The 53872-nt window shown below is 69.6% G+C and carries 62 protein-coding genes (1 of these 62 cut by a window edge); 43 read left to right on the top strand and 19 right to left on the bottom strand.

Going from position 1 to position 53872, the window contains the following annotated elements:
* Together murA and EIZ45_RS30840 are read left to right on the top strand one after the other, a co-directional pair.
* Positions 1-943, top strand: the 3' portion of a protein-coding gene (gene murA, locus EIZ45_RS30845; protein ID WP_043832113.1) for a UDP-N-acetylglucosamine 1-carboxyvinyltransferase. It extends 332 nt beyond the left edge of the window; 943 of the gene's 1275 nt are visible here — the last part of the coding sequence; the start codon falls outside the window, past its left edge; the stop codon is at positions 941-943.
* The gene (locus EIZ45_RS30840) at positions 940-1485 is read left to right on the top strand and encodes a Uma2 family endonuclease (protein ID WP_134667328.1); all 546 of its coding nucleotides are present in this window, start codon (positions 940-942) and stop codon (positions 1483-1485) included. Before murA ends, EIZ45_RS30840 begins: the two co-directional genes overlap by 4 nt.
* A gap of 6 nt (positions 1486-1491) precedes the next feature.
* Here EIZ45_RS30840 and EIZ45_RS30835 read toward each other — a convergent pair whose 3' ends face one another.
* Positions 1492-2082: a TetR/AcrR family transcriptional regulator gene (locus tag EIZ45_RS30835; RefSeq protein ID WP_037815429.1), complete on the bottom strand. Its 591-nt coding sequence runs from the start codon at positions 2080-2082 to the stop codon at positions 1492-1494.
* 94 nt (positions 2083-2176) lie between these two features.
* Here EIZ45_RS30835 and EIZ45_RS30830 point away from each other — a divergent pair, with 94 nt between their 5' ends.
* Genes EIZ45_RS30830 through EIZ45_RS30820 form a run of 3 tightly spaced genes read left to right on the top strand, consistent with a single transcriptional unit; the run spans position 2177 to position 4558 of the window.
* Positions 2177-2572 carry a nuclear transport factor 2 family protein gene (locus EIZ45_RS30830; RefSeq protein ID WP_037815350.1) on the top strand — a complete coding sequence of 132 codons (396 nt, stop codon included), beginning with the start codon at positions 2177-2179 and terminating at the stop codon, positions 2570-2572.
* Positions 2565-3371 (top strand): NmrA family NAD(P)-binding protein, encoded by an 807-nt coding sequence (locus EIZ45_RS30825; protein ID WP_134667329.1) that lies wholly within the window; start codon positions 2565-2567, stop codon positions 3369-3371. The genes EIZ45_RS30830 and EIZ45_RS30825 overlap by 8 nt, the downstream gene beginning before the upstream one ends.
* Entirely contained in the window at positions 3368-4558 is a 1191-nt protein-coding gene (locus tag EIZ45_RS30820) for a S9 family peptidase (protein ID WP_134667330.1), read from the top strand. Before EIZ45_RS30825 ends, EIZ45_RS30820 begins: the two co-directional genes overlap by 4 nt.
* Positions 4559-4600: 42 nt before the next feature.
* On the opposite strand, the gene EIZ45_RS30815 is transcribed toward EIZ45_RS30820, so the two are convergent.
* Positions 4601-5230: a LysE family translocator gene (locus EIZ45_RS30815; RefSeq protein WP_134667331.1), complete on the bottom strand. Its 630-nt coding sequence runs from the start codon at positions 5228-5230 to the stop codon at positions 4601-4603.
* Between the two features lie 112 nt (positions 5231-5342).
* Between EIZ45_RS30815 and EIZ45_RS30810 the strand changes: the two genes are divergently transcribed.
* The 7 genes from EIZ45_RS30810 (at position 5343) to ehuA (ending at position 11696) form a co-directional block, all read left to right on the top strand.
* Positions 5343-5888, top strand: a complete 546-nt coding sequence (locus EIZ45_RS30810; protein ID WP_134667332.1) for a hypothetical protein — start codon at positions 5343-5345, stop codon at positions 5886-5888.
* Between the two features lie 3 nt (positions 5889-5891).
* Entirely contained in the window at positions 5892-6209 is a 318-nt protein-coding gene (locus EIZ45_RS30805; RefSeq protein WP_240690830.1) for a DUF6191 domain-containing protein, read from the top strand.
* A 50-nt stretch (positions 6210-6259) separates the two neighbouring features.
* Positions 6260-8284: a protein meaA gene (locus EIZ45_RS30800; RefSeq protein ID WP_134667333.1), complete on the top strand. Its 2025-nt coding sequence runs from the start codon at positions 6260-6262 to the stop codon at positions 8282-8284.
* A 363-nt stretch (positions 8285-8647) separates the two neighbouring features.
* Complete coding sequence (gene ehuB, locus EIZ45_RS30795) at positions 8648-9553, top strand: ectoine/hydroxyectoine ABC transporter substrate-binding protein EhuB (protein ID WP_134667334.1); 906 nt, start codon at positions 8648-8650, stop codon at positions 9551-9553.
* 16 nt (positions 9554-9569) lie between these two features.
* Complete coding sequence (gene ehuC / locus EIZ45_RS30790) at positions 9570-10274, top strand: ectoine/hydroxyectoine ABC transporter permease subunit EhuC (protein WP_037815339.1); 705 nt, start codon at positions 9570-9572, stop codon at positions 10272-10274.
* Positions 10271-10927: an ectoine/hydroxyectoine ABC transporter permease subunit EhuD gene (gene ehuD, locus EIZ45_RS30785; protein WP_037815337.1), complete on the top strand. Its 657-nt coding sequence runs from the start codon at positions 10271-10273 to the stop codon at positions 10925-10927. The genes ehuC and ehuD overlap by 4 nt, the downstream gene beginning before the upstream one ends.
* Positions 10928-10931: 4 nt before the next feature.
* Entirely contained in the window at positions 10932-11696 is a 765-nt protein-coding gene (ehuA, locus tag EIZ45_RS30780) for an ectoine/hydroxyectoine ABC transporter ATP-binding protein EhuA (RefSeq protein ID WP_134667335.1), read from the top strand.
* On the opposite strand, the gene EIZ45_RS30775 is transcribed toward ehuA, so the two are convergent.
* Positions 11680-12237 (bottom strand): cysteine hydrolase family protein, encoded by a 558-nt coding sequence (locus EIZ45_RS30775; protein ID WP_037815332.1) that lies wholly within the window; start codon positions 12235-12237, stop codon positions 11680-11682. The genes ehuA and EIZ45_RS30775 overlap by 17 nt on opposite strands.
* A 71-nt stretch (positions 12238-12308) precedes the next feature.
* Here EIZ45_RS30775 and EIZ45_RS30770 point away from each other — a divergent pair, with 71 nt between their 5' ends.
* Together EIZ45_RS30770 and EIZ45_RS30765 are read left to right on the top strand one after the other, a co-directional pair.
* Positions 12309-13307 carry a GlxA family transcriptional regulator gene (locus EIZ45_RS30770; RefSeq protein ID WP_134667336.1) on the top strand — a complete coding sequence of 333 codons (999 nt, stop codon included), beginning with the start codon at positions 12309-12311 and terminating at the stop codon, positions 13305-13307.
* Entirely contained in the window at positions 13280-14053 is a 774-nt protein-coding gene (locus tag EIZ45_RS30765; protein WP_134667337.1) for an enoyl-CoA hydratase-related protein, read from the top strand. Before EIZ45_RS30770 ends, EIZ45_RS30765 begins: the two co-directional genes overlap by 28 nt.
* Before the next feature lie 79 nt (positions 14054-14132).
* Here the strand turns inward: EIZ45_RS30765 and EIZ45_RS30760 are convergent, their stop codons facing one another.
* Positions 14133-14621 carry an NUDIX domain-containing protein gene (locus EIZ45_RS30760; protein ID WP_370318204.1) on the bottom strand — a complete coding sequence of 163 codons (489 nt, stop codon included), beginning with the start codon at positions 14619-14621 and terminating at the stop codon, positions 14133-14135.
* A gap of 144 nt (positions 14622-14765) precedes the next feature.
* On the opposite strand from EIZ45_RS30760, the gene nucS reads away from it, so the two are divergent.
* Positions 14766-15425, top strand: a complete 660-nt coding sequence (gene nucS, locus EIZ45_RS30755) for an endonuclease NucS (protein ID WP_037815327.1) — start codon at positions 14766-14768, stop codon at positions 15423-15425.
* A gap of 13 nt (positions 15426-15438) precedes the next feature.
* On the opposite strand, the gene EIZ45_RS30750 is transcribed toward nucS, so the two are convergent.
* Complete coding sequence (locus EIZ45_RS30750; protein ID WP_134667339.1) at positions 15439-16023, bottom strand: flavodoxin family protein; 585 nt, start codon at positions 16021-16023, stop codon at positions 15439-15441.
* A gap of 89 nt (positions 16024-16112) precedes the next feature.
* Here EIZ45_RS30750 and EIZ45_RS30745 point away from each other — a divergent pair, with 89 nt between their 5' ends.
* Positions 16113-16826 carry a TetR/AcrR family transcriptional regulator gene (locus tag EIZ45_RS30745; RefSeq protein ID WP_043832131.1) on the top strand — a complete coding sequence of 238 codons (714 nt, stop codon included), beginning with the start codon at positions 16113-16115 and terminating at the stop codon, positions 16824-16826.
* 16 nt (positions 16827-16842) lie between these two features.
* On the opposite strand, the gene EIZ45_RS30740 is transcribed toward EIZ45_RS30745, so the two are convergent.
* Positions 16843-17268: a hypothetical protein gene (locus tag EIZ45_RS30740; RefSeq protein ID WP_134667341.1), complete on the bottom strand. Its 426-nt coding sequence runs from the start codon at positions 17266-17268 to the stop codon at positions 16843-16845.
* 254 nt (positions 17269-17522) lie between these two features.
* On the opposite strand from EIZ45_RS30740, the gene EIZ45_RS30735 reads away from it, so the two are divergent.
* The 7 genes from EIZ45_RS30735 (at position 17523) to EIZ45_RS30705 (ending at position 24817) form a co-directional block, all read left to right on the top strand.
* Positions 17523-19220 carry a sodium:solute symporter family protein gene (locus EIZ45_RS30735; protein ID WP_043832136.1) on the top strand — a complete coding sequence of 566 codons (1698 nt, stop codon included), beginning with the start codon at positions 17523-17525 and terminating at the stop codon, positions 19218-19220.
* 10 nt (positions 19221-19230) lie between these two features.
* Positions 19231-19506 (top strand): hypothetical protein, encoded by a 276-nt coding sequence (locus tag EIZ45_RS30730; protein ID WP_037815322.1) that lies wholly within the window; start codon positions 19231-19233, stop codon positions 19504-19506.
* A 47-nt stretch (positions 19507-19553) separates the two neighbouring features.
* On the top strand, positions 19554-20549 hold the full coding sequence (locus EIZ45_RS30725; RefSeq protein ID WP_205670172.1) for a hypothetical protein: 996 nt from the start codon (positions 19554-19556) through the stop codon (positions 20547-20549).
* Between the two features lie 79 nt (positions 20550-20628).
* Positions 20629-21630 carry a dihydroxyacetone kinase subunit DhaK gene (gene dhaK, locus EIZ45_RS30720; RefSeq protein ID WP_043832143.1) on the top strand — a complete coding sequence of 334 codons (1002 nt, stop codon included), beginning with the start codon at positions 20629-20631 and terminating at the stop codon, positions 21628-21630.
* Positions 21630-22253: a dihydroxyacetone kinase subunit DhaL gene (dhaL, locus tag EIZ45_RS30715; RefSeq protein ID WP_037815424.1), complete on the top strand. Its 624-nt coding sequence runs from the start codon at positions 21630-21632 to the stop codon at positions 22251-22253. The genes dhaK and dhaL overlap by 1 nt, the downstream gene beginning before the upstream one ends.
* Complete coding sequence (dhaM, locus tag EIZ45_RS30710) at positions 22250-22936, top strand: dihydroxyacetone kinase phosphoryl donor subunit DhaM (RefSeq protein ID WP_043832144.1); 687 nt, start codon at positions 22250-22252, stop codon at positions 22934-22936. The genes dhaL and dhaM overlap by 4 nt, the downstream gene beginning before the upstream one ends.
* Positions 22937-23050: 114 nt before the next feature.
* Positions 23051-24817, top strand: coding sequence for a 3-hydroxyacyl-CoA dehydrogenase family protein (locus EIZ45_RS30705; RefSeq protein ID WP_043832146.1), 1767 nt, complete (start codon positions 23051-23053; stop codon positions 24815-24817).
* A gap of 27 nt (positions 24818-24844) precedes the next feature.
* Here EIZ45_RS30705 and EIZ45_RS30700 read toward each other — a convergent pair whose 3' ends face one another.
* Entirely contained in the window at positions 24845-25360 is a 516-nt protein-coding gene (locus EIZ45_RS30700) for an Lrp/AsnC family transcriptional regulator (protein WP_037815315.1), read from the bottom strand.
* 59 nt (positions 25361-25419) lie between these two features.
* Here EIZ45_RS30700 and EIZ45_RS30695 point away from each other — a divergent pair, with 59 nt between their 5' ends.
* Positions 25420-26532, top strand: a complete 1113-nt coding sequence (locus tag EIZ45_RS30695) for a PLP-dependent aspartate aminotransferase family protein (protein WP_134667343.1) — start codon at positions 25420-25422, stop codon at positions 26530-26532.
* Between the two features lie 248 nt (positions 26533-26780).
* On the opposite strand, the gene EIZ45_RS30690 is transcribed toward EIZ45_RS30695, so the two are convergent.
* The gene (locus tag EIZ45_RS30690; RefSeq protein WP_078870550.1) at positions 26781-26984 is read right to left on the bottom strand and encodes a zinc ribbon domain-containing protein; all 204 of its coding nucleotides are present in this window, start codon (positions 26982-26984) and stop codon (positions 26781-26783) included.
* A 45-nt stretch (positions 26985-27029) separates the two neighbouring features.
* Between EIZ45_RS30690 and EIZ45_RS30685 the strand changes: the two genes are divergently transcribed.
* The 5 genes from EIZ45_RS30685 to EIZ45_RS30665 all read left to right on the top strand — a co-directional run bounded on the left by EIZ45_RS30685 (position 27030) and on the right by EIZ45_RS30665 (position 32181).
* The gene (locus tag EIZ45_RS30685; RefSeq protein ID WP_134667344.1) at positions 27030-28154 is read left to right on the top strand and encodes an alkaline phosphatase family protein; all 1125 of its coding nucleotides are present in this window, start codon (positions 27030-27032) and stop codon (positions 28152-28154) included.
* A gap of 373 nt (positions 28155-28527) precedes the next feature.
* Complete coding sequence (locus EIZ45_RS30680) at positions 28528-28833, top strand: hypothetical protein (protein ID WP_101438092.1); 306 nt, start codon at positions 28528-28530, stop codon at positions 28831-28833.
* 46 nt (positions 28834-28879) lie between these two features.
* A complete protein-coding gene (locus EIZ45_RS30675) occupies positions 28880-29890 on the top strand; it encodes an AraC family transcriptional regulator (RefSeq protein WP_134667345.1) in 1011 nt (336 codons plus the stop codon).
* A gap of 121 nt (positions 29891-30011) precedes the next feature.
* The gene (locus EIZ45_RS30670) at positions 30012-31244 is read left to right on the top strand and encodes a multidrug effflux MFS transporter (RefSeq protein ID WP_134667346.1); all 1233 of its coding nucleotides are present in this window, start codon (positions 30012-30014) and stop codon (positions 31242-31244) included.
* 16 nt (positions 31245-31260) lie between these two features.
* Complete coding sequence (locus tag EIZ45_RS30665) at positions 31261-32181, top strand: cytochrome P450 (protein ID WP_134667347.1); 921 nt, start codon at positions 31261-31263, stop codon at positions 32179-32181.
* Here the strand turns inward: EIZ45_RS30665 and EIZ45_RS30660 are convergent.
* Complete coding sequence (locus tag EIZ45_RS30660; protein WP_167756598.1) at positions 32123-32656, bottom strand: CGNR zinc finger domain-containing protein; 534 nt, start codon at positions 32654-32656, stop codon at positions 32123-32125. The two genes, EIZ45_RS30665 and EIZ45_RS30660, sit on opposite strands and share 59 nt — an antisense overlap.
* A gap of 25 nt (positions 32657-32681) precedes the next feature.
* Between EIZ45_RS30660 and EIZ45_RS30655 the strand changes: the two genes are divergently transcribed.
* On the top strand, positions 32682-34151 hold the full coding sequence (locus tag EIZ45_RS30655; RefSeq protein WP_134667348.1) for an MFS transporter: 1470 nt from the start codon (positions 32682-32684) through the stop codon (positions 34149-34151).
* Positions 34152-34225: 74 nt separating this feature from the next.
* Here the strand turns inward: EIZ45_RS30655 and EIZ45_RS47525 are convergent, their stop codons facing one another.
* Complete coding sequence (locus tag EIZ45_RS47525; protein ID WP_134736091.1) at positions 34226-34426, bottom strand: hypothetical protein; 201 nt, start codon at positions 34424-34426, stop codon at positions 34226-34228.
* Between the two features lie 53 nt (positions 34427-34479).
* Entirely contained in the window at positions 34480-35004 is a 525-nt protein-coding gene (locus EIZ45_RS30645) for a GNAT family N-acetyltransferase (protein ID WP_037815293.1), read from the bottom strand.
* A gap of 51 nt (positions 35005-35055) precedes the next feature.
* Here EIZ45_RS30645 and EIZ45_RS30640 point away from each other — a divergent pair, with 51 nt between their 5' ends.
* Positions 35056-35793 carry an alpha/beta fold hydrolase gene (locus EIZ45_RS30640; protein WP_134667350.1) on the top strand — a complete coding sequence of 246 codons (738 nt, stop codon included), beginning with the start codon at positions 35056-35058 and terminating at the stop codon, positions 35791-35793.
* Here the strand turns inward: EIZ45_RS30640 and EIZ45_RS30635 are convergent.
* The gene (locus EIZ45_RS30635) at positions 35786-36616 is read right to left on the bottom strand and encodes an aminoglycoside phosphotransferase family protein (RefSeq protein ID WP_134667351.1); all 831 of its coding nucleotides are present in this window, start codon (positions 36614-36616) and stop codon (positions 35786-35788) included. The genes EIZ45_RS30640 and EIZ45_RS30635 overlap by 8 nt on opposite strands.
* A 135-nt stretch (positions 36617-36751) precedes the next feature.
* Here EIZ45_RS30635 and ctaD point away from each other — a divergent pair, with 135 nt between their 5' ends.
* From ctaD to EIZ45_RS30615, 4 genes are all read left to right on the top strand, one after another.
* On the top strand, positions 36752-38524 hold the full coding sequence (gene ctaD / locus EIZ45_RS30630; protein WP_037815289.1) for a cytochrome c oxidase subunit I: 1773 nt from the start codon (positions 36752-36754) through the stop codon (positions 38522-38524).
* 487 nt (positions 38525-39011) lie between these two features.
* The gene (gene serB / locus EIZ45_RS30625) at positions 39012-40241 is read left to right on the top strand and encodes a phosphoserine phosphatase SerB (protein ID WP_037815286.1); all 1230 of its coding nucleotides are present in this window, start codon (positions 39012-39014) and stop codon (positions 40239-40241) included.
* Positions 40238-41011 carry a peptidyl-tRNA hydrolase gene (locus tag EIZ45_RS30620; RefSeq protein ID WP_134667352.1) on the top strand — a complete coding sequence of 258 codons (774 nt, stop codon included), beginning with the start codon at positions 40238-40240 and terminating at the stop codon, positions 41009-41011. The genes serB and EIZ45_RS30620 overlap by 4 nt, the downstream gene beginning before the upstream one ends.
* 51 nt (positions 41012-41062) lie before the next feature.
* On the top strand, positions 41063-41467 hold the full coding sequence (locus EIZ45_RS30615) for an OsmC family protein (protein WP_134667353.1): 405 nt from the start codon (positions 41063-41065) through the stop codon (positions 41465-41467).
* A 385-nt stretch (positions 41468-41852) separates the two neighbouring features.
* Here EIZ45_RS30615 and EIZ45_RS30610 read toward each other — a convergent pair whose 3' ends face one another.
* The 3 genes from EIZ45_RS30610 to EIZ45_RS30600 form a co-directional block, all read right to left on the bottom strand.
* A complete protein-coding gene (locus tag EIZ45_RS30610) occupies positions 41853-42185 on the bottom strand; it encodes a hypothetical protein (RefSeq protein ID WP_037815281.1) in 333 nt (110 codons plus the stop codon).
* A 57-nt stretch (positions 42186-42242) separates the two neighbouring features.
* Positions 42243-44294 carry an ATP-dependent DNA helicase gene (locus EIZ45_RS30605; protein WP_037815279.1) on the bottom strand — a complete coding sequence of 684 codons (2052 nt, stop codon included), beginning with the start codon at positions 44292-44294 and terminating at the stop codon, positions 42243-42245.
* A 91-nt stretch (positions 44295-44385) separates the two neighbouring features.
* Positions 44386-44976, bottom strand: a complete 591-nt coding sequence (locus EIZ45_RS30600; protein ID WP_043827846.1) for a biotin transporter BioY — start codon at positions 44974-44976, stop codon at positions 44386-44388.
* A gap of 187 nt (positions 44977-45163) precedes the next feature.
* Here EIZ45_RS30600 and EIZ45_RS30595 point away from each other — a divergent pair, with 187 nt between their 5' ends.
* A complete protein-coding gene (locus EIZ45_RS30595; RefSeq protein ID WP_167754400.1) occupies positions 45164-45820 on the top strand; it encodes a choice-of-anchor P family protein in 657 nt (218 codons plus the stop codon).
* A 4-nt stretch (positions 45821-45824) separates the two neighbouring features.
* Here EIZ45_RS30595 and EIZ45_RS30590 read toward each other — a convergent pair whose 3' ends face one another.
* Together EIZ45_RS30590 and EIZ45_RS30585 are read right to left on the bottom strand one after the other, a co-directional pair.
* Positions 45825-46400: an isochorismatase family protein gene (locus EIZ45_RS30590; RefSeq protein WP_037815275.1), complete on the bottom strand. Its 576-nt coding sequence runs from the start codon at positions 46398-46400 to the stop codon at positions 45825-45827.
* 10 nt (positions 46401-46410) lie between these two features.
* Positions 46411-47715: a nicotinate phosphoribosyltransferase gene (locus EIZ45_RS30585; RefSeq protein WP_037815273.1), complete on the bottom strand. Its 1305-nt coding sequence runs from the start codon at positions 47713-47715 to the stop codon at positions 46411-46413.
* Between the two features lie 74 nt (positions 47716-47789).
* On the opposite strand from EIZ45_RS30585, the gene clpS reads away from it, so the two are divergent.
* Genes clpS through EIZ45_RS30570 form a run of 3 tightly spaced genes read left to right on the top strand, consistent with a single transcriptional unit; the run spans position 47790 to position 49656 of the window.
* On the top strand, positions 47790-48089 hold the full coding sequence (clpS, locus tag EIZ45_RS30580; protein WP_037718267.1) for an ATP-dependent Clp protease adapter ClpS: 300 nt from the start codon (positions 47790-47792) through the stop codon (positions 48087-48089).
* Positions 48086-48643, top strand: a complete 558-nt coding sequence (locus EIZ45_RS30575) for a DUF2017 domain-containing protein (protein WP_037815272.1) — start codon at positions 48086-48088, stop codon at positions 48641-48643. The genes clpS and EIZ45_RS30575 overlap by 4 nt, the downstream gene beginning before the upstream one ends.
* Complete coding sequence (locus EIZ45_RS30570) at positions 48604-49656, top strand: P1 family peptidase (RefSeq protein ID WP_134667355.1); 1053 nt, start codon at positions 48604-48606, stop codon at positions 49654-49656. The genes EIZ45_RS30575 and EIZ45_RS30570 overlap by 40 nt, the downstream gene beginning before the upstream one ends.
* Here the strand turns inward: EIZ45_RS30570 and EIZ45_RS30565 are convergent.
* Positions 49640-50011, bottom strand: coding sequence for a hypothetical protein (locus tag EIZ45_RS30565; RefSeq protein ID WP_134667356.1), 372 nt, complete (start codon positions 50009-50011; stop codon positions 49640-49642). The genes EIZ45_RS30570 and EIZ45_RS30565 overlap by 17 nt on opposite strands.
* 81 nt (positions 50012-50092) lie before the next feature.
* On the opposite strand from EIZ45_RS30565, the gene EIZ45_RS30560 reads away from it, so the two are divergent.
* From EIZ45_RS30560 to EIZ45_RS30550, 3 genes are all read left to right on the top strand, one after another.
* Positions 50093-50500: a Mov34/MPN/PAD-1 family protein gene (locus EIZ45_RS30560; protein WP_037815268.1), complete on the top strand. Its 408-nt coding sequence runs from the start codon at positions 50093-50095 to the stop codon at positions 50498-50500.
* A 68-nt stretch (positions 50501-50568) separates the two neighbouring features.
* Positions 50569-50847, top strand: coding sequence for a MoaD/ThiS family protein (locus tag EIZ45_RS30555; protein ID WP_009082495.1), 279 nt, complete (start codon positions 50569-50571; stop codon positions 50845-50847).
* A 4-nt stretch (positions 50848-50851) separates the two neighbouring features.
* Positions 50852-51802: a PLP-dependent cysteine synthase family protein gene (locus EIZ45_RS30550; RefSeq protein ID WP_037358507.1), complete on the top strand. Its 951-nt coding sequence runs from the start codon at positions 50852-50854 to the stop codon at positions 51800-51802.
* Positions 51803-51838: 36 nt separating this feature from the next.
* Here EIZ45_RS30550 and EIZ45_RS30545 read toward each other — a convergent pair whose 3' ends face one another.
* Positions 51839-52483: a TetR/AcrR family transcriptional regulator gene (locus EIZ45_RS30545; protein WP_134667357.1), complete on the bottom strand. Its 645-nt coding sequence runs from the start codon at positions 52481-52483 to the stop codon at positions 51839-51841.
* A 22-nt stretch (positions 52484-52505) separates the two neighbouring features.
* On the opposite strand from EIZ45_RS30545, the gene EIZ45_RS30540 reads away from it, so the two are divergent.
* A complete protein-coding gene (locus EIZ45_RS30540; protein ID WP_134667358.1) occupies positions 52506-53828 on the top strand; it encodes an MFS transporter in 1323 nt (440 codons plus the stop codon).
* Positions 53829-53872: the final 44 nt, after the last annotated feature.

Below are 53872 nucleotides of genomic sequence, written 5' to 3'. Positions count from 1 at the left end.
CGCGCTGCCCGGCGGCGACGCGATCGGCCAGCGTCCCCTCGACATGCACCAGAACGGGCTGCGCAAGCTCGGCGCGACGAGCACCATCGAGCACGGTTGCGTCGTCGCGAAGGCCGAGACGCTGGTGGGCACCCAGATCTGGCTGGACTTCCCGAGCGTCGGCGCGACCGAGAACATCCTGATGGCGGCCGTGCTGGCCGAGGGCACGACGGTGATCGACAACGCCGCCCGCGAGCCGGAAATCGCCGACATCTGCACGATGCTGACCGAGATGGGCGCGAAGATCGAGGGCGCGGGCACCTCGACGCTCACCGTCCACGGCGTCGAGGCGCTGCACCCGACCGAACACCGCGTGATCGGCGACCGCATCGTCGGCGCGACCTGGGCGTTCGCCGCCGCGATGACCCGCGGCGACCTGACCGTGCGCGGCGTGAACCCGCACCACCTCGACCTGGTCCTGGACAAACTGCGCCTGGCCGGCGCGGAGGTGACCACCTACGACGACAAGGGCTTCCGCGTCGTCCAGCCGGAACGCCCGAAGGCGGTCGACTGGGTGACGCTGCCGTACCCCGGTTTCGCCACCGACCTGCAGCCGTTCGCGGTCGCGCTGTCGGCGGTGTCCGAGGGCACGTCGATGATCACCGAGAACGTGTACGAGGCCCGGTTCCGGTTCATCGAAGAGATGATCCGGCTGTCCGGCGACGCCCGCACGGACGGCCACCACGCGGTGGTCCGGGGCGTGGAGAAGCTGTCGAGCGCGCCGGTGTGGGCGTCGGACATCCGCGCCGGGGCCGGTCTGGTGCTGGCCGGACTGTGCGCGGACGGCGTGACCGAGGTGTGGGACGTGTTCCACATCGACCGCGGGTACCCGCATTTCGTGGAGAACCTGAACCGGCTGGGCGCCCGGATCGAGCGGGTGACGGGGGAGCCGGAGCGGGCTTGAGCGACGGGTGCTCCGCAGGCGACTACGCGGAGCGGGACGAAGAAAGCTGCCGCGACGTCGAGGTCGTCGACGGGGTAATCCGTGCTCGGCCGATGCGGTCGCGAAGGCATCAGAGAATCATTCGGAGGCTGTCTTACGAACTCGAATCGGCCTGCGGCAGCGATCTCGCCGTCGAGTTCGACGTCGACCTCCGGCTGCGCGATGTCCCGTTGCTGAACCGGCGTCCGGACTTGGTCGTCTACGACGCAGATCTGCCCACCGACGCAGTGCTGCGCCCGGAGCACTGCCGCCTCGTTGTCGAGGTGATGTCGCCAGGATCGATCACTGTCGATCAGATCGACAAACCCGCTGAGTACGCGGCCGCCGGGATTCCGCAGTTCTGGCGGGTCGAGAACACCACCGACGAGGTCGGCGGGCTTACCGTCTTCTGCTACCGACTCGACGCGACCACCCGCTCGTACGTCCCGACCGGCGCGCACCAGGGCACTTTCCAGGTCGCCACTCCGGTCGAAGTGTCGCTGGAACTGAAAACCCTGCTGTAAAGCCGGTTACGCGCTCAACGCCCGCACCACCAAATCCGTCACCTGGTCCAAATACCCCTCCTCCGCCGGAACCCCGCGCACGATCAGCCGCCAGTAAACGATTCCGGCGCCCATATCCAGCGCCAGTTCGATATCCGTGTCCGCCGGGATCTCCCCGCGCTCGATCGCTCTCGTGAACACCGCCCGGTTGACCGCCCGCCGAGGGCCGCCGATCGTCAGGCGGGCGAATTCGGCCATGGCCGGGTTCCGGCGGGCTTCCGCGATCAGCCCGGGGAAGATCCGCGAAAACCGCGGATGCGTGATCCATTCGCAGAGCGCTTCCAGCGAGGCCCGGATATCGCCGCGCAGGCTGCCGGTGTCCGGGTCCACCGCGCGCGCCACGCTGAATTCCGCGATGACCGCGCCGATCATTTCGTCTTTCGACGGCCAGCGCCGGTACAGCGCGCTCTTCCCGACGCCCGCGCGTTTCGCGACCGCTTCCATCGACAGCCTGCCGAAACCGTGGTCGGCCAGTTCGTCGATCACGGCTTCGGTGATGGCGTAGGTGACGTCGGGCTGCAGCACGGCAGCTCCGGTCGGCGTCCGGCGGGTCGTCATGGCGATCAGCATAGCGTGTGGACGGGACGGTACCGTCCCGTGTACGTTGTGGATGAGACGGTACCGTCTCGTCCATTCCTGAGGAGGGGGTTCGATGCAGCTCATCGATCACGCGCTCGACCTGCTGGTCCAGCACGACATGGCCGGATTCGTGCAGTTGTTCGCCGAGGACGCAGTGCTCGAGTTCCCGTTCGCCGCGCCCGGTGAGCCCGGGCGGGTCGAAGGCCGCGCCGCACTGGCCGAGTACCTGCGCAACTACCCGAACCTGTTCGACATCCGCGAGGTCGCCGCCAAGACCGTGCACCAGACGACCGATCCGGAGGTCTCGATCGCGGAGTTCGAACTGGCCGGCATCGCGGTCGCCACGCAGAAGCCGTACCGCCTCGGCTACGTCGTGGTGCTGACCGTCCGGGACGGCCAGATCCACCGGTACCGCGACTACTTCAGCCCGCTCGCGGTGATCGACGTTCTCGGGGTGCCGGGTGTCTGACGTCCTCGTGCTCGGCGCCACCGGCACCACCGGAAGCCGCGTCGTGCGCGGGCTCGAAGCCGCCGGGGTGCGGCCGCGCGCGGCGACCCGGAATCCCGTCGAACCCGGCCAGATCCGGTTCGACTGGGACGAGCCCGCGACGTATGGCCCGGCGCTGGACGGGGTCTCGGCGGTCTACCTGATCGCCCCCGTCGGAGCCGATCCGCAGTCGCTCGTCGAAGAGTTCCTCAAGCACGCGCCGGACGCGCGGGTGGTGTTGCTCAGTTCGTCCGCGGTGGACGAGCACACCCCGGTAGTGGGCAGGCTGCCCGGCCTCGTTCGCCGTCAGCCGGGCTGGGCGGTGCTGCGGCCGTCGTGGTTCATGCAGAACTTCACCGCCGGGCACCTGGTCGGCGACAGCGCCCGCGCGGGCCGGATCGTGACAGCCACCGGTGACGCCCGGGTGGCGTTCGTCGACGCCGGCGACATCGCCGCGGTCGCCGTCCGCGCGCTGCTCGACCCGGAACCGCACAACACCGATCACCTCATCACCGGCCCGCGCGCGCTCAGCTACGCCGAGGCCGCCGAGATCGTCGGGAAACGGCTCGGCCATCCGGTCGTGCACGAGCCGGTTTCCACCTCGCAGTACCAGCAATTCCTGGTCCGCGACGGGCTCCCCGAGTCGTACGCCGAAATGCTCGCCTTGCTGGACGAGGCGATTCGCGGCGGCGCCGAGGACCGCGTCACCGACACCGTCGAGCGGGTCGTCGGACGACCCGCCCGTGATTTCCGCACTTTCGCGAAGGAAGAGATCCGATGAAGCCGCTGCTGTTCGAAGACGACCCGCAATTCTGGTTCGAGACCTTGCTCGCGTTCGGCGAGATCGCATACGGGGGCGCGGATTTCGGCGAGATCGTCGCGATCGCGTCGAACATCAAATCCGGTGACTACGACAGCTGGCACGACGCGTGGCTCGCCACCGCCGAGCGGCTTTACGCCGAGGCCGCGACCATGCACCCGGTCAGCGCACGCGACGCGTACCTGCGGGCCTCGACGTACTACCGCCGTGCCGAGTTTTTCTTGCACGGCAACCCGGAAGACCCACGGATCAACTACGCCTACGAGCGCAACGTCGAGTGCTTCCAGAACGCGATAGCGACGCTCGATCACGTCGAACGGATCGAAATCCCCTACGACGGTCACGTCTTGCGCGGCTACTTCTACCGCGCTCCCGGCGACGGCCCGAAGCCGCTTCTGGTGGCGCACAACGGTTTCGACGGCAGCGCCGAGGATCTGCACTTCATGGGCGCGACCGCGGGCCAGGAACGCGGCTACCACGTGCTGACCTTCGACGGTCCCGGCCAGCCGAGCGCCGTCCACCGCGACGGGATGTTGTTCCGCCCGGACTGGGAGCACGTCGTCGGCCAGGTGCTCGACTACGCCCTCGCGCTCCCCGGCGTGATCCCGGAGAAGGTCGCCCTGATCGGCTGGAGCCTCGGCGGGATGCTCGCGCCGCGCGCCGCCGCGTTCGAACCGCGGCTGTCGGCCGTCGTCGCCGTGGACGGGCTCTTCGACGCCGGTGCGGCTTTCGTGCAGCAACTCCCGTGGGACCGCGACGAGATCGTCCGGCGCGCGAACGCACCGGAGGACCCTGAACTGGACGCCTTTCTAGCCGGCGCGAAGGAGCAGAGCCCGACCGTTCGCTGGGCGCTGGGCCACGGCCGGTACGTGATGGGCGGCGCGACCGATCGCGAGTTCCTGGCGAAGTACCTCGAGTACAACCTCTACGACGGCGTTGCCGAGCGCATCACGTGCCCGGCGCTGATCTGCGACGCGTCGGAGGACCTGTTCTTCACCGGGCAGCCGCAGCAGCTGTACGACCGGATCAGCGGCCCGAAGAAGCTGCTGAACTTCACCGCGGAGGAGGGCGCGGACGCACACTGCCACGTCGGCGCGATGCGGCTCGCGAGCGGCCGGATCTACGACTGGCTGGACGACGTGCTGTGAGTTCTCGTGAGTGTTGATCCCGGTTCTAACCGTGATCGCCACTCACGAGGATTCGAGGGCCAGCGCCGCGCCGAACCCGACCAGCGCGGTGCCGGTCACCCCGTCCAGCGCGCGGCGGACCTTGCGGCGGCTGAGCCACGCGCGGACGCGGTGCACGAAGAACAGCAGCACCAGGAGCCAGATCGTGCCCAGCACGGCGACCGTGTACGCGAGCACCAGCGCGTCCCAGGTCGTCGTGCGCACCGGGTCGAGGAACTGCGGCAGCACCGACAGGTACAGCACCAGCACCTTGGGGTTCGTGATATTGGACAGGAACCCTTCGCGCCACCGCCTGAAGCCGCTGGTGCGCTTGCGCTGGGTTTCGGCGACCGCGTCGTAGTTGCCGCGCCAGGCACCGCGCAGCGCTTGGAAGCCGAGGTACAGGAGGTAGGCGGCACCGAGCCACTTGAGCGTGAGGAACACCGGCTGCGAACGGGCGATCACGACGCCGAGCCCGAGCGCCGCGGCCGTGCCCTGCGCCGCGTTGCCGGCGAAGATGCCCGCTGTGGCCAGCAAGCCGCCGCGCGCGCCGCCGGACAGGGCGTTCTTCAGCATCACCATCGTGTCCGGCCCCGGCGCGAGCACGATGAGAACCACGATCACCAGATAACTGCCGTACCCGCTCCACGTCACGTCTGACCACGGTAGATCCCGGACCGGCCGACGTCTCGCGGATTTCCGTCACACCGGTTCGGCAACCTGGGCGAACCGGACGGCGTGCTCTCTTCGGGGAAGAGGGGGCGACATGTTTCCACTGGCAGAAGGCGAGCACCTGCTCTGGTCCGGGCGGCCGCAGCGGTACCCGCGTCGGTACGCGGACTTTCACGGGTACGTCGCAGCGACGGTGGGCTTCGCCACGCTTGCCGCGCTAGGCGTTTTCGCCACCGTGAAGCTCGGCATGGAGCCCGCCGTCCTTGCGCTGTGGCCGGGCTTCTTCGGCGCGGCGCTCGCGCAGACCGCCGAACGGAACCGGCAGCGAAAGCTGCTGCTCGGGGCGCTGACATACCTGGTGACCGATCGCAGGCTCGTCTTCGTCGCCGACCGTCCGGGCGGCATCGAGTTCCGCTGGGTGTGGCTTCCCGACCTGGACGAGCCGCGGGTGCGCGACCACGGCGACGGGACCGGCACCGTCAGCTTCAAGGGGCCGTCGCGCGTCCGGTTGCGCGATCAGAAGTTCCAGGCGCAGTCGTCGCTCACGACCATGACGCCCGAACTGATCGCGATCGAGGAGCCGGAGCACGTCGCCGAACTGATCGCCCGGAACGCTCCGCGCGCCCCGGTCGTTGGGTGAAACATGCTGCTGACCTTGCTGGGTCTCTCGCTGCCGGTCGCCACCATCGTGCTGCTGATCGTCGGCGGATGGGAGCTGCGGCGGAAGAAGAAACCGTCCCGGCTCAAGGCGCGAATGTCCTCGACGTACCTCGACGAGGTCACCGCGTTCCTCTACGGCACCAAGCGCAATGAGCTCGAGCACCGGGATTCGGTGGAGATGACCCTTGAGGAGGACGCGCAGGGAGCGCCTCCGCTGGGTACCGTCGACCTCGACCGCGGGGTAGTGGTCGTCCGGCCCGGGGCTTCACCCGGGAGTGGCCGAATCCACTCCGCCGATTAAGTTACCGGCGGGTACACTCGGGCGGTCGTCTCGGCGAAGAGAGGTGCACCGTGCCGTACCCCACCGACCACGAGCGCGACCGGCCCTGGGTGATGCGCACCTACGCGGGTCATTCGTCCGCCGCCGCGTCCAACGAGCTGTACCGCCGGAACCTCGCCAAGGGGCAGACCGGGCTGTCGGTCGCCTTCGACCTGCCGACGCAGACCGGCTACGACCCGGACCACGTGCTCGCGCGCGGCGAGGTCGGCAAGGTCGGCGTGCCGGTTTCGCACATCGGCGACATGCGGCAGCTGTTCGACGGCATCCCGCTCGCCGAGGCGAACACCTCGATGACCATCAACGCGCCCGCGATGTGGCTGCTCGCGCTGTACGTCTCGGTGGCGCGCGAGCAGGCCGAAGCCGAGGGCCGCGACGTCGACGAGGTGCTGGCCAAGCTCACCGGCACCACGCAGAACGACATCATCAAGGAGTACCTCTCCCGCGGCACCTACATTTTCCCGCCTGGGCCGAGCCTCCGGCTGATCACCGACATGATCGCGTGGACCGTGCACCACGTGCCGAAGTGGAACCCGATCAACATCTGCAGCTACCACCTGCAGGAAGCGGGCGCGACGCCGACGCAGGAGGTCGCGTACGCGCTGTGCACCGCGATCGCCGTGCTCGACGCGGTGCGCGACTCCGGTCAGGTCGACCAGGCCGACATGGAGAAGGTCGTCGCGCGGATCTCGTTCTTCGTCAACGCGGGCGTCCGGTTCGTCGAAGAGATGTGCAAGATGCGCGCGTTCACGCAGCTGTGGGACGAGCTGACGCGCGAGCGCTACGGCGTCGAGAACCCGAAGGCGCGGCGGCTGCGGTACGGCGTGCAGGTGAACTCGCTCGGGCTCACCGAGGCGCAGCCGGAGAACAACGTCCAGCGGATCGTGCTGGAGATGCTCGCCGTGTCGCTGTCGCGGGGTTCGCGGGCGCGGGCGATTCAGCTGCCTGCGTGGAATGAGGCGCTGGGGCTGCCTCGGCCGTGGGATCAGCAATGGGCGCTGCGGATGCAGCAGGTGCTCGCGTTCGAGACGGATCTGCTGGAGTACGAGGACATTTTCGACGGTTCGCACGTGGTGCAGGCGAAGGTCGACGAGATCGTTTCCGGCGCGCGCGAGGAGATCGCGCGGGTGCAGGACCTTGGCGGGGCGGTGGCCGCCGTCGAGAGCGGTTACATGAAGTCGCAGCTGGTTTCGTCGCTCGCGGAGTACCGGCGGGGGATGGAAAACGGCGAGCGAATTCTGGTGGGGGTCAACAAGTTCGAGACCACTGAGCCGTCGCCGTTGCAGGCGGAGGGGGCCAAAGCGATCGAGACGATCGACCCGGCGGTGGAGAAGGCCGCGGTCGCCGCGGTGGAAAAGTGGCGCGAGGAACGGGACAACGCCGCGGTGGCGAACGCGCTCGCCGCGCTGAAGGCGAAAGCGTCCACTTCGGACAATCTGTTCGAGGCCACTGTGGACTGTGCGCGGGCGGGCGTGACGACCGGGGAATGGTCGGGCGCGCTGCGCGAGGTGTTCGGGGAATACCGGGCGCCGACGGGCGTTTCCGCGGCCTCGGCGGCCGGGCAGGGGAATCCGGAACTGGAGCGCGTCCGGGAACTGGTGCGTCGCACCGAAACCGAACTCGGCGAGCGGCTGCGGATTCTCGTCGGGAAACCCGGGCTGGACGGGCACTCCAACGGTGCCGAGCAGGTCGCGGTGCGGGCCCGCGACGTCGGGTTCGAGGTGATCTACCAGGGCATCCGGCTGACCCCGGACCAGATCGTCGCGGCCGCGGTGCAGGAGGGCGTGCACGTCGTCGGGCTGTCGGTGCTGTCCGGGTCGCATCTGGAGGTCGTGCCGCTGGTGGTCGACGGCCTGCGCGCGGCCGGGGCCGGGGACATCCCGGTGATCGTCGGGGGCATCATCCCGCCGGACGACGCCGCGCTGCTGACCGAACGCGGGATCGCGCGGGTGTTCACGCCCAAGGACTACGAATTGACCGACATCATGGCCGGTATCGTGGAATTGATTCGCGAACGGCACGGATTGAGCGGTGCGTAGCCGTTCGGTTCTCCAGCGTGAAACCCCGCGGTGATCGATTACCGTTACAGTGGCGCAATCTTGGCCTGCGGCCGATTTTTGTCCACTGTGGATGATCGAATTCTCGGGGAGCCGCTGCGTCCGGGCGGAATCCTCGATGATCAATTTCCGTCCGCGCGGAAAATGTGGCGGGAAGCGCGTTTCTAATCGGTAACAGAACCGACCGGGCGCAAAAGAATCTTTGACCGCGCCCCGGCGGGTGCCTACGTTCGATCCTTGTCGGCGTCACTGCCGCCAGCTTCGCGGGGTGGGGTCCCTGGCCGGCCGTGACCGGAAATCGCAGGTCACGGGTTCGTGACCCGATCAGGGCGAAGGGGCCGCGACATGGTTCACGACGAATGGAAGCGACGGGACTTCTTCCGGCTGGCGGCGTCCGGAGCGGTGGTGCTGGGCGGAACCGCGTTCGCCGCCGCGTGCACCCAAGCCCCGCAGGCGGGCGGGCAAGGCGGCGGAGCGCTCGACCGGGCGAAGAAGGCGGGCTCCATCAAGGTCGGCATCGCGGGCGAGATCCCCTACGGTTACACCGACGGCGGCAACGTGACCGGCGAATCGCCTGAGGTCGCCAAGGCGGCCTTCAAGAACATCGGCATCGCGAAGGTCGAAGCGACGCAGGTCGAATTCAAACAGCTCATCCCGGCGCTCGCGGCGGGCCAGTACGACATGGTCGCCGCGGGCATGGCGATCCTGCCGGACCGGTGCAAACAGGCGGCGTTCTCCGCGGTCGACTACGTGACCCCCACGGCTTTCCTGGTGCCGAAAGGGAATCCGAAGCAAGTCCTGAATTTCGAGGACGTCAAGGCGAAGGGCGTGAACCTCGCGGTGCTGTCCGGCACGGTCGAGCAGCAGGTGGCGAAGGCGACCGGGATCCCGGACAGCCAGCTGCAGACCTACGACGGCCAGCCGCAAATGCTGCAGGCATTGCAGGCGAATCGCGCGTACGCGGGCGCGCTCACCGACATCTCGCTGAAGGCGCTGCTCAAGCAGAATCCGGGTGCCGCGCTAGAGGTCACGAGCGGATTCGTGCCACAGGTGCAGGGCAAGAAACAGATCCAGGCAGGCGGTTTCGTGTTCCGCAAGACCGACAGCGATCTGGTGAACGCGTTCAACGCCGAACTGGCGAAGCTGCACCAGAACGGCCAATGGCTGGAAATCGTCAAGCCGTTCGGCTTCACCAAGGACAACCTGCCGCCCGCCGACGTCACGACCGAGCAGCTCTGCTCGGGTTCCTGACGGCGGTGGACGGCTGATGTTCGACCACTTCGGACTGTTCGTCTCCACCGTCGCGAACGGACTGTTGCTGACGGTCGAGGCGACGGTCGGCGGCATCCTGGTCGCCACCGTCCTGTCGTTCCTCGCCGGGCTGGCGATGCTGTCGCGGTTCGCCGTTTTGCGTGCGGTCACGCGGATCTACGTCGAGGTGTGGCGCGGGACCTCGGAGGTCGTCCAGCTGTTCTGGATCTACTTCGCGCTGCCCGTGCTCACCGGTTTCCAGATCCTGCCGTTGTGGTCTGGCATCGCGGTGCTCGGCTTGAACTTCGGTGCGTATGGCGCGGAGATCGTGCGCGGCGCGGTGCAAGCGGTGCCGCGTGAGCAGCGGGAAGGCTGCGTCGCGCTCAACTTCACGCCGGCGCAGCGGATGCGGCGGGTGATCCTGCCACAGGCGCTGGTCGACATGGTGCCGCCGTTCACGAACCTGTTCATTCAACTGCTCAAGGGCACCGCGCTGCTCACCTTCATCACCGTGCCCGAGATGACCTATCAGGCGAGCCAGGTCCTGGTGACGCGCTACACCGGGCAGGCCGCGTTGATCTGGACGATCGTGCTGGTGTTCTACCTGGTCCTGTCGATCCTGATCAGCAGCGGCATGAAACTGCTGGAACGGCGGACAGCGGCGCGGGTAGGCCGCGCACCCGCCCGGCGGCGGGCAGTGCTGAGCGGGGCGGGCACATGAGCTGGGACTGGGCTTATCTGTGGAAGGTGCTTCCTTCGGTGCTGGAGGGGCTCCTGGTGACGTTCGAGGCGACCGTTCTCGGCGCACTGCTCGCCTACGTGCTGGGTTTGGTTTTCGCGATTCTCCGGCGGTCGCGGATCCGCGCGGTCAGCTGGGCGACCTGGCTGGTGGTGGAGTTCGTGCGCAGCACTCCATTGCTGGTCCAGCTGTTCTTCCTGTTCTTCGTGCTGCCGCAGTTCGGGGTGACGCTCTCGCCGCTGACTGCGGGCGTGCTCGGACTCGGGCTGCATTACGCGACTTACACGTCCGAGGTGTACCGCGCCGGGATCGACGCTGTCCCGAAAGGACAGTGGGAGGCCGCGGTCGCGCTCAGCCTGCCGAAGGCGCGCACCTGGCTGCGGGTGATCCTGCCGCAGGCGATCCCTCGGGTGCTGCCCGCCCTCGGCAACTACACGATCTCGATGTTCAAGGAAACCCCGCTGCTGCTGGCGATCGGCGTGCTCGACCTCGCCGGCGCCGCGTTCGAGGTCGGCTCGCTGAATTTCCGCTACGTCGAACCTCTCACCTTGGCGGGCGTGCTCTTCCTCGTGCTGAGCTACCCGGCGTCCCTGCTCGTGCGATTCCTGGAGCGTCGTTTTGGACTCAGCAGATGAACCGATGATCCGCTTCGACCAGGTGGTGAAGAAGTTCGGCGGCACCACCGTGCTGCGCGACCTCGATTTCACCGTCGCGCCAGGGGAATTCGTCTCGCTGATCGGGCCGAGCGGTTCCGGCAAGACGACCATCCTGCGGTTGCTGATGACCCTGGAGAAGGTCGACGGCGGCCGGATCGAGGTCGGCGGCAAGCCGCTGAGCCACATGCCCCGGCGGGGAAAACTCGTTCCGGCGGACGAGAAATACCTGCGCGGGATGCGCCGGTCGATCGGGATGGTGTTCCAGCAGTTCAACCTCTTCCCGAACATGCGGGTGCTGCAGAACATCACCGAAGCCCCGATCCGGGCACTCGGCCTGTCCTCGCGGGACGCGACGGCGCGCGCGACCGAACTGCTCGAATTGGTCGGTCTCGCGGACAAAGCGGACGCGCATCCGACGCAGCTTTCCGGCGGCCAGCAGCAGCGCGTCGCGATCGCCCGCGCGTTGGCGATGCGGCCGGAAGTGCTGCTGCTGGACGAGGTCACGTCGGCATTGGACCCGGAACTGGTCGCGGAGGTGCTGCGAGTGCTCCGGGAGATCGCCTCGACCACGGACATCACGATCCTGTGCGTGACGCACGAGATGCAGTTCGCCCGGGACGTGTCGGATCGGGTGATGATGTTCGACCGCGGTCAGGTGTTGGAGGACGCGCCGCCGGATCGGTTGTTCACCGCGCCGGAACACGAACGCACGAAGGAATTCCTGCGCGCCGTCATCGATCGAGAGTGAGAATTTCCTTGGTGGACTTGACCGTCGCGAAACGGTCGCCGTGCAGGTTCGTCGCGGTCGCGCGGTACAGCTCGTCGGCGGTGAGGACGGTGCCGTCCGGGCCTTCCAAGTCGAAGGTGAAGGTCGCGTCGAGGGCGAAAGTGATGTCGTAGCCCAGGTTTCCGCCCATCCGCGCGGTGGTTTCGCAGCAGAAGTTGGTCTGGATCCCGGCCAGCACGAAGCTCGTGATGCCGCGGGTCTTGAACCAGGCGTCCAGGTCGACGTCGCCCAGGAACGCCGAGTTGACCTTCTTGCCGAAGAGCAGGTCCGGGCGGGCGCCGTCGAGTTCGGGTTTGAAATCGTTGCCGGGCTGGCCCGGGCGCAGCGGCGAACCGGGCGTGGTCGAGTCGTGGTGCACGAGCACGACCGGGTCGCGCCGGTCCTGCCAGGCTTGGAGCAGAGCCTTCATGTTCGCTTCCGCGCCGGGGTTGTTGCGCGGTCCCCAGAACTCGGCGTCGTCGAATCCTCGCTGGACGTCGATCAGCAGCAATGCGGTGGTCATGGCTTCGATTCTGTCCGGGGGAGCACGCGGCGGGGAGTGGCACAAGACGCGCGATGCGATACTTTTCTGCCATGCGCACGATCGGGGTGCTGCTCCTGCCGGGCAGCCGGATGTTCGACCTCGCGGTGATCGCGGAGGTGTGGGCGCAGGACCGCGCCGACAGCGGGATCGGCCCGTTCGCGGTGCGCGTCTGCGCGCCGGGGCGAGGAAGGACGCGGGTGTCGCCGTTCGGCGAAGTCGTCGCGACGCACGGGCTTTCCGGCTTGGCCGACTGCGATCTGGTGCTTGCCCCCGGACGGGACGATCCGCTGGCCGAAGTGCCCGCCGCCGCTCGCGCCGCGCTTCGCCGGGCCCATCGTGCCGGTTCGACGGTGGCTGGGCTTTGCTCCGGAGCTTTCACCCTCGCTGCTGCCGGATTGCTCGACGGCCGGCCCGCGACCACGCATTGGCGGGATCTGGACGCCCTCGCGACGGCCGCGCCGGCTGCCGAACTCTGCCGCGACGTGCTCTACACCGAACAGGACGGCGTGCTTACCTCGGCGGGCGTCGTCGGCGGTCTTGATCTTTGCCTGCATCTGGTTCGCCGTGATCATGGAGCCGAGGTCGCCGCGCGGCTTGCCCGGCGGCTGGTGATGCCGCCGGTGCGGGAAGGCGGCCAGCGCCAGTACGCGGAAGCTCCGTTGCCCGCCAACGCTTCCCGGCCGGGTATCGCGTCGACAATGGACTGGGCGCTGACCCGGCTCGCGGACGAGATCGGGGTGCCGGATCTGGTCGAGCACGCCGGGATGAGCCCGCGGACCTTCCATCGCGAGTTCGCTGCCGCGACGGGGAGCACGCCCGGCCGGTGGCTGCTCGTCCAGCGGGTGCAGCACGCGCAGCGGCTGCTGGAGACCACGGATCTGCCGGTCGCCCGGGTGGCCGAGCGGGCGGGGCTCGGCAGCGCCGCGAACCTGCGCCGACGGCTGCGGGCGGAGGTCGGGGTCGGGCCGGATTCGTATCGGCGCACTTTCCGCATCCCGCCGGTCGGGGTTACGGTCGGGGCATGGGCGAGTACGAGCACCTCCTCGTGAAGCGGGACGGGGACACGGTCACCATCACGATGAACCGCGCGGCACGGCGCAATTCGCTGTCCGCCGACCATCTCGGCGAATTGCTCGCCGCGTTCCGCGAGGCGGGCGAGTCCGACGCGACCGGCATCGTGCTGGCCGGCGCGGGGCCGGTGTTCTCCGCCGGGCACGACTTCGGCGACGTCGCCGCCCGCGACCTCATGGGGGTGCGCGAACTGCTCACCCTGTGCACGACGCTGATGCGGACGATGGAATCGGTCCCGCAGGTGGTGATCGCCCGGGTGCACGGCCTGGCGACGGCCGCCGGATGCCAGCTGGTGGCGTCGTGCGACCTGGCGGTCGCGGCGGAGTCCTCGGGATTCGCGCTGCCCGGCGGCAAGGGCGGCTGGTTCTGCCACACGCCCGCGGTGCCGGTGGCGCGCGCGATCGGCCGGAAACGCCTGATGGAACTGGCCTTGACCGGCGACGTGATCGACGCGGCGACCGCGCTGGACTGGGGCCTGGTCAACCGCGTGGTCCCGGACGATTCCCTCGACGAGGCGGTCGCCGACTTGCTCGGCCGCGCGACCCGCGGCAGCCGGGCGAGCAAGGCGATGGGGAAGCAGACCCTGTACGCGCAGCTGGACCGCCCGGAAGCGGACGCCTACGCGATCGCCGTCGAGGTGATGGCTTCGGCTTCGCAGCTGCCGGGGGCGCGGGAGGGAATGGCGGCGTTCCTGGAGAAGCGCAAACCTGACTGGACGGACTGATCCTGACGTACGTGAGGGCCACCCTGAGGGAATCTGATTCCCATAGGGTGGCCCTCACGGACTTCTGGCGAAAGCCCAGTCAGCGACGTTCGTGCAGCAGCAGCAACGTATAAGCCGCCACCGTCTGCGCGTCCGAGATCTCCCCGGTGGAGATCATCTTCTCGACCTCGGCCCGGCTGAACCACGCCGTCCGCATGTCCTGTTCTTCCAGTTCCCGCTCCGGCGCGCCCTCGGTGAGGCCGGTCGCGAGGTACACGTGCCCGCGCTGGCTGGTCAGCCCGGGCGCGACGTCCAGCATCCCCAGTTCGGTGAACGCCGACGCCCGCAATCCGGTCTCCTCCCGCAATTCCCGTTGCGCCAGTTCGGCGGGCGGGGTCTCGGCGAGGTCCGGCGCGGTGCCCTGCGGGAATTCCCAGCGCCGCATTCCGAGCGGGTACCGGAATTGCTCGACCAGGTGCAGCCGGTCGCCGTCGAGGGGGATGACCAGCGCGTAGGTCGGTTTGTCGACGACGCCGTAGATGCCGTCGCTGCCGTCGGCGCGGCGGATGACGTCCTCGCGCACCGTCATCCAGTTGTTCCGATACACCTCGCGGGTCGCGACACGCTGAATGGGGTCCACCTCGCCAGTATCGCCGAGCCTGTCCTACCCTCGGCGGGTGCGTCTCGTGCTCCCCTCTCAGCAAGCCAGCCCGCTCCGTGCGGGGCGGGTCCGATGAGGCTCGTCGTCGCCCGGTGCCAGGTCGACTACGTCGGCAGGCTGACCGCGCATCTCCCGATGGCCAACCGCGTCCTGATGGTGAAGGCCGACGGCTCGGTGCTCGTGCACTCCGACGGCGGCTCCTACAAGCCGCTGAACTGGATGTCGCCGCCGTGCTGGCTGATCGAGGACCCGGACGTCTGGACGGTCCAGAACAAGGCGGGCGAGAAACTCGTCATCACCATCGACGAGGTCATGCACGACCTGAAGCACGACCTCGGCGTCGACCCGGGCCTGCAGAAGGACGGCGTCGAAGCGCATTTGCAGGAACTGCTCGCCGAGCACATCAAAACCCTCGGCGACGGCTACACGCTGGTCCGCCGCGAGTACCCGACCGCGATCGGCCCGGTCGACATCATGGCCCGCGACGCCAACGGCGGTTCGGTCGCGGTGGAGATCAAGCGCCGCGGCGAGATCGACGGGGTCGAGCAGCTGACCCGGTACCTCGAACTCCTCAACCGCGACCCGCTGCTCGCGCCGGTGCAGGGCGTGTTCGCGGCGCAGGTGATCAAGCCGCAGGCGCGCGTCCTCGCCGAGGACCGCGGGATCCGCTGCGTCGTCTTGGACTACGACGCGTTGCGCGGCACGGATTCGGACGAGTTCCGGCTGTTCTGAGCACCGCCCGGGGTCAGGCAGCGAGCGGCTGCCGGTAGCGCCGGGCCTGCGTCGCGACCCGGGCGCCGAGGTGGCGTGCCGTGGCGAGGTCGGCGGCGTGGACAGCTTCCGGGCCCTGGTCGTTCCAGGTCTGCGCGCCCGCGCCGAGGTAGAACCCGAGCCGGTTGTCGTCGTGTTCGCTGCTGGTGGTGGTGTTCCAGCCGGGCATGAGGCCGAGGCTGACCCAGTGCATGCCGTGCTGCGCGGCGAGCAGCGCCAGGTACTGCAGCGTGTGCAGTTTGTCGCCGCTCATCGAGCCGGAGTTGGTGAACCCGGACGCGAGTTTGTCCAGCCAGCGCTGGGACATCCAGCGCTTCGAGGTCGCTTCGGCGAACACGTGGAACGCGCCGGACGCCGAACCCATGTAGGTCGGCGTGCCGAAGATGATCGCGTCGCTGGCGTCGAGGGTTTCCCATTTCGCGTCGGTCATTTCGGCTACGTCGACCAGGTCGGCGCGGGTGCCGGGCACTGACTCGGCGCCCGCCGCGACGGCCTTCGCGATCTCGAGGGTGTGCCCGTAGCCGGAGAAGTAAGCGATGGCGACGTGAACAGAGGACATCAGAGGTTCCTTTCGCTGTTGACGTTGATAACGCTATTCCGATGACAGCGTCAGTGTCAACGTCAACAGGAATCTGTTATCGTCGGCACATGGCATCGGACGACCAGCGCGAGCGCATCCTGAGCGAAGCGGTGAAACTGCTGGCGACGGCCGGCCCGTCGGGGCTGTCCACCCGGGCGGTCGCGGCGGCGGCCGGAGTGCAAACTCCGACGCTGTACCGGCTTTTCGCGGACAAGGACGGGCTGCTCGACGCCGTGGTCACCTTCGGTTTCGAGAGCTACCTCGCGGAGAAGCACGCGCTCGAGCCCAGCGAGGATCCGGTCGAGGACCTCCGCCACGGCTGGGAGATGCACGTCGCGTTCGGGCTGGCCAACCCCGCGATCTACACGCTGATGTACGGAACCGTCCGGCCGGGCAAACAGCCCGCGGCGGCGGCGGAAAACCGGGCCATCCTGTGCGGCATGCTCGAACGCGCCAACGCGCAGGGCCGGCTCCGGGTGCCGGTCGAGGCGGCCGCGGTGGCGATCGAGGCGTCCACGACCGGCGCGGTTCTGCTCCTGCTGGCCCAGCCGGAAGAAGCGCGGGACATCGAGGTGATCCGGCCGTTGGGCGACCTGGTGCTCGACGCGCTGATCGACCAACCGGCCCCCGAAAGTTCCCCGATCGCCGACCGCGCGCAGGCTCTGCTCGGAATCGTCACTCCCACCAAGGACGCCGACCCGGTCACCGAAGCGGGCTTTAGCGTCTTCGAGGCCGGTCTGCTGCGCGAATGGCTCGCCCGGCTCAACGAAGCCAGCCGATGACGCCGGAGGGAATGCGTCAGACCGCCGACCCGGCTCGACGCTGAGCAGCTTTCGCAGCGAACCACGCCTTCACTTCCGCGTGGAACAACGTCGTCACCACCACTCCAGCCAGCACCAGGCCCGCCGCCGCTGCTGCGCCACCGACCGCCAGGTTGAGCAGTCCGCCGAGCGCGGACGGTACCTCGACCGCGAGCAGGACCCATCGGCCCCAGCCGTAGCCGAGCAGAACCACGATCCCGGCTGTCAGCAGTCCGGCGGTGAAGGCGTACGACAGGTACTCCAGCGAGTACAGAATCGAAAACGGTTCCTCGCCGCCAGCGCGCTGCTTGTCGATTTGCCGATGGGCGAAGACGCCGAACGCGCCGTTCAGCAGCGCTTGCAGGACCACGAGCCCGAAAGCGGCGCGAAGCCGTCCGGGGAGGGGCAGCGCGGGGCCGGTCATCGCCGGGATCTTATGGGCCCGACGCCGAGCAGCACCCCGGAACGAGTGAATCTGTCCCGTTGGTGAGGGGTTGGCGAGCGAAGCGACAGGACTCAACACGGGTGCTTCCGGGCACGCGGAATGCACAGGTCAGCGGCAGGTTGGTGAAAAACCGCGGTGTCGGGGTGCCTCTTCGGAATCCATGCAGTACTGTGCCGGTCTGACAGGAACGATGGTGTTTTCTGTGTGAGAATGTTTGATTCGGAGGTGGCAGGGTGCCGTTCCTCGCCGACGCGAACTTGCGGCTCGACGCGAGTCCGATCGACTACATCGAGTTGGCGTTCTATTTCGTCCTGGTGCTCGGCATCGGCTATCTCGCGCGAAGGCAGGTGTCGAGCAGTCTCGACTTCCTGCTGTCGGGCCGGTCGCTGCCGGCGTGGGTCACCGGTCTGGCGTTCATTTCCGCGAACCTCGGCGCGGTCGAGGTCATGGGCATGTCCGCGAACGGCGTCCTCTACGGCCTGCCGACCGTCCATTACTTCTGGATCGGCGCCATCCCGGCGATGCTGTTCCTCGGCCTGGTGATGATGCCGTTCTACTACGGCTCCAAGGTCCGCAGTGTCCCCGAGTTCATGCGGCGGCGGTTCGGTCCGACGGCACACCTCGTCAACGGCATCAGCTTCGCCGCGGCGCAGATCCTCATCGCGGGCGCGAACCTGTTCCTGCTGGCCAGCGTCGTGAAGCTGCTGCTGGGCTGGCCGCTGTGGGTGTCGATCGTCGTCGCGGCCGCCATCGTGCTCACGTACACCGCGCTGGGCGGGCTGTCCGCCGCGATCTACAACGAGGTGCTGCAGTTCTTCGTGATCGTCGTGGCGCTGCTGCCGCTCACCATCGTCGGCCTGGTCAAGGTCGGCGGCTGGCAGGGCCTGGTGCAGAAGATCACCGACGGCCCCGGCGGCACCGCGCAGCTGCACTCCTGGCCGGGCGACAACCTGACCGGCTTCGGCAACAACTTCCTGTCCGTCCTCGGCATCGTGTTCGGCCTCGGCTTCGTGCTGTCCTTCGGGTACTGGACGACGAACTTCGTCGAGGTCCAGCGTGCGATGGCGTCGAAGAGCATGTCGGCCGCGCGGCGGACGCCGATCATCGGCGCGTTCCCGAAGATGCTGGTGCCCTTCATCGTGATCATCCCCGGCATGATCGCCGGCGTCGTGGTGCCGGAGTACATGCAGGACAAGGGACTTCTGCTGCAGGACAAGACCGCGCCCAGCGGGGTCACCGCGAACAACGCGCTCCTGCTGCTGATGCGCGACCTGCTGCCCAACGGCATCCTCGGCATCGCGATCGCCGGTCTGCTCGCGTCGTTCATGGCGGGCATGGCGGCGAACCTCAGCTCGTTCAACACCGTCTTCACGTACGACATCTGGCAGACGTACGTGAAGAAGGACAAGCCGGACGGCTACTACCTGAGCCTCGGCCGCAAGACCACGGTCGTCGCGACCGTGCTGGCCATCGGCACCGCGTTCGTCGCGTCGCAGTCGGCGAACATCCTGACCTACCTGCAGGACCTGTTCTCCTTCTTCAACGCGCCGCTGTTCGCCACGTTCATCCTCGGTATGTTCTGGAAGCGGATGACCGCGGCGGCCGGGTGGATCGGCCTGGTGGCCGGTACCGCGTCGGCGATCACGATCTGGGCGCTGTCGCAGCTGGACGTGCTGTCGCTGGCCGGGCAGGGCACCAGCTTCGTGGCCGCGGGCACTGCGTTCGTGGTCGACATCGTGGTGAGCGTCGGGGTTTCGCTGGCCACTCAGCCGAAGCCGGACGCGCAGCTGGTCGGCCTCGTCTACTCGCTCACCCCGCGCGACGCGCTCAAGCACGACAACACGGGCGAGAACGCGGGCTGGTACCGCAAGCCGGGCCTGCTGGCCGGCATCGTCCTCGTGCTCACGATCGCTCTCAACATCATCTTCTGAGGAGGCCCGCATGACCGAGAAAACCTCGCGGCCGCACAAGGCGGGCGCCTTCGACATCCGGCTGATCATCGCGCTGCTGCTCGGCGTCTACGGCGTGATCCTCACGATCATGGGCGCCGGGTTCACCAGCGACGACGACCTCAAGAAGGCCGCCGACGTGAACATCAACCTCTGGTCGGGCATCGGCCTGCTGGTGGTGACCGCGATGTTCGTGCTGTGGGCGGTGCTGCGGCCGCTCGTCGTGCCGCCGAGCACCGAAACGACGGAAACCTCACCCGCCGAATAACCGGGTTGCGCCCACGTCCGGCGACCTGGCCCGCTAGGTTGCCGGACGTGGTGCACGATCGCCGGTTCGGCCGGTTCCTCAAGTTGTCCGCCCTGGTCGCGACGGGCGTGATCGCGATGTCCGCGTGCGGCGGTCCGAACCTGGGCAAGGAGAACTTCGCGCGCACGACTGTCCCCGCCGGCGGGGACAGCGCCGCGACGTCCGGCCCGATCACCGATCCCGCGGTCGCTCCCGCCGTGCTGCGCGACCTGCTGCCGTGCCAGTTCGTGGACAAGACCGCGATGAGCCCGCTCGGCACGATGCAGGGCGAGGCGACCGCGTCGAGCACGCAGTTCGACTCCTGTGTCGCGAAGGCGACCGACCCGGGCGGCAAGGAAATCCGGGCGAGCGTCGACGTCGGCGGCCTCGTGACGTTCGCCTCCGACAAGACCACCGGCGCGGTCGGCGGGCTGCCGCAGGTCGAGGTGCCCGACCTCGGCGGCGGATCCGGCTGCGTGGTCAGCGCGCTCACCGAGCGGAACCCGGCCATCGGCGTCTCCTTCCGGATCGACTACACCGGCGGCGACGCCTGCGCCGCGGGCCGCAAGCTCGTCGCGACGGCGGTCGAGAAACTGCACAACAACCCGCAGAAGTACACGCCCGGCCCGGGCACGCTGCTCGCCGTCGACCCGTGCACGGTGCTCGACCCGGCCGCGGTGGACGGGGTCGTGAAGGGCGGGAAGCCGCGGCCGTCCGGACTGCACTCGTGCGAATGGGGCCTCATCCCGAGCGTCCGGGTGACGATGTTCCCCGGCGTCGCGCCGAGCGAGGGCGACGGCTGGCTGAAGGCCGACGTCGGCACGCCGAGCCAGGCGTACTCGAAGCAAGGCACCTCCGGGTCGAGCTGCCAGGTCAAATGGCAGCACCGGCAGTGGAAGGAAGAGCGCGTCGAGGTGGTCCAGCTGGAGTACACGAACTCCGACGCGCAGCCGGACAAGGACGACCCGTGCGGCAAGACCGTCGGGCTCGCCAAGCAACTGGCCGGGAAACTGCCCGCGGCGTGACCAGGGGGCGCTTTGCGGCGCGCCCGGCGACCTCATAGGTTGGGGTTCGTCCACGACGCCGAGGTGCCGGAGGTCCGCCATGAAAAAGATCATCAACGATCCGGCGGCCGTCGTCGCCGAATCGCTGAGAGGGCTCGCGGTCGCGCACGCGGACCTGCTGCGCGTGCGCGACGATCCGGCGCTGGTCGTGCGCGCGGACGCGCCGGTGGCGGGCAAGGTCGCGGTGGTGTCCGGCGGCGGGTCGGGGCACGAACCGCTGCACGGCGGGTTCGTCGGCCCCGGGATGCTCGACGCCGCGGTGCCCGGCCCGGTGTTCACCTCGCCGACCCCGGACGCGGTGCAGGGCGCGATCGCGGCGACCACCGGACCGGCCGGGGCGCTGCTGATCGTGAAGAACTACACCGGCGACGTGCTGAACTTCGAGACCGCCGCCGAACTGGCCGCGGCCGAGGACCTGGACGTGCGCAGCGTGGTCATCGACGACGACGTGGCGGTCAAGGACTCCACGTTCACCGCCGGGCGGCGCGGCGTCGGCGGGACCGTGCTGCTGGAGAAGATCGCCGGTGCGGCGGCCGAGCGCGGCGATGCGCTGGACGCGGTGGAAGCGTTGGCGCGCAAGGTGATCGGGCAGGTCCGGTCGATCGGGGTAGCGCTGTCCGCGCCGACCGTTCCGCATGCCGGCGAGCCGAGTTTCGACCTCGGGCCGGACGAGATCGAGTTCGGCATCGGCATCCACGGCGAACCCGGCCGCGAACGGATCCCGGCCGAACCGGCGGACGCGCTGGTCGCCCGGATGGTCGAGGCGGTGGTGTCCGACCTGCCGTTCGAATCCGGCGACAAGGTGCTGCTGTTCACGAACTCGATGGGCGGCACGCCGCAGCTGGAGCTGTACCTCGCGCACGGCATCGCCGAGCGGCTGCTGGCCGAGCGCGGGATCCTGGTCGAACGCAGGCTGGTCGGCCCGTACATCACCAGCCTGGAAATGCAGGGCATCAGCCTGACCCTGCTGAAACTGGACGACGAGCTTACGCAGTTGTGGGACGCGCCGGTGCGCACGCCCGCGCTGCGGTGGGGGATCTGATGGCCTGCACTGCCGAAGGGGTCGCGGCCGCGTTGCGCGCCGCCGCCGAAGTGATCGCCGAACACCGCACCGAACTGGTGGACCTGGACCGCGCGATCGGCGACGCCGACCACGGCGAGAACCTCAGCCGGGGGTTCACCGCCATCGTCTCCGCGCTGGAGACCGCGGTGCCGGAAACCCCGGCCGGAGTCGTGAAACTCGCTGCCACCACGTTGATTTCCAAGGTTGGCGGCGCGGCCGGACCGCTTTACGGGACGGCTTTCCTGCGTGCGTCGGCGAAGCTTGGCGACGCGGCGGAGATCGATGTGCCGTTGCTGCTGGACGCGTTGCGGGCAGCATTGGAAGGCGTGCAGGCGCGCGGCAAGGCAGTGGGCGGCGACGCGACGATGGTCGACGCGCTGATCCCGGCGCTCTCCGCGGCTGAAGGCGCTGCGGACGGAACGATCGCGGACGTCCTCACCGCGGCGGCGGACGGAGCGGACCGCGGTGCGGAGTCCACTGTGGACTTGATCCCGCGCAAGGGGCGTGCCTCGTACCTCGGGGAACGCGCGGTCGGGCACATGGATCCGGGCGCTCGTTCGACGGCGCTGCTGCTGCGTGCGTTCGCGGAGGCGGCCCGGTGACCGTCGGAATCGTTCTTGTGTCGCACAGCGCGAAACTGGCCGAGGGCCTTGCCGACCTGGCGGCCCAGATGGCCCCGGACGTCCGGATCGTCCCGGCGGGCGGTCTGCCCGACGGCGGCGGCATCGGCACCGACTACGACGAGGTCGTCGCGGCCACCCAGCGGGCGGATTCAGGCGACGGCGTGGTGCTGCTGTACGACCTCGGCAGCGCGCAGATGACCGCAGAGCTGGCGGTCGAATCGCTCGCTGACCCGTCCGCCGCGGTCGTGGTCGACGCACCGCTGGTGGAAGGCGCGGTGGCGGCGGCCGTCGCGGCGCAGGGCGGGGCGAACGCCAAGGCGGTGGGCGAGGCCGCGGCGAGCGCCGGTGTCGCGCCCGATCTGGCCGCGGTCGACCTGTCGGCGGCCGGCGAGGAAGGCGTGGTGGAGAAGGAATTCACGCTGACCAACGACGTCGGCCTGCACGCGCGCCCGGCCGCGGTCGTGGTGCGCAGCCTGGCGGAATTCGAGGCCGAGGTGTCGATCCGGCTGGGCGAGCAGGAGGCGGACGCGCACAGCGTGCTGGCGCTGATGTCGCTCGGCGCGCGCCAGGGCGACCGGATCGTGGTGCGGGCGCGCGGGCTCCAGGCGGCGGAGGCGGTCGCGAAGGTGGCCGAGCTGGTGGAGTCGAACTTCGGGGAGTAACGCCGGTTTCCGACCGGGTGACTTCGCCCGGACTGACTCGATTCCGATGTGCTTTCGAGGGGCTCGCGTGGCACAGTGAGCGGCAATTACCAGCGGGTAACCTCTGGAGGCCCTGTGGCACGGGAAATCTCGACGGTCGGTGTGGTCGGTCTTGGCACGATGGGCGCGGGCATCGCCGAGGTGCTCGCCCGCAGCGGGCTCGACGTGGTCGCGGTGGAACTCGACGAGGCCGGGGTCGAACGCGGCCTCGGCCACCTGCGGCATTCGACCGAACGGGCGCTCGCGGGCGGCAAGCTCGACGAGGCGGGCCGCGAGGCGCTGCTCGGCCGGATCCGCACCACGACCTCGCTGACCGAACTGTCCGAAGTGGACTTGGTGATCGAGGCGATCCCGGAGAACCTCGCGGCGAAGGCCGAGGTGTTCACCCAGTTGGACCAGGTGACCCGGCCGGACGTGGTGTTCGCGTCCAATACGTCCTCGCTGTCGATCACCGAGATCGGCGTGCACACCGCGCGGCCGGGCAAGGTCGTCGGGATGCACTTTTTCAACCCGGCTCCGGTGCTGAAGCTGGTCGAGGTCGTGCGCACGGTGGTCACCGAGCCGGACGTGGTGTCCGACGTCGTGGAATTCGCGCAACGGCTGGGCAAATCGCCGGTGGTGATGGGCGACCGGGCCGGGTTCATCGCGAACGCGTTGCTGTTCGGTTATCTCAACCACGCGGTGCGGATGTACGAGCAGCGCTACGCCACCCGCGAAGATCTTGACGCGGCAATGCGTTTCGGCTGCGGCTACCCGATGGGCCCGCTCGCGCTGCTCGACCTGATCGGGCTGGACACCGCGTACGAAATCCTCGACACGATGTACCACCAATCCCGGAACCGGCTGCACGCGCCCGCGCCCTTGCTGAAGCAGATGATCACCGCGGGGCAGTTGGGCCGCAAGAGCGGACGCGGTTTCTACACCTACGACGCACCCGATTCGCCGGTGGTGGTGGATTCGGTCACTTCGTCCGAAGTGGACTCTTCGGTGGCTCGCGAAGTGCGGTCTGTCGGCGTGATCGGCACCGGCACAATGGCGACCGGAATCGCGGAAGTGTTTGCCAAGCGCGGGTTTGACGTCGTGCTCCGGGCGCGGAGCATGGAGAAGGCCGAAGCGTCGGTGGCGAAGGTGAAGAAGTCGCTCGACAAGGCCGTGGTGAAGGGCAAACTGTCCGAAGAGGACGCTGCGGCCGCGCTCGGCCGGATCCGTCCGGTGACGGACTTCGAGGAACTGGCGGACGTCGACCTGGTCGTCGAAGCGGTGGCCGAGGAACTTTCCGTTAAGCAGGCGGTGTTTTCGGCGTTGGACGAGGTCGTCAAGCCGGGTGCGGTGCTCGCCACCACGACGTCTTCGCTGCCGGTCATCGAATGCGCGGCGGCGACTTCGCGCCCCGGTGACGTGATCGGCCTGCACTTCTTCAATCCCGCGCCGGTGATGAAACTGGTGGAAGTGGTGTCGACGATCGCCACCGCTCCGGACGTCACTGCGACCGCGACGGCAGTGTGCGCGGCGGTCGGCAAACACCCGGTGCATTGCGGCGACCGGGCCGGATTCATCGTGAACGCGTTGCTGTTCCCGTATCTCAACGACGCGGTGAAAATGCTGGAAGCGCATTACGCGTCGGCGGACGACATCGACACTGCGATGAAGGTCGGCTGCAGTCTGCCGATGGGGCCGTTCGAATTGCTGGACGTGGTCGGGCTGGACGTGTCGCTGGCGATCGAGCGGACGCTGTTCAACGAGTTCCGCGAAGAAGGCTTCGCGCCGGCGCCGTTGTTGGAACACCTCGTGACGGCGGGACGATTGGGCCGCAAGACCGGCAAGGGTTTCAAGGACTACTGACGCTTCTACGGGTAGAGAACGGTCCGATCACCGGTCGCGCCGCCGGATGCGCGCGCCCTGCGCGGGTTCGCCGTCCGGCGGCAGCAGCGGGCCGCCTTGCCACTGCTGGAACACAAGGTTGGTGTGCACGCGGGCGACCTCGTCGCGGGAGGTGAGCTCGTCCAGCACCAGCCGCTGCAACTCCGCGGCCGAGGTGGTGGCGACGTGCGCGAGGAAGTCGTCCGGCCCGGTCAGGTGGTAGACCGCGCGGATCTCCGGCAGTGCCAGGAGATGTTCCACGAACTGCTCGACCAGCGGCCGTCGATGCGGCCGGACCTGCACGAACAGGAACGCTTCCAGCGGACGCCCGACCTTCGCCGCGTCGACCTTGGCGTGCTGTCCGGTGATCACGCCGGTCTCGCGCAGTCGCGCCACCCGGTCCAGACAGGTCGACGGCGCGAGCCCGACCGCGGCCGCGAGCTCCTTGTTCGACGTCCGGGCATCGTTCTGCAACACCCGCAGAATCTCAAGATCAACCGGACTCAGTTCGACGGTCTCGCTCATCGCTGAATCTTATCCGAGATTGTTGCGTTGCGGCCGTGTCGTGTCCGAACGTGACTGCCATGACTTCCGCCTTGCGCACCCGAGCCGTCCACGCCGGTCGCGACGATCTCGCCGACCTCGGCCTGCACGCCGCCCCGCTCGACTTCTCCACGACCTACCCCGCGCGCGACAGTGCCGAGGAGGCCCGCCGGATCGACGAGTTCGCCGCGGGCGGGAACGTCACCGGCATCTACGGCCGGATCGGCAACCCGACCGTCGAACGGTTCGAGCAGGCGCTGGCGGAACTCGAAGGCTTCGACCACGCCGTGGCCTTCGCGAGCGGCATGGCGGCGGTCTCCGCGTGCCTGCTTTCCGCGGTATCGCAAGGAAAACGGCACATCGTCGGCGTCCGGCCGCTGTATGGTTGCACGGACCACCTGCTGACCACCGGCCTCCTGGGCACCGAGGTCACCTGGACCGCGCCCGAGGATGTCGCGGAGGCTCTGCGCCCCGACACCGGCCTGGTTTTCGTGGAGACGCCCGCGAACCCGACCTTGAGCGAACTGGACATCGCCACCCTGACCGAGGCCTGCGGCGACGTCCCGGTCCTGGTCGACAACACCTTCGCGACGCCAGTCCTGCAGCGCCCCGGCCGGCTGGGCGCCCGAATGGTGCTGCACAGCGCGACCAAGTTCCTGGGCGGCCACGGCGACGTCATGGGCGGCATCGTGGCCTGCGACGCCGAGGAAGCCGCGCGCCTGCGTTCCCTGCGCTTCGCGACCGGCGGCGTGCTGCACCCCCTCGCCGGATACCTGCTGCTGCGCGGCCTCTCGACACTCCCGCTGCGGGTGAAGGCTGCTTCGGAAACCGCCGCCGTGTTGGCTTCGCGTCTGGCCTCGCACCCGTCGGTGAACGCCGTGCACTACCCCAAACTGGGCGGCCCACTGGTGGCCTTCGAAGTAACCGGCGACCCCCACGCGGTCATCGGCGCGGTCCGGCTGATCACGCCCGCGGTGAGCCTGGGCAGCGTCGACACGCTGATCCAGCACCCGGCCTCGCTGACGCACCGCATCGTCGCCGAGGACGACCGTACGGGCTCGGGCATCACCCACGGCCTGCTGCGGCTTTCGGCGGGGCTGGAGGATGTCGAGGACTTGTGGCTTGACCTGGATCAGGCGCTGAAGTCCTGCTGATCGGGTGGGCGCGCGGCATCCACCGCCGGGGTTGGCGGTGGATGCCGGGGCCCAAGAGTTCGCCGGACCGGTGAGCACGGGGCTGGGCTGGAAGTTCCGCCGACCAGCTTCGGTGCCGAGCCCCTCGCCAACCGGTCGGCCCGGTCGCGAGGTGCGCTGATCGGCTGCGGCAACCGTGCCGGGCTAGGTGGGAAGCTTTGCCAGCCAGCCCCTCGCCAGCCGGGCGTCCCAGCCGCGATGCAAGCCGGTCAGCTGCAGCAACCGCCCCCGCAGCACCCTCCGCCAGCCGGTGCGGGCGCGGAGGCCGAACCGGTGAGCGCGACCGTCGTGAGGAGCTTGACCGTGTCCGTATGCCCCTCCGGGCACGGGGCGGGCGCGCTGGACTCGGCCATCGGGCGCTGGAGTTCGAACGTCTCGGTGCAGTCGCGGCAACGGTAGGCGTAGGTGGGCATGCGTCGATTATCGCTGGCGGGCCGCGTTGGTGGGAAGCTGTCCGGGTGGATGTGCCTCAGTACGCGGATGTTCCGCACCTCGGCCAGGTCGTTCCCGCCCTGCTCGGCGCGCTGGGCGTGCCCGGCGAGGACGGCGGCCTGGCGCTGCCCGAAGCCCGCAGCGCGTGCGTGCTCCTCATCGACGGCCTCGGCTGGGAACTGCTCGCCCAGCACGCCGCCGACGCCCCCGTTCTCACCGAACTCGCCAGCAGCCCCCTGCGAGTCGGCTTCCCGTCGACAACCGCCGCCGGTGTCGCCGCGATCGGCACCGGTCTGGCGTCGGGCGAGCACGGCATGGTCGGCTATACCTTCGAGATCCCGGGAATCGGCGTCCTGAACGCTCTGCGCTGGCGCTCCCACGACGACGGCAGCGACCTCCGAGGTGCCCTGCCTCCCCGCGAAGTCCAACCCCTCCCGACGACCTTCGAACGCGCCGCCGCCGCAGGGATCGAGGCCGCGGTGGTGTCCTCGGCACATTTCGCCAATACGGCCCTGACCCAGGCAACGCAAAGCGGTGCCCGATACGCCGGCGTACACGCGCTGGGCGACCTGGCCGCGCGAACCTTGGACATCCTCTCGTCGCGCGCGTTTTGCTATGCCTATCACAGCGAATTGGACCTGCTAGGCCACCTTTACGGCCCCGGATCGACCGCGTGGCGGATGCAGCTCCGGCACGTCGACCGGCTTGTTGAGTCCATTGTGGACGGACTGCCCGCCGGTGCCGTGCTGGCGGTGGTGGCGGACCACGGAATGGTGACCGTCGAGGAGAAACTGAACCTGGAAGACACTCCGGAACTGCTGGCAGGCGTCCGCGCGTTCGGCGGCGAGGTCCGCGCGCGGCACGTCTACACCGAACCTGGCGCGACGGCGGATGTGGTGGCCGCGTGGCGTGAGGTCCTCGGTCAGCGGGCCTGGGTGTTGCCGCGCGAGGAGGCGATCGCGGCAGGCTGGTTCGGCGCCGCGGTGAGCGATCGGGTGCGCCCGCGGATCGGCGACGTCGTCGCCGCGGCGACGGGAACCTTCGGCATGGTTCGCGAACTCGCCGAGGCCGTGGAGTCGAACCTGGTCGGCCAGCACGGCTCGCTGACGTCGGCGGAGCAACTCGTCCCACTGGCGATCGCCCGAGGCTGACTTCCTGCCGGAGCTCTCGCAGGTGCGTGAGGGGAACCAGGTTCAATGCCAGGAACTTATGGCGAGGTTGCGGGTGCGGTTGAGTCGTGGCTGCCCGGGCCGCGTGACCCCGGTGAATGTACGTGAGGGAAGCAGGTTCCCAATGCCAGGAACTCAAGCGGTGCCGATCCCGCTCGCTGACCGTCCACACGAGACGCCAACAGCAACCGAAATGCCCGACTAACGACCATCTGACCGATACTTGAGGTCCGTGAGGGCCACCCTGAGAGAATCAGATTCCCTCAGGGTTCCCCTCACGTACCTGCCGCAGCGTCGGCGGGTGCGGCTCGGGGTGTGTGGCCGAACCGTCCCGACGTCCGGTTACCGTGGCTGCGTGCCCAGACGCAATCGACCCGGCCGAGGCCGTTCCGGTCCCGTCGAACGGCCGGACGCCGGCGCGGTCAGCGGCTGGGCCCGCAGCGAATCCGCCCCCGACGGCGACTGGCTGGTGCGCACGGTCCCCGGCTCGCAGGCCGCCAAGACCTACCGCTGTCCCGGTTGCGACCACGAGATCCGCCCGGGCGTCCCGCACCTGGTCGTGTGGCCCGCGGACGAGACCGGCGGCGTCGCGGATCGCAGGCATTGGCATCGGCCCTGCTGGGAGGCCCGGGCGCGGCGACGGCCGAACCGGCGTTGGTGAACGAGAAAGCGACACGAGCCGGCGAGTAAGGCTACCCTTGCTTGTCGTGATCCAGTCTCACCAGATCTGCGGTCCGACCGGCTCCGCCGCGGCCGAGGACAGCCACGCGGCCTACCTGTCGTCGATCGCGTGCGCCGAACCAGGGCCCGACGGGACGGTCCGGCACCGGCTGCGGCCGGAGTTCGGCGACGGCGCCATCGAGGTCACGACGCTGCGCCGCGGGCTGTCGCTCGTCCGCTACGACGTCGAGTTCTCCGGGACGCACCGGGTCGAATACCGGTTCCCCGGCGACCATTTCGAGCTGGAGCACTGCCTCGGCGGGCGGATGCGCATCCGCGAGTCCGGCGCCGGCATCGGCGAGATGCGCGCCAGCGCGGTGTCGCTGAGTTCCCGCAGCGCTCTCGAAGGAATGGTCGAATACGAGGCGGGGGAGCGTTATCGCGCGGTCTCGGTGACCGGGACCTGGACCGGGCTGGAGTCCTACCTCCAGGACCTCGGCGCGTACTCGCTGCCCGCGATCGGGCCGGAACACCTCGCCCGCGAGCGGTATCTGGGCCGTTCGACAGCGTTGCTGCCCGCCGCCGATCCGCTGCGGGAGATCTTCGCGCATCGCCGGGGTTCCGCGGGCCGCCTGCTGTTCCTGGAATCCCGGGTGCTGGCCGCGCTCGCCGCACTGGCCGACGGGCTGGGAGCCACGCCTGCTGCCGAAACCGGCGAACCCGAGCTGGAAGACCACGAGGCGGCCGCTTTGCGCCGCGTGCCCGACCTGTTGTGGCAGCAGCGCCACGACCCGCCGACGCTGGCTCAGCTGGCCAGGGCGTCCGCGATGTCGGTGCGCAGGCTCACCACCGGATTCCGGTCCCTGTACGGGATTCCGGTGATGGAGCACCACCGGCACCGCTGTCTCGACCGGGCGGCGGTCCTGCTGGTCGAGACGGACTGGCCGATCGCGCGGATCGCGTCCGAGGTCGGATACGCGTCGGCGAGCAACTTCGGGTACGCCTTCCGCCGGGACCGCGGGAGTTCGCCCGCCCGGTTCCGCCGCGACCGGACCTGACGCCGCAACGATCTCCACAGCACTGAGCCTCGCGCTCCACACCACGACCGCGCCGAGCCGCCGACGATGACGGCAGCGGTCGCTCGCCGGCCGCGTCGTGGCTCGGACGGAGTGGAGGCTCATGAACGGCGGCATCGACACCGCGACCCCGCGTACCGGAACCGGACGGCTTGTCCTCGTCCTCGGCGGTCTTTCCGCGGTGTCGCCGTTCGCGGTCGACATGTACGCACCGGGATTCCCACAGATCGTCTCCTCGTTCGGGACCACGACCGCGGCGGTGCAGTTCTCGCTCACCTCGTGTCTCGTCGGATTCGCTGCGGGGCAGCTCGTGCTCGGCCCGGTCAGCGACACACTCGGCCGCCGTCGGCTGCTGCTCGCCGGCACCGCGTTGTTCGCGGTCTTTTCCGTGGTGTGCGCGCTCGCCCCGAACCTCGCGGTGTTCGACCTCGCCCGGCTGTGCCAAGGGGTGGCCGGAGGCGCGGGGATCGTGCTCGGACGGGCGGTGATCAGCGATCTGTTCACCGGCGCGGGCGCGGCGCGCAGGCTGACCGCGCTGAGCGTGATCGGGTCGACCGCGCCGGTGCTGGCCCCGGTGCTCGGCGGGGCGGTCGTCGGGCTGGGTTCCTGGCGGCTGGTGTTCGCGGTGCTCGCCGTGACCGGGATGCTGCTCCTGGCCGGGGTCGGCTACTGGGTGCCGGAATCGCTGCCCGCGCACCGGCGGCTGCCCGGCGGCTCCCGGCGGGCGGCCTCCGCGATGGGCCGGCTGCTCCGCCGGCGCGCGCTGGTCGGGCATCTCCTCGTCGCCGGCTGCGGGATCGGCGCGTTGTTCGCTTACATCAGCGGCTCGCCGTTCGTCTTCCAGGACGGCTACGGCTTGTCGCCCGCCGTCTACAGCCTCGTTTTCGCGACGAACGCGGCTGGCACCGTCGTGGCCGGCGCGCTGTTCGCCCGGCTCGCCGGACGCGTGCGGCTGAACACCCTGCTCACGATCGGCGTGCTCGTGATGGCGTTCGCGACGGGCACGCTCGTGCTGCTGCTTCTCGCCGGCGTCAGCACGGTGCCCACGACCTGGATCTGCCTGTTCGGCGCGACCTTCGGATTCGGCATCGTGCTGCCCGCTTCGACGACGATCATCCTCGCGATCGGCGGGGACGCCTCCGGCGCGGCCTCCGGCCTGATCGGCGGCGCGCAGTTCCTGATCGGCGCGGCGGCGGCCCCGCTGCCCGGCGCCGCCGGAGCCACCACCGCGCTGTCCACCGCCGTCGCGGTGCTGGGTTTCGCGCTCGTGGCGGCGGTTGCCCTGTTCGTGCTCGCGCGCCCGGGGGAAGGGAACGGCGAGCCCGAAACCGCATGAGCGAAAGGAGATTCCCGTGCCCGTTCCGGAAGACGAACTGACCGCGGCTCCCGAACTGGAGCTCGCCCGGGCCTGCCCCTACCGGCCCAACGCGCAGCACGTGCGGGTGCGGGACGCGGCCCGCCCGGTGCGGATGCGGCTGCCGTCCGGGATGCCGGTGTGGGCGGTGGCCGGGCACCGCGGTATCCGCGCCGTGCTCGCCGACGACCGGTTCAGCGCCGACCGGCAACGGCAGGGTTTCCCCTTTCCCGTGGACGGCCAGCCGGGCGCCTTCCGCCGCACGATGATCTCCATGGACGGTGCCGAGCACCGCGCCGCCAGATCCGCGGTGGCGGGCGAGTTCACCGTCCGCCGGGTCCGGCGGATGCGGCCGCGGATCGAACGCGTCGTGCACGAATGCCTCGACGCCCTGCTGGCCGGCCCGAAACCCGCGGACCTGGTCCGCGCGCTCGCGTTGCCGGTGCCCTCCCGGGTGATCTGCGAACAGCTCGGGGTGCCCTACTCCGACCACGACTTCTTCCAGACCCGCTCCACCACGATGCTGCTGCGCACCGCCACCGCGCCGCAGCGGTTGCGGGCGATCGACGAACTGCTGGCCGCGCTGGAAACGCTGATCGTCGAAAAGGAAGCGGCCCCGCCCGACGATCTGCTCGGCCGCCAGATCCGGAAAGGCCGCGAGGACGGCGAATACCGGCGGACGTCCTTGGTGCGGATGGCTTTCCTGCTGCTCGTCGCCGGACACGAGACGACGGCGAACATGATTTCGCTCGGCGCGCTGAAGCTGGCGCGTGCTCGGCCGAGGCCGCTCCGGTCGCGGCGAGCCCGCGGCGCGCAGCCCTCGACCCTCTGGCCGGACGGGCGTTGGCAAAGGGAACCCCTTAGGGCGAAAGCATTTCCTTCCGGCGCGCCCGGTGCCTCCGGACCGCGTCGCGGTTGACGCACGCGTGGGTGCAGTACCGCTGCGTGCCGCTGCGGGTGAAGTCGACGAACGCTCGGCGGCATTCCGCCGCGGCGCAGCGGCCGAGACGGTGCAGGCTGGTCGAGGTCAGGTACTGGGCCGCCGCCACGGAAGTCACCCCGCGCAACACCGCGGGCAGGCGCATCCCGTCGTCCTGATAGTGCAGATGCCAGCTGTACCCGTCGTGCTCGGTGATCCGCGGGCAGGCGGCGGCCTCGGCCAGCAGGGCGTTCAGCAGCCGGACCCGGTCCGTCTCGTCCGTGGCGTCGACGACCTCGATCCACCGGTCCAGGAAAGCGCACACCTCGGGAAAATCCTCGTCGGCGACCGGCGGGACCGGGCCCATCTCCGGTTCGTCCCAGCGTCCGAGCAGGTCGGCGAGGTCCGCGGGACGGTCATTGGAGAGGCCGGTCACGAATTTGAGGAAACTCCGGTAGTAAGAGTTATGCGGCATAAGCCTATTACAGCACGCTCTCGGTATGTCTCTAACGAGCCGCGCTGAGCCCGAAGCTCCGTCCTGGGTTCCGTTGATCGCCGCGTGCGTTGGCACGTTCCTGCTGCTGATCTACACCAGCATCGTCACCGTCGCGCTGCCCGCGATCGGAGCCGAGCTCGGCGCGGGATACGGGCAGCTGCAATGGATCGTGGACGTCTTCACGGTCGCGCTCGCCGGTCTGCTGCTGGGTTTCGGCTCGTTGAGCGACCTCCTCGGCCGCAAGCGCGTCTACCTCGCCGGGCTGGTCCTGTTCTCCGTCGCGACGCTCGTCTGCGGCCTGTCCGGAACGCCCGGCGAGCTGATCGCCGCGCGGGTCGTGCAGGGCGTCGCGGGCGCGGCGATGTTCGCGACGATCCTGCCGCTGGTCGGGCTGACCTACGAGGGCCGGGACCGCGCCCGTGCGTTCGCGGTCTGGGGCACGGTCGCCGGAGTGGCCAGCGCGGTGGGCACCTTCTCCGGCGGCGTGCTCGCGCAGGTGCTCGGCTGGCGCTGGATTTTCTTCGTCTCCCTGCCCATCTGCGCGGTCGCGATCGTCATGGCGGCGACGTCGTTGAAGGAGGGGCCGCGAGCGCGCGGCCGCACCGTCGGCTACCCGGGCATCGCCACGTTCTCGCTCGCCGCGACGGGCCTCACCTATTCCGTCATCACCGGCGGCGATCGCGGATGGTCGTCTGCTGGCGCGGTGATCGGGTACCTGGTCACGGCGGTAGCCGTCGCGGCTTTCGTGGTCGCGGAACGCCATAGCGGTACGCCAATGGTGCCTCCCGGCTTGTTCGCGACGCGCCGATTCCTCGGCGTGCTGCTCGTCGCGTTCAGCTACTACTTCGCGGGATTCGGTGCGCTGCCAGTGATTTCGCTGTGGCTGCAGAACACGACCGGCCTCACCTCGGCGGCGACCTCGGCGGTGCTGGCACTGCAGGTAGTGGTGTTCGTCGTGGTGTCGGCCTTGATCAGCGGACGGTTGCAGACCACATCGCCAGACCGAGTTCTCGGAGGCGCGACGGTGTTACTCGGCCTAGGCTGCCTGACCGCGGTCGCGGTGCTGCTCAGCCCGACCTGGCTAGCCCTGCTCCCGGCGCTGATCCTGACCGGAATCGGCGCGGGCATCGTGTCCCCGGTCTTCCCCGCCGTGGCGATCGCTTCGGTGCCCGCTGAGTACGGCGGCACCGCTGGCGCCGCCGCGAACAGCTCCCGGCAACTCGGATTGGCCTTGGGAATCGCGGTGTCCGGCGCGGTCTACGCGACCCACGGCGAGGGGAGCACCGGGGCGACCCACGGGGTGCTGCTGGTCCTGTCCCTGTGCGGCGCGATCGCGGTAACGAGCGGTCTCGTCGGCGGATGGTTGTTGCGGGACAACACGAACCGCTCGGCTCAAGACATCACCGACGGCTCAACCCGGGGCAACGCCAACCGCTCGACCCGGATCAACACCAACCATCTCAGCGAAAGGTGACCTGTCCGGCCGCGAGTTCCACCGCGCAAGCTGCCTACCTGATGCGATAACCGGCGGACTTTCCACGCCAGGGTTCAGGGCAGCGAACCGCAGAATCGGTCCCACGCCCAGCCACGCCCGGCCCAGCCCAGCCACGCCCGGCCCAGCCCAGCCACGCCCGGCCCAGCCCAGCCACGCCCGGCCCAGCCCAGCCACGCCCGGCCCAGCCCAGCCACGCCCGGCCCAGCCCAGCCACGCCCGGCCCAGCCCAGCCACGCCCGGCCCAGCCCAGCCACGCCCGGCCCAACCCAGCCACGCCCGGCCCAACCCAGCCACGCCCCGCCCAGCCTCACCGCCGGAAATGCCGCGAAATCGCCCCGTCGTACTCCTCCTCCACGTAATCCGTAAAACCCAGCTTCTCCACCACCCGCAACGACGGCGTGTTCGTCACCGCCACGCTGATCAGCACCGGAATCGCCGGTATCTCCCGCTCCGCCCACTCCACCGACGCCCGCGCGGCTTCCACCGCATAACCCTTCCCCCACGCCGACGGGCGGAAGCGGTACGCCAGGTTCAGCACCTTCTCGCCCCGGAACTCCCGGTTGCGCACTCCGGCCATGCCGATCACGTCCGACCCGTCGGCGGCTTCCGGCCTGCCTCGCTCCCGGACCGCCAGATACCCATAGCCGAACGTCGCCCAGTGCTCGAGCCAGCTGTCGAACATCACCAGCGTGGTCGCGGTGTCCGGCGGACGCGGGTTGTACCGGTTCGTCTCCGGGTCGCTCTGGATCTCCACCACCGCTTGCCGATCCGCCTCCACGAAGTGCCGCAGCACCAGCCTTTCCGTCACGATCTCTGTCACGCCCCCGACCATAACGACGGGGTCCGACAAAAATCGCGCCCCAAAACAGCGACAATCTCCGCCATGACCGAACTGCCGTTGGTGCTCCTGCACGCCTTCCCGCTCGACGCCCGCATGTGGGACCCGGTCCGCGCGCCGCTCGCGGAACGCTTCCGGGTCATCACGCCTGATCAGCGCGGCCTCGGCCGGAGTCCGCTGCCGGAGAGCGAAGCCGAGCCGGAGCTGGCGGACGCGGCGAGGGACGTCGTCGCGCTCCTGGACAAGCTCGAACTCGACCAGGTGGTTCTCGGCGGCTGTTCGATGGGCGGCTACCTCGCGATGGCCGTCCTGCGGCAGGCGCCCGAGCGCGTCGGCGGGCTGGTCCTCATCGACACCAAAGCCGCCGCGGACACGCCCGAAGCCGCGCAAACCCGGCTCGACGTCGCGAATCGCGCCGAGGCCGAAGGCGTCAAAGGCTGGCTGGCCGACGCGAATCTGCCGAACCTGCTGGCCGACACCGCGTCCGCCGACATTCGCGCGCGCGTGCGCGAATTGATCGACGCGCAGCCGCCGTCCGGGGTCGCCTGGGCCGCGCGGGCGATGCGCAACCGGCCCGATTCCGTTGACCTGCTGCGCGAAACGGACGTCCCGGCGCTCGTCATCGTGGGGGAGCGCGACGCGATCACGCCGCTCGACGCCGCCAACACCATGGTCGAAGCACTCCCCGACGCGACCCTCGCCGTCCTCCCGGACGTCGGGCACCTGACGCCGCTGGAGGACCCGGCTGGGGTGGTCGAAGCGATTCTCGGCTGGGTCAGCTGAAGTAGTCGACGGCCGCGGCGCGTGCTTCGTCGAGGCGGTGTGGGAAGCGGCGTGCGATCAGAAACCGCCACGTGACCGCGAAGAGCGAGCGAAGCTGCGTACACGTCGCGAGGACGGCTTCGTCCGCTTCGCCCGGGTACGCGGCGAGGAACTCCGGACCGCCCTGTCGCGCGAGGATCGCCAGGTCCCATTCGAGCGGTCCGCGCCAGGTGTCCTCGAAGTCGAGCCAGCACGGGCCGTCGGCGGTTTCGATGAGGTTGCCGGGGTGCGCGTCGCCGTGCAGGGGCTGGACCGGGCCGGACGGCAGCAGCGCGGCGAGCCGTTCCGTTTCCGCGCCGATCCGGTCGGCGAAGCCGTCCAGCAGCGAACCGCTGCGGGCGACGGTGTCCAGCAGTTCGCCGACCGGGCCGCGGGACGGCAGTTCGCCGGGATATTCGCGCAACGCGGCGTGGACCCGGGCGAGCGACGCGGCGGTCTCGTCCGGCCCGTGCCGATGGTCCGGATCGTGCGCGGTCCAGTGCCAGAGCGTGACCGGCAATCCCTCCGCGAAATGCGGTCCGGCCGGGGGATCCGCGGTCGGTGAGACGACGCGCACACCACGTTCGGTGAGGTAGGCCGAAAGGGCGACATCCCGTTCGAGCCACGCCGTCGCGTCCGGCCGCAGCAACCGCGTGGTGGCCGGGACCCTCGCCACCACCGGACCCATCCTCACCAGCACGTTCGAGCGCTCGTGCAGCACCTCGGCCGACCCCGTCGCCAGGCCGAACCGGCGGCCGGCGGCGAGCGCGGAGGAGACCGCCGCGGCGCGGAACGGGTCGGTCATGCGGTGATCTAAGCAGCCGGTGCGAGCGACTGTCGGTACCGAGGGCTACGATCCCCTTGACCGCCCGGATCAGGCCCGCCTGAGCCCGAGCGCCCCGAAGTTGACCACCACAAGGTTGCAGTGTTGGAGGCAGGAGTGACGGCCGTAGCCCCCAAGCCGATCGCGACGCGCCCGTATCCCGCGCGCGAGACGGCAAAGGGTTCGTACCTGCTGCGGTTGTTCCGCACGACGGACCACAAGCAGATCGGGATCATGTATCTGGTCTCGTCGTTCGCCTTCTTCATGATCGGCGGCGCGATGGCCATGCTCATCCGGACGGAGCTCGCCCAGCCCGGGCAGCAGTTCCTGTCCCAGGAGCAGTACAACCAGCTGTTCACCATGCACGGCACGGTGATGCTGCTGCTGTACGCGACGCCGAGCCTCTTCGGGTTCGCGAACTTCGTCCTGCCGCTGCAGATCGGCTCGCCCGACGTGGCGTTCCCGCGGCTGAACGCGTTCTCCTACTGGCTGTTCCTGTTCGGCAGCCTGATCGTGCTGTCCGGCTTCCTGACGCCCGGCGGCGCCGCCGACTTCGGCTGGTTCGCCTACACGCCGCTCTCGGACGCCATCCACTCGCCCGGCGTCGGTGCCGACCTGTGGATCGCGGGCCTGGCAGTATCCGGTCTGGGCACCATCCTCGGCGCGGTCAACATGATCACCACGGTGGTCTGCCTGCGCGCACCGGGCATGACGATGTACCGGATGCCGATCTTCACCTGGAACATCCTGATCACGAGCATCCTGATCCTGCTCGCGTTCCCGATCCTCACCGCGGCCCTGTTCGGCCTGATGGCGGACCGGCACCTCGGCGCCCACGTGTTCGACCCGGCCAACGGCGGGGTGATCCTGTGGCAGCACCTGTTCTGGTTCTTCGGCCATCCCGAGGTCTATATCGTCGCGCTGCCGTTCTTCGGGATCGTGTCGGAGATCTTCCCGGTCTTCAGCCGCAAGCCGGTGTTCGGCTACAAGGGCCTGGTGTTCGCGACGCTGTCGATCGCGGCGCTGTCGGTGGCGGTGTGGGCGCACCACATGTACGCGACCGGCGCGGTCCTGCTGCCGTTCTTCTCCTTCATGACGTTCCTCATCGCGGTCCCGACCGGCGTGAAGTTCTTCAACTGGATCGGCACGATGTGGAAGGGCCAGCTGTCCTTCGAGACGCCGATGATCTTCTCGATGGGCTTCATCGTCACGTTCCTCTTCGGCGGTCTGACCGGCATCATGCTGGCCGCCCCGGCGATCGACTTCCACGTGTCGGACAGCTACTTCGTGGTGGCGCACTTCCACTACGTCCTCTACGGCACGATCGTGTTCGCGACCTTCGCCGGGATCTACTTCTGGTTCCCGAAGATCACCGGCCGGATGATGGACGAGAAACTCGGTAAGTGGCACTTCTGGACCACGTTCATCGGCTTCCACACCACGTTCCTGGTCCAGCACTGGCTGGGCGCGGAAGGCATGCCGCGGCGTTACGCGGACTATCTGGCCAGCGACGGGTTCACCACGCTGAACACGATCTCCACGATCGGCGCGTACATCCTCGGGGCGTCCACGCTGCCGTTCATCTGGAACGTGTTCAAGAGCTACCGGTACGGCGAGATCGTCACGGTCGACGACCCGTGGGGCTACGGCAACTCGCTCGAGTGGGCCACGTCCTGCCCGCCGCCGCGGCACAACTTCACCGAACTGCCCCGGATCCGCTCCGAGCGGCCCGCGTTCGAACTGCACTACCCGCACATGGTCGAACGCCTCCACGCGGAAGGCGAGATCGGCTTCTTCGGCAAGGCCAAGCACGTCGGGGCCCCGTCGCAGAAGCTCGTGGACGCCACCATGCCGGGCGACCACAGCAAGGACAACGCGAGCGAGCAGTAACCAGCGCTCGCAGGATGTGCCCGGCGCGTGCCCGGTCGAGGTTTCCCTCGGCCGGGCACGCGCCGTTTTTGCGCCCGGAGTGCCGTGGCTGGGCTCGGCTGGCTGGAATCGGCGTGGAGGCCCCCGAGGACCGGACTGGGCCGCCAGACCTAGCCCGAGCAACGTTCGCGCGGCCGGTCCGCTGCCGCTCGACCTGCTCTCGGCGGAGACCTCTCGGCTGCCCGAGCCGCCCGCCTGCCGTCGCTGAGGACTGCCCGTGCCGCACCTGCCCGTGGACTCTTAGCCGTCCGCCGCGCGCGCCTGACCCCGCCGCTCACCCGGCCTCATCCGACCCGTCCCCAGCGCCTCTCATCGCCCGTTCGTGGCACCGGCGGTGTGAAGCACGGCACGGGGGCGTTCTGCCCGCCGCCGCTGGAGGCCAGACTGGGCGTGCCGACTCGCCGTGGCCTAAGCGTCGGTGCCGAGACGAACGAGGGATACCGAACCAGTGAGCCAGACTCCCGTCCTCATCACCACGACCGGTCCGGACAAGCCCGGGGTCTCGTCCGTGCTGTTCGCCGTGCTCACCCGGCACGACGTGGACGTGCTCGACATCGAGCAGGTGGTCATCCGCGGGCAGCTCGTGCTCGGCGTGCTCGCCGGCGTCTACCGCGACCCGGAGGGGCTCCAGGAGTCCGTCGAGCAGGCGATGGCGACCGTCGGCATGGAGGTCGAGGTCCGGATCGGCGACGCGATCGGCGCGGACCCGTTCGCGCTCGGCCGGCGCGATTCGTCGCACGTGCTCGTCCTGCTCGGGCGTCCGGTGACCGCGCGGGCGTTCTCCGAAATCGCGCGGCGGCTGGCGGGCGTCGGGGCGAACATCGACTCGATCCGCAGCGTCGCCGACTACCCGGTGACCGGGCTCGAGCTGTACGTCTCGGTGCGCGAAGACACCGAGGAAACGGACGCCGAACTGCGGTCCATGCTGGCCGACGCGGCGTCCGAGGCCAACATTGACGTCGCCGTCGAGCGCGCGGGCATCACGCGCCGGGCGAAGCGGCTGGTGGTCTTCGACGTCGACTCCACGCTCGTGCAGGGCGAGGTCATCGAGATGCTCGGTGCGTACGCCGGGGTCGAGGAGCAGGTCCGCGAGATCACCGAGGCGGCGATGCGCGGCGAGCTGAACTTCGCCGAGTCGCTGGAGCGGCGCGTTTCGCTGCTGGCCGGGCTGCCCGCCAGCGTGATGGACGAGGTCGCGGCGAAGCTCGAGCTGACCCCGGGGGCCCGCACGACCGTCCGTACGCTCAAGCGCATGGGCTTCCGCTGCGGCGTCGTCTCCGGCGGGTTTACCCAGGTCATCGACCATCTCGTGGACGACCTCGGCCTCGACTTCGCGGCGGCCAACGAACTGGAAGTCGTGGACGGCAAGCTCACCGGCCGCGTGGTCGGCGACATCGTGGACCGGGCGGGCAAGGCGACCGCGCTGCGCCGGTTCGCCGGCGAGTACGGGATCCCGCTGGGCGCGTGCGTCGCGGTCGGCGACGGGGCCAACGACATCGACATGCTGGCCGCGGCCGGCATGGGCGTCGCGTTCAACGCCAAGCCCGCGCTGCGCGAGGTCGCCGACACCGCGCTCTCGCACCCGTACCTCGACGCGGTGCTGTTCGTCCTCGGCGTCACGCGCGCCGAGGTCGAGGCGGCGGACGCGGCCGACGGACTCGAACTGGCCCGCCCGTGAACCCGCTGCTCGAACCGCTGCGCGCCCGGTACGCCTCGTGGCTCGGGCTGCCCGCCGAGGACACCTCGGACACGTCCGACGAGAACCCGGACGAGGTCCGCGCGATGCCGATCATCCTGCGGATCGAACGCGCCGAACCGCCCGGCCGCACCGCGCTGCTCGAAGCGGCGGCCGCGGCGGCGCTGGCGGTGTGCCTGGACGACCGCGCCCAGCCCGGCGGCGAATGGGCCGAGCCGGTGCACGCGTGGCTGGACAACCGCATCCGGAAGGTCGCGCGCCGGGCTCGTGGTGCGCACTGGCAGGCGGTGCTCGACCAGCCGGGAATCACCATCGAGGTCGACGGCGCGCAGGCGCGTGCGCTCGTGCCCGGGCTGGTCAGGGAGGCCCCGAAAGAGGTCTCGCGACTGCAGATCTCCGGCAGCGAACTGCCCGCCGACACGCCCGGCCGAGCCCCGGCGGACGTCCCGTTGGTGATGCTGAACCCGGACGTCCCGATGACCGTCGGCAAGGCGTCCGCGCAGGTCGGGCACGCCACGATGATCCTCGCGGCACTGCTGCCGGACGACGAACTGGCGGCCTGGGCGGCGAAGGACTACCGGGTCGCGGTCCGCACGCCCAGCCCGGCCCGGTGGAAGGAGCTGTGCCCGGTCGAGGACCCGGAGGCGGGCTGGCGGGACAACCGCGTCATCGCCGTCCGCGACGCGGGATTCACCGAGGTCGATCCCGGCACGATCACCGTGCTGGCACAGCAGCCCGGAACATCGGCGTGACCCGCGCGGTTGCGCCAATGCAGTGACCCGACGGGTGGAAAGGCGTCTCGGATGACCTTGGAAGTACAGCGCGAAGGCACGCACAGTTTCGTAGGCCGCAACGAGCGCGGCGCGGAAGTACGACTGGGCCGGGCCGGCGCGGAGGGCGCGTTCTCCCCGGCGGAACTGCTGCAGATCGCGGCCGCGGGCTGCTCCGCGGTGACGGCGGAACAGCTGATCACGCGGCGAGTGGGCGAGGACTCGAAGTTCCGGGTCTCCGTGACCGCCGACCGGCGCGAGGGAGCCTCGGAACTGGACGCGGTGCACGTCGCGTTCGACGTCGACGTGTCGGCGCTGGACGAAACCCAGCGGGAGGCGTTGGCGGGCGCGGTGGACCGGGCGATCGAGCGGCTGTGCACGGTGAGCCGGACGTTGAAGAAGGCGATTCCGGTGACGGAGACCTTCCCGACTGCCTGAGGCATGGCGCTGGCGCGAGGGGCACCGGGCCGTGGGGGCCTCGTCGCCGAGCCATCCGGGCGGCGGCTTGCGATCGGGCTGGTGAGTTGCCGTAGTGGGCGGGCTGGTGAGCCGGGGCCGCTGGTGGTTCTTGCGGCGGCGCGCTGGGCCGTGGCGGCGGGCGGTTCGTGGGCGGTTGCCGCGGCATCGCGCTGGGCTGACGCGGCGAGTCGCCCTTGCCGCGCAGCAGTGGTGAGCGGTTGCCGTGGCATCGCGTTGAGTTGAGGTGGCGAGCCAGCTGCCGCAACGAAACTCGCCGCCATCACCGCTCGCCAACCCTTGCCCAGCAAGGCTTCCTTGCCGGGTCGCTTTCAGCAAAGGCAACCCGGCGTCGAGCTGATCCGGTTCAGCTTTGCCACACCACGTACGCCTGGTCGGCGTCCGTGGTCATCGCCTCGATGAACTTCTCGTTGTCGAAGCCGGGCAAGGTCTGCAGGCGTTCGATGAGGGCGTCCGCGGCCGGGTCGCCGCTCGGGACCGCGGTGCCTTTGCCGTCGTTGCCGACCAGCATGAAGAAGACGTCTTCGTTCCAGGGGCCGTCCGGGATGACTCTCACCATGACGGATTGCAGGTCCGACCACGTCACAGCTTCTTCGCTGCCATCGGCGAGCCGGCGCCGGACCCCGGTGTCGTCAACACTGACGGTCCGGGATTGGGCGCTGGACGAATCCTGGGTCAACGGTGCTCCCTGTCGTGTTCGTTCCACTCACCGTACCCGCCTGTCCGGTTCGCTCGGTCAGGCGGGCGCGGCCGCGTCGAGGCGCTTCAGTGCGTCGCGTGCGACCTGCGGATCTGTTGTCGGCCAGAACGGCGGCAGCGACGCGCGCAGGAAACCGCCGTAGCGCGCGGTGGCCAGCCGGGAATCCAGTACGGCCACTACGCCGCGGTCGGTGACCGAGCGGTGCAGCCGTCCGGTGCCCTGTGCCAGCAGCAACGCGGCGTGCGTCGCGGCGACGGTGAGGAATCCGTTGCCGCCTCGGGCTTCCACCGCGCGCTGGCGTGCGGAGGACACCGGATCGTCCGGACGGGGGAACGGGATCCGGTCCACCACCACGAGCTGCAGCGACGGTCCTGGCACGTCCACGCCCTGCCACAGGGTGAGCGTGCCGAACAGGCAGGTGCGCGCGTCTTCGGCGAATTGCCGCACCAGCAACGGCGTGGCGTCGTCGCCCTGGCAGAGGATCGGGTGGTCGAGCCGTTCCCGCATGGCCTCCGCGGCCTGTTTCGCCGCGCGCATCGAGGAGAACAGGCCCAGCGTACGGCCGCCCGCGGCTTCGACCAGTCCGGCCAGTTCGTCCATTGTGGACTCAGCGAGTCCGTCGCGGCCGGGCGGCGGCAGGTGCTTGGCGAGGTAGAGGATGCCGTTGCGGCGGTGGTCGAACGGCGAGCCGACGTCCAACCCCGTCCACTTCGGGCCGGAGTCCTCGTCCGACGGGGCTTCCTTGTCGGTGGCCGTGCCCGGCGACTTCACCACACGCGGGCCGCTCGGCGGGAGGCCCCATTGCCGTGCCATCGTGTCGAATTCGCCGCCGAGGGTGAGCGTCGCCGAGGTCAGCACGGTGGTGTGCTGGTTGAACACGCGCTCCCGCAACAGCCCCGCGACGCCCAGCGGCGCGACTTTCAACGCCGGCGGACGCGGGTTCGCCGAATACTTGTCGCCGGTCAGCCACACGACGTCGCGTTGGTGCGCCAGGTCCTCGTCGTACGCGTCGAGCAGCCGCACCGCGGTGTCGTGCACTTCTTCGAGCAGCGAACGCGCCAGCTTGCGCGCAGTGGCCTCGCCGACGTCTTCCTTGCGATCCGAGCCCAGCGCGGTGAGGCATTCCTTCGCCGCGTCGCGCACCGCCGGGATCGCGCCCTGCAACGGGCGGGGCAGCGCGTCGAGCCTTCCGGCCGGGATGTCGTCGAGGATCAGCGCGAGGCCGTCGGACGACTCCAGCAGCCGGTCCGCGATGCCCGCGTCCATCAGCTTTCCGCAGCGCCGCGCGGCGGCCGAGACCATGGCGCTGGTGAGTTCGCCGGTGGCGACCGAGGTGACCCGGTCGACCAGGTCGTGCGCCTCGTCGATGATCACCAGGTCGTGGTCCGGCAGGACCTGGTAGCCCTGCAGCGCGTCGATGGCCAGCAGCGCGTGGTTGGTGACCACGACATCGGCGCGACCCGCTTCGGCTCGCGCGCGTTCGGCGAAGCAATCGGTGCCGACTGGGCACTTCGCGGCGCCGAGACATTCCCTTGCGGTGACGGAAACCTGCCGCCATGCCTGGTCGGAGACGCCGGGCACCAGCTCGTCGCGGTCGCCGGTTTCGGTGTCCGACGTCCACTCGTGCAGCCGCGTGACTTCCTTGCCCAGCCGGGACACCGCGAACGGGTCGAACAGCTGCGCGTCCTCGGGCTCGTCGGCCGGGCCGGTGTCGAGCCGGTGCAGGCACAGGTAGTTGCGGCGGCCCTTGAGGATCGCGAAAGTCGGTTCGCGCCCGAGCGGCTTCTTGAGCGCCTTCGCCAGGCGCGGGAGATCGCGGTCGACCAGCTGGCGCTGCAACGCGATGGTGGCCGTGGAGACGACGACGGTGGTGTCTTTCTCCACCGCGTGCCGGATCGCGGGCACGAGGTACGCCAGCGATTTGCCGGTGCCCGTTCCCGCTTGCACGGCGAGGTGTTCGCCGGTGCGGATGGCGTGGCCGACGGCATCGGCCATCTTCACCTGGCCGGGGCGTTCAGCGCCGCCGACGGACTCCACCGCGTGGGTGAGGAGTTCGAGGACGCCGGGGAAATCGGTTCGGGCGGGCACAGCGAGACACGATAGCCGCCAGGTCCGACAGGATCTTCGATCCGGCGCGAACGGACCCCTCGCGCCGGATCGAAGCTCCCGGAAATCCGGCTCAGTCTTCCTTGCGGAAGCGCGAAACCGCGGTCCACGCGAGCGGCAGCACGCCGGCCGCGACCACGGTCTTCAGCACGTCGCCGATGAGAAACGGCGTGACGCCCTTGTCGAAAGCGGTGGCGAGATCGAAGCCGGTGACGGCCATCAGCCACGGCACGCCGAAGGCGTAGATCGCGACATTGCCGAGCACCATGGTCCCCGCCATGCGCAGCGGGGTGCGGTCGCCGCCGCGACGGGCGAGCGCGCCCACGAGCGCCCCGGCGAACACGAAGCCGACGATGTAGCCCGCCGAGGCTCCGGACAGCCCGGAGGTCCCGCCCTGGAACCACGGCACGCCGGCCGCGCCGACGAGCAAGTACAGCAGCATCGAAGCCGCACCGCGGCGCATGCCGAGCGTCGCGCCGACGAGCAGCGCGGCGAAGGTCTGGCCGGTCATCGGCACCGGCGTGCCCGGAAGCGGGATGACCAGCTGCGCGGCCGCGCCGGTGAGCACGGCGCCGCCGGCGACCAGCGCCAGGTCGCGCACCAGGGTGCCGGGCACGAGGTCGGCCAGCACCTGACGGCGGGCCGGGAGAGACAGTGACGACACGGGACCTCCAACCACGGAAAACGGACGTCCGGGCAGGTTATCGTCGAGCGAGGCGGCGGAACGAGACAAGTTGCGTTCCTCACCACCCCTGTCTTCCGCCACACGTCCGGGTGAGCTGCGACCGTCGACGTTTGGGACCCCTGCCGCGCTGCCGATGTCGAAGCACGGGCGAAGGGAGACAGGGCGAATGCGCGGACGGATCCTGCTGGTCACCGGGGTTTTCCTAGCGACGGCGCCGGCGGTGGCGCACGCCGGTCCGCCGACCTCCACCGGCTGGGGCTCGGCGGGCAGCCTCGACGTGCTGGTGGACCACGAACACGTCGTCACCGGCGAACTGGCCCGGTGCGACGCCGACGGGCCGGCCTCCGCGCGCACTCCCGGCGGCGCGGCCGGCGACGTCGCGGTGTTCGGCTTCGGCGGCACCACCTGCGAACGGAAGGGCCCGGTCGCGGACGTGAAGACCGGCGGGCAGCGGTTCGAATCCGACCTGCTCACCCGGTACGGCGGGCCGGAGCTGAAGGTCCGCACGTACTCGGTCGGCTGCGCCACCACGACGGATTCGGGCAGCACCGGTTCGATGTCGATCGGCGAGGTCTCCGGCTTCACCGTGCCGTCGTCGATCCCGGCGAACTACCGCGTCACGATCCCCGGCGGCGCGGCGGGCACGGCGCTGGCCACGATCACGCTGAACGAGACCGTGACGCCGCAGCCCGCCGACGGCAGCCTGGTCACGCACGCGGTGCACGTGAAGCTGTTCCCGCAAGGCGGTCCGGCGAGCGGGGACATCTACCTCGGCACCGCGGCGTGCAACCCATACGGCAAGGGCGGCGCGCCCCAGCAATAACCGATCAGGCGGGCGGCAGGGCGGGCGTGCCGGTGTAGCGCACCCCCGCCTCGTCGAAGTCCTTCAGCGTCGCGTCCACCGTCGGCTGCGAGCCGCCGACGGTCAGGTCCAGCAGCACCTGCACGTTGAACCCCGCGCCCGCGGCGTCGAGGGCGGTGGCGCGCACGCAGAAGTCCGTCGCGATGCCGACGACGTCGACGTCGGTCACCTCGTGCGCGCGAAGCCATTCCTCGAGCGTTTTGCCGTCGCCGGACTTGCCCTCGAAACCGGAGTACGCGGCGGTGTACTCGCCCTTCGAGAACACCGCCTCGACCGGCACCACGTCCAGCGCCGAGTGGAACGACGCGCCCGCCGTGCCCGCGACGCAGTGCGGCGGCCAGCTGGTGTTGAAGTCGGGCGTGTCGCTGAAGTGGTCGCCCGGGTCGATGTGGTGGTCGCGGGTGGCGACGATGTGCGTGTAGCCGCCCTCGGCCATCTTCTGCGAGATGGCCGCCGCGGCAGCCGCCCCGCCCGGCAGGCCGAGCGAGCCTCCCTCGCAGAAGTCGTTCTGCACATCCACCACGATCAGCGCGGTTCCCATGGTCGGCTCCCTACAGAAAAGTCGTCGGTATCGCGGGCTCGCCGTGCGAGAGCTTGAGGCCCTCCCACGGCAGGCTCACCTGCGCGCGCCGCAACCGGGCCCGCGCGTCGTCCAGTGTGGGCAGATCCTCCACCGGCGCGCCATCTCGCACCAGAGGAATCTGCAGGTCGAGATCGTTCTCGCCGGGTTCCGGGCGGCCGCTCGCGGCGGTCCAGACCACTTCCTCGACCGCGGTCCCGGTGCTGCGGTGGCGGCGCAGCGCGTGCTTGCGCCCGCCGCGGGATTCCTTGTGCGCACTGCGTTTCGCGACCGGGCGGCCGTCGACCTCGACCAGCTTGTACACCATCCCGGCGGTCGGCGCGCCGGATCCGGTGACCACCGAGGTGCCGACGCCGTACGCGTCCACCGGCTCCGCGCGCAGCGCCGCGATCGCGTGTTCGTCGAGGTCGCCGGACACCACGATCCGGGTGTCCTTCGCGCCGAGCGAGTCGAGCTGGTCGCGGGCCTTGCGGGCGAGCGGGCCGACGTCGCCGGAGTCGATCCGGATCGCGCCCAGCTCCGGGCCGGCGACGCGCACGGCCGCCTCGATGCCCGCGGTGATGTCGTAGGTGTCCACCAGAAGCGTGGTGTCCGGACCCATTTTGCTGACCTGGGCGCGGAACGCGGCTTCCTCGCTGTCGTGCAGCAGCATGAAGGCGTGCGCGACGGTGCCGCGGGTGGGGATCCCGTAGCGGCGGCCCGCCTCGAGGTTCGACGTGGTGGCGAATCCGGCCAGGTAGGAGGCGCGCGCGGCGGCGACCGCGGCGTACTCGTGGGTGCGCCGTCCGCCCATCTCGATGATCGGCCTGCCGTGCGCCGCGCCGGACATCCGCGCCGCCGCCGAAGCGATCGCGCTGTCGTGGTTGAGGATCGACAGCACCACCGTCTCCAGCACCACCGCTTCGGCGAAACTGCCGGTCACCGTGAGGATCGGCGATCCGGGGAAGTACAGGTCGCCTTCGCGGTAGCCGTCGATGTCGCCGCGGAACTCGTAGTCGGCCAGCCACGCCAGCGTTTCCGGGTCGACGACCGCGGTCTGCTCCAGCATGGCCAGTTCGGCGTCGGTGAACCGGAAGTCGGCGATCGCGTCGAGCACGCGCGCGGTGCCCGCGACGACGCCGTAGCGGCGGCCGTCGGGAAGCCTTCGCGCGAAGACCTCGAACACGCACGGCCGGTCGGCCGTCCCGTCCGCGAGCGCGCTCGCCAGCATGGTCAGCTCGTAATGGTCGGTGAGCAGCGCCGTGCTGGCGCTGGTGACCGGCTCGGGGGAACCCATGGGAGCAGCCTATTCACTCACATGGACGGACCTGGCGCGGCGTACCGGGATGGCCCCGTGACACCATGGTGTGCATGTCCACGCCTGTCGCATCCGAACAGACGCAGGTCGATCCACTCGGGGCCGAGCTGGCCGAATCCGACCAGCCCTGGCGGACGATCGTCTGGAACGATCCGGTCAACCTGATGTCGTACGTGACGTACGTCTTCCAGAAGCTGTTCGGCTACAGCCGGGACCACGCCACGAAGCTGATGCTCGACGTGCACAACAAGGGCAGGGCGATCGTGTCGTCCGGTTCGAAGGAGAAGGTGGAGACCGACGTGGCGAAGCTGCACGCGGCGGGCCTGTGGGCGACCATGGAACAGCCCTCGTGAAGGCCTGGCGGCGCAAGGGGGACGCCATCCTCGCCGGGTTCGAACAGCAGGAGGCCGCGGTGCTGCGCGGGCTGGTCGGGCAGCTCGAGGACATGCTCACCGCGCGGGCCGAGGAGGCCCCGCAGGACGAACTGGCCGAGCTGACCGGGATCCGCACCGGGCCCGCCGAATCGCCGGACGACCCGGTGCTGTCGCGGCTGCTGCCGGACTTCCACCGGCTCGACCCGGACAACCCGAGCCGCGAGGACCTCGATTCGGCGGCGGCGATGCGGTCGCTGCACGAACCGGAGCTGCTGGAGAAGAAGGTCGGCGTCGCGAAGATCGTGCTGGACACGCTCCCGCGCGACGGCGGTTCGGTGAAGCTGAGCTTCGAGCAGGCCGACGCCTGGCTCGGCGCGTTGAACGACGTCCGGCTGGCGCTGGGCACGGCGCTCGACGTCACCGAGGACATGCCGGACGAACTGCCGGAAGACGACCCCCGCGCACCCCATCTCGGCGTCTACCATTGGCTGACATGGGTGCAGGAGACGCTGATCCAAGCGCTGACCGCCTGACCGGCGGGAAAATCACCGACGTTCCCGGCATTCTCGTAGGCCATCACCAACGGGTCGGCGACGGCTGGGCGAGCGGAACCACTGTCGTGCTCGTGCCGGACGGGGCGACCGGCGCGGTCGACCAGCGCGGCGGCGCGCCCGGCACCCGCGAAACCAACCTGCTGGAGCCGGAAAACCTGGTACAGCAGGTGAATGCGGTCTGTCTTTCCGGCGGAAGTGCTTACGGGCTCGCTGCGGCGGACGGCGTGATGCGGTGGCTGTCCGAGCGGAACTACGGGTTTCCCGTTGGCGCGCAGCCGTATGAGGTGGTGCCGATCGTGCCCGCGGCGGTGCTGTTCGACCTGCCGCGCAGCGCGTGGGGCAATCGGCCGGACGCCGATTTCGGTTACGCCGCTTGCGAAGCCGCTGGAGAGACCTTCGCGATGGGCACTGTCGGCGCGGGCTCCGGTGCTGTCGTCGGTTCGCTCAAGGGCGGCATCGGGACGGCGAGCGAGGTCGTCGGCGACGTGACGGTCGGCGCGATCGCCGCGGTGAACGCGGCGGGCCAGGCAGTGGATTTCGCGACGGGGCGGGCTTTTGCCGCTGATCACGAGGTGGATGGCGAGTTCGGCGTCCGCTGGCCGGATCGGCCCGGCGAGGTGCCGGGGCAGCGGACCGATCTGAACACCACGATCGGTGTGGTGGCTTGCGATGCGGCGCTGACGAAGGCGGAGGCACGCCGGTTGACGGTCGCCGCGCAGGACGGATTGGCGCGCGCGGTGCGTCCGGCGCACTCGATGTTCGACGGCGACACCGTGTTCGCGCTGGCGACGGGCGCGCAGCAGTTGCCGGGGGAGCCCGGGTCGTTCGCGTTGGCGGCGCGAGCGGGCGCGCTGGACGCCCTCTGCTCGGCGGCGGCGCGGGTGTTCGCGCGGGCGATGGTGCACGGACTGCTGGCGGCGACTTCCGCGGCCGGTATCCCGGCTTATCGGGATGTGTGGCCGGAGGCGCTGACGGTCAGAACGGGTCCTTAGGGAGCGCGTCCTCGCTCCGCTCGAGGTCGGCGGCGCGCACGGTGGCCACGTACTCGTCGTCGATCTCCAGCACCAAGCCGCCGAACGACACCGTCGGCCCGAGCGAGGGATGCAGGTCCACCGGGCCCAGTTCGGTCGAGCGCGGCAAGTGCGCCCACACCGAAACCGGCCTCCACCGGCGGAAAGTGCTGCAGGCGAGCACGGTCACGTGCCGGTCGGTGACCACGACGACGAAGTTCCGGTGCGCGGCCATCATCGAAACCATCAGCGATGTGGCGGGGAACACGTACTGGACGACGTCCCCTTCGGCCAGCAGGCCACGGCAGCGTTCGCGGATCTTCGACGACACCGGCATCCCGTTATTGTGCCCTGACCTGCGGATGAGCGGTAGCTCTCACAGTGTGGACTCGTTCGGTCCACGAACTAAGATGTCCGTGTGCTCCGGATCCGCCGTGAACTCGTCGACGAGATCGTCGCCCACGCCCGCCGTGACCACCCCGACGAAGCGTGCGGGGTGGTGGCCGGTCCTGCCGGCTCGGACCGCCCTGAGCGGTTCATCCCGATGCTGAACGCGGCCCGCTCGCCGACGTTCTACGAGTTCGACTCGGGCGACCTGCTCAAGCTGTACCGCGAGATGGACGCGAACGACGAGGTCCCGGTGGTCATCTACCACTCGCACACCGCGACCGAGGCCTATCCGTCGCGCACCGACGCGAACATCGCCGCCGAACCCGACGCGCACTACGTGCTCGTCTCGACAAGAGAGCCCGATTCGCACGAGTTCCGCTCGTACCGGATCGTGGACGCCGAGATCACCGAGGAGCCGGTCGAGATCGTCGACTGAACTCTCGCGGAATAAAGCGCGGCGTCCGATACGTCAGCGTGTAGGAACCCACCCGGAGGTAGAAAACCATGGCCGTGACCGTGTCCATCCCGACCATCCTGCGCACCCACACCGGCGGCGAGAAGTCCGTCGAGGCGTCGGGCAAGACTGTCCTCGAGATCATCGACGACGTCGAGTCGCGGCACGCCGGGCTGAAGGCGCGCCTGGTCAAGGAGGAGAAGCTGCACCGCTTCATCAACGTCTACGTCAACGACGAGGACGTGCGCTTCTCCGGCGGGCTCGACGCCGAGGTCAAGGACGGCGACACCCTGACCATCCTGCCCGCCGTCGCGGGCGGCGCGCGCTGAGCCGATGACCCGCTACGAGTCCCTCCTCGACGCGCTCGGCGGCACGCCGCTCGTCGGCCTGCCCCGCCTGTCGCCCACCGACGAGGTGCGGCTGTGGGCGAAGCTCGAGGACCGCAACCCGACCGGCTCGATCAAGGACCGGCCCGCGCTGGCCATGATCGAGGCCGCGGAGCGGGACGGCATCCTGCGGCGCGGGTCCACGATCCTCGAGCCGACCTCGGGCAACACCGGGATTTCGCTGGCCATGGCCGCGAAGCTCAAGGGCTACGGCCTGGTGTGCGTGATGCCGGAGAACACCTCGGCCGAACGCAAGCAGCTGCTGCAGGCGTACGGTGCGCGGATCGTGTTCTCGCCCGCCGCGGGCGGCTCGAACGAGGCCGTGCGGCGAGCCAAGGAGCTGGCGAAGCAGAACCCCGACTGGGTGATGCTCTACCAGTACGGCAACCCGGCCAACGCGGACGCGCACTACCGCGGGACCGGGCCGGAGCTGCTGAAGGACCTGCCGACGCTGACGCATTTCGTCGGCGGCCTCGGGACGACCGGGACGCTGGTCGGGGTCGGCCGGTACCTGCACGAGCACAAGCCGGACGTCCAGGTCATCGCGGCCGAGCCCCGGTACGGCGAGCTGGTGTACGGCCTGCGCAACCTCGACGAGGGGTTCGTGCCGGAGCTGTACGACGAAAGTGTGCTCAACGGACGCTATTCGGTGGGGGCGTACGACGCTCTCCGGCGGACGCGGGAGCTGCTGGAGCACGAGGGCATTTTCGCCGGGATCTCCACGGGAGCGGTGCTGCACGCCGCGCTCGGGGTCGCGGAGAAGGCCGCTGCCCGCGGCGAGAAGGCGGACGTGGCTTTCGTGGTCGCGGACGCCGGCTGGAAGTACCTGTCGACCGGCGCGTATTCCGGGTCGCTGGACGAAGCGGCAGAACGGCTTGACGGTCAGCTCTGGGCCTGACCTAGCGCTCGTGAGGGGAGCCCGGCCGGGTTCCCCTCACGGCAGCAATCCCTTGACGAGCGCGCGCACGCCTCGTTCGTAATTGTCTTGTGCGGTAAGGGTTTCCCAGCGCGGGCCGATCTGGGCGAGCGCCGGGAATTCCGTCGCGTCCAGTTCCGCGAAGACTCGCTGGCGGTAGGTGTCGCCGCCCTGATCGCGCCGTCGCGCGGCGGCCGCGCGTGAGCTGATCTCGCCGAGCGTGTAGTGCCACACCGCTCGGTAGACCTCCACCGCCGCCTCGATCGGCAGCCCGGATTTTCCCGCCGCCGCAACGATTTTCTCCGGATACCACAGCCCGCCGACCGACAGCAGGTCGTCGGAGCGCAGCACTTCCACGATCCACGGGCAGTTCGCCAGCCCGTCCCGCATCGCCGTCGCGACCGCCACGATCCGGTCGCACGGTTCCTCGGGGAGGTTCTCCGGCCGAGACATTTCGCGGTGCGCGTAGTCGTCGAGCAGCAGAAGAAGCAGCCCCTCTTTGTCGCGCACGTGGTGATACAGCGCCATCGCCGTGCTGCCGACCTCCCGGGCGAGGCGGCGCATGGTCAGCGCGTCGACGCCCTCGGAGTCGATGACCCGGTGTGCGGCGGCCACGATGTCGGCCTTGGAGATCTTCGGCGGTCGGCCGGTGCGCGCTGGCATGCCGTCATGCTACTTTTTATACATGTATAAAAACTACTGGGGGACGGTCGCCGCGCTGGCGTTCGCGGTGGCGGTCGGGACTTTGCAGATGACCGTGGTGGTGCCGTTGCTGCCGCAGCTGCAGCTCAAGCTGGGGGTGCCGCTGAGCTCGGTGTCGTGGGCGCTGACTGCCGGGCTGCTGGCGGGCGCGGTCGCGATTCCGCTGGTCGCGCAGCTGGGCGACCTCTACGGCAGGCGCACGATGTCGCTGGTCGTGCTCGCGTTGCTGGTCGGGGGATCGGTGCTGGGGGCGGTCGCGGAATCGTTGCCGCTGCTAGTGGTGGGCCGGATCCTGCAAGGGACCGCCGCGCCGTTGCTGCCGCTGGCGATCGGCCAGGTCAGGAACGTGCTGCCGCCGCGATCGCTGCCGACCGCGATCGGCGTGCTGAGCGCGACGATCGGCGCGGGCAGCGGCGGCGGGATGATCCTCGCCGGGCTCGCCGGCGGCGATCACCAGCTGGTGTTCTGGGTGCTGGCGGCGCTCGGCGTGGTGGCGTTCGCGCTGGTCGCCGCGGTGCGGGAGGACCGGACGGCCGAGGCCCGGAGCGGTTCGCCGGACCTGCTGGGCGCGGTGCTGGTGTCAGGCTGGCTGATCTGCCTGCTGCTGGCGATCAGCAAGGGTTCCGAATGGGGCTGGGCGACCGTCGCGCTCCTGGTCGCGGCCGTGGTGCTGGCGGTGGTGTGGGTGGCGACGGCGCGGCGCACGAAGACGCCGTTGATTGAGATTCCGATGCTGCTGCACCGAAAAACGGTCGGCGCGACGGTATCGTCGTTCCTGCTCGGCTTCGCCTTGTTCGCCACGATCATGACGCTTTCCGCGTACGCGCAGGGGGTGCTCGGGGCGTCGGTGTTGCAGGTGGGGCTTTATCTCTTGCCGACGACGATCTTGATGCTCGTGGTTTCCGTGCTGGCCGGTGCATTGATGCGCCGGTTCAGCGCGCCCGCCCTGGTCGCAGGCGGTTCGGCGGTGGTGCTGGTGGCTGCTCTGTGGCTGACGTTGCTGCCTGGCGACGGACTGGGTCTCTATGCCGTCGCAGCGGTGCTGGGGCTGGGCATCGGGCTCGGTTACGCCGCGCTGGGGACGATGGCCGTCGAGCACGTCGAGCCCGCGAAGACGGCCGCGGCGGGCGGGATCAGCGCGCTGGTCCGGGTGGTGGGCAGCAGCCTCGCCGGAGCAGTGGGCGCGGTGGTGTTGTCAGCGGGCGGTCCGGGATGGAGCTTCGCGGTGGCGGCGGTGGCCGCGCTACTTTCCGCCTTGTTCGCCGCCGCCTACGGAAACTTGCTCCGGAAGCCCGCAATGGTCTGACTGGCGGTCCGTGAAGACATCCCTGGGTTTTGTTTGTCAAGCGG

The sequence above is a fragment of the Amycolatopsis sp. CFH S0740 genome (assembly GCF_004522315.1).
GTDB classification, from domain to species: Bacteria; Actinomycetota; Actinomycetes; order Mycobacteriales; family Pseudonocardiaceae; genus Amycolatopsis; species Amycolatopsis nivea.
Note: the sequence above shows the minus strand (reverse complement) of the source record. Positions and strands in the feature narration are given on the sequence as shown.

Excerpts from the sequence above, each read along its gene's own strand:
- EIZ45_RS30835 (WP_037815429.1), bottom strand. The coding sequence starts at position 2,082 with ATGACGACCCGCCGGACGCCGACCGGAGCTGCCGTGCTGCAGCCCGAC.
- EIZ45_RS30830 (WP_037815350.1), top strand. The coding sequence starts at position 2,177 with ATGCAGCTCATCGATCACGCGCTCGACCTGCTGGTCCAGCACGACATG.
- EIZ45_RS30820 (WP_134667330.1), top strand. The coding sequence starts at position 3,368 with ATGAAGCCGCTGCTGTTCGAAGACGACCCGCAATTCTGGTTCGAGACC.
- EIZ45_RS30810 (WP_134667332.1), top strand. The coding sequence starts at position 5,343 with ATGTTTCCACTGGCAGAAGGCGAGCACCTGCTCTGGTCCGGGCGGCCG.
- EIZ45_RS30805 (WP_240690830.1), top strand. The coding sequence starts at position 5,892 with ATGCTGCTGACCTTGCTGGGTCTCTCGCTGCCGGTCGCCACCATCGTG.
- ehuB (WP_134667334.1), top strand. The coding sequence starts at position 8,648 with ATGGTTCACGACGAATGGAAGCGACGGGACTTCTTCCGGCTGGCGGCG.
- ehuC (WP_037815339.1), top strand. The coding sequence starts at position 9,570 with ATGTTCGACCACTTCGGACTGTTCGTCTCCACCGTCGCGAACGGACTG.
- ehuD (WP_037815337.1), top strand. The coding sequence starts at position 10,271 with ATGAGCTGGGACTGGGCTTATCTGTGGAAGGTGCTTCCTTCGGTGCTG.
- ehuA (WP_134667335.1), top strand. The coding sequence starts at position 10,932 with ATGATCCGCTTCGACCAGGTGGTGAAGAAGTTCGGCGGCACCACCGTG.
- EIZ45_RS30775 (WP_037815332.1), bottom strand. The coding sequence starts at position 12,237 with ATGACCACCGCATTGCTGCTGATCGACGTCCAGCGAGGATTCGACGAC.
- EIZ45_RS30770 (WP_134667336.1), top strand. The coding sequence starts at position 12,309 with ATGCGCACGATCGGGGTGCTGCTCCTGCCGGGCAGCCGGATGTTCGAC.
- EIZ45_RS30765 (WP_134667337.1), top strand. The coding sequence starts at position 13,280 with ATGGGCGAGTACGAGCACCTCCTCGTGAAGCGGGACGGGGACACGGTC.
- EIZ45_RS30760 (WP_370318204.1), bottom strand. The coding sequence starts at position 14,621 with ATGACGGTGCGCGAGGACGTCATCCGCCGCGCCGACGGCAGCGACGGC.
- nucS (WP_037815327.1), top strand. The coding sequence starts at position 14,766 with ATGAGGCTCGTCGTCGCCCGGTGCCAGGTCGACTACGTCGGCAGGCTG.
- EIZ45_RS30750 (WP_134667339.1), bottom strand. The coding sequence starts at position 16,023 with ATGTCCTCTGTTCACGTCGCCATCGCTTACTTCTCCGGCTACGGGCAC.
- EIZ45_RS30745 (WP_043832131.1), top strand. The coding sequence starts at position 16,113 with ATGGCATCGGACGACCAGCGCGAGCGCATCCTGAGCGAAGCGGTGAAA.
- EIZ45_RS30740 (WP_134667341.1), bottom strand. The coding sequence starts at position 17,268 with ATGACCGGCCCCGCGCTGCCCCTCCCCGGACGGCTTCGCGCCGCTTTC.
- EIZ45_RS30730 (WP_037815322.1), top strand. The coding sequence starts at position 19,231 with ATGACCGAGAAAACCTCGCGGCCGCACAAGGCGGGCGCCTTCGACATC.
- dhaK (WP_043832143.1), top strand. The coding sequence starts at position 20,629 with ATGAAAAAGATCATCAACGATCCGGCGGCCGTCGTCGCCGAATCGCTG.
- dhaL (WP_037815424.1), top strand. The coding sequence starts at position 21,630 with ATGGCCTGCACTGCCGAAGGGGTCGCGGCCGCGTTGCGCGCCGCCGCC.
- EIZ45_RS30700 (WP_037815315.1), bottom strand. The coding sequence starts at position 25,360 with ATGAGCGAGACCGTCGAACTGAGTCCGGTTGATCTTGAGATTCTGCGG.
- EIZ45_RS30695 (WP_134667343.1), top strand. The coding sequence starts at position 25,420 with ATGACTTCCGCCTTGCGCACCCGAGCCGTCCACGCCGGTCGCGACGAT.
- EIZ45_RS30690 (WP_078870550.1), bottom strand. The coding sequence starts at position 26,984 with ATGCCCACCTACGCCTACCGTTGCCGCGACTGCACCGAGACGTTCGAA.
- EIZ45_RS30670 (WP_134667346.1), top strand. The coding sequence starts at position 30,012 with ATGAACGGCGGCATCGACACCGCGACCCCGCGTACCGGAACCGGACGG.
- EIZ45_RS30660 (WP_167756598.1), bottom strand. The coding sequence starts at position 32,656 with ATGCCGCATAACTCTTACTACCGGAGTTTCCTCAAATTCGTGACCGGC.
- EIZ45_RS30655 (WP_134667348.1), top strand. The coding sequence starts at position 32,682 with ATGTCTCTAACGAGCCGCGCTGAGCCCGAAGCTCCGTCCTGGGTTCCG.
- EIZ45_RS30645 (WP_037815293.1), bottom strand. The coding sequence starts at position 35,004 with ATGGTCGGGGGCGTGACAGAGATCGTGACGGAAAGGCTGGTGCTGCGG.
- EIZ45_RS30640 (WP_134667350.1), top strand. The coding sequence starts at position 35,056 with ATGACCGAACTGCCGTTGGTGCTCCTGCACGCCTTCCCGCTCGACGCC.
- EIZ45_RS30635 (WP_134667351.1), bottom strand. The coding sequence starts at position 36,616 with ATGACCGACCCGTTCCGCGCCGCGGCGGTCTCCTCCGCGCTCGCCGCC.
- EIZ45_RS30615 (WP_134667353.1), top strand. The coding sequence starts at position 41,063 with ATGACCTTGGAAGTACAGCGCGAAGGCACGCACAGTTTCGTAGGCCGC.
- EIZ45_RS30595 (WP_167754400.1), top strand. The coding sequence starts at position 45,164 with ATGCGCGGACGGATCCTGCTGGTCACCGGGGTTTTCCTAGCGACGGCG.
- EIZ45_RS30590 (WP_037815275.1), bottom strand. The coding sequence starts at position 46,400 with ATGGGAACCGCGCTGATCGTGGTGGATGTGCAGAACGACTTCTGCGAG.
- EIZ45_RS30585 (WP_037815273.1), bottom strand. The coding sequence starts at position 47,715 with ATGGGTTCCCCCGAGCCGGTCACCAGCGCCAGCACGGCGCTGCTCACC.
- clpS (WP_037718267.1), top strand. The coding sequence starts at position 47,790 with ATGTCCACGCCTGTCGCATCCGAACAGACGCAGGTCGATCCACTCGGG.
- EIZ45_RS30570 (WP_134667355.1), top strand. The coding sequence starts at position 48,604 with ATGGGTGCAGGAGACGCTGATCCAAGCGCTGACCGCCTGACCGGCGGG.
- EIZ45_RS30565 (WP_134667356.1), bottom strand. The coding sequence starts at position 50,011 with ATGCCGGTGTCGTCGAAGATCCGCGAACGCTGCCGTGGCCTGCTGGCC.
- EIZ45_RS30555 (WP_009082495.1), top strand. The coding sequence starts at position 50,569 with ATGGCCGTGACCGTGTCCATCCCGACCATCCTGCGCACCCACACCGGC.
- EIZ45_RS30550 (WP_037358507.1), top strand. The coding sequence starts at position 50,852 with ATGACCCGCTACGAGTCCCTCCTCGACGCGCTCGGCGGCACGCCGCTC.
- EIZ45_RS30545 (WP_134667357.1), bottom strand. The coding sequence starts at position 52,483 with ATGCCAGCGCGCACCGGCCGACCGCCGAAGATCTCCAAGGCCGACATC.
- EIZ45_RS30540 (WP_134667358.1), top strand. The coding sequence starts at position 52,506 with ATGTATAAAAACTACTGGGGGACGGTCGCCGCGCTGGCGTTCGCGGTG.